This window comes from Kovacikia sp. CALU 1929, from assembly GCF_056784235.1.
This window is the reverse complement of record NZ_JBXBCF010000005.1, coordinates 1-57,671: the sequence shown is the minus strand read 5'-3', so window position 1 is coordinate 57,671 and position 57,671 is coordinate 1. Positions and strand designations below refer to the sequence as shown.

At 48.8% G+C, this 57,671-nt stretch carries 54 protein-coding genes (1 of these 54 running past the window's edge); 15 read left to right on the top strand and 39 right to left on the bottom strand.

What is annotated here, in order from left to right; translation table 11 throughout:
* From AC1S52_RS00415 to AC1S52_RS00390, 6 genes are all read right to left on the bottom strand, one after another.
* Window positions 1-954: the 5' portion of a cob(I)yrinic acid a,c-diamide adenosyltransferase gene (locus tag AC1S52_RS00415; protein ID WP_482027063.1), read on the bottom strand. The gene continues 207 nt to the left of window position 1, outside the view; 954 of the gene's 1,161 nt are visible here — the first part of the coding sequence; the start codon lies at window positions 952-954; the stop codon falls past the left edge of the window.
* A gap of 339 nt (window positions 955-1,293) precedes the next feature.
* Entirely contained in the window at window positions 1,294-2,775 is a 1,482-nt protein-coding gene (locus AC1S52_RS00410; RefSeq protein WP_482027062.1) for a hypothetical protein, read from the bottom strand.
* Between the two features lie 506 nt (window positions 2,776-3,281).
* Window positions 3,282-4,835 (bottom strand): phosphoglucosamine mutase, encoded by a 1,554-nt coding sequence (gene glmM / locus AC1S52_RS00405; protein ID WP_482027061.1) that lies wholly within the window; start codon window positions 4,833-4,835, stop codon window positions 3,282-3,284.
* 274 nt (window positions 4,836-5,109) lie between these two features.
* A complete protein-coding gene (locus AC1S52_RS00400; RefSeq protein WP_482027060.1) occupies window positions 5,110-5,403 on the bottom strand; it encodes a DUF7734 family protein in 294 nt (97 codons plus the stop codon).
* A 4-nt stretch (window positions 5,404-5,407) separates the two neighbouring features.
* Complete coding sequence (locus tag AC1S52_RS00395; protein WP_482027059.1) at window positions 5,408-6,010, bottom strand: DUF3177 family protein; 603 nt, start codon at window positions 6,008-6,010, stop codon at window positions 5,408-5,410.
* 331 nt (window positions 6,011-6,341) lie between these two features.
* Window positions 6,342-6,563 (bottom strand): CP12 domain-containing protein, encoded by a 222-nt coding sequence (locus tag AC1S52_RS00390; RefSeq protein WP_482027058.1) that lies wholly within the window; start codon window positions 6,561-6,563, stop codon window positions 6,342-6,344.
* 436 nt (window positions 6,564-6,999) lie between these two features.
* On the opposite strand from AC1S52_RS00390, the gene AC1S52_RS00385 reads away from it, so the two are divergent.
* The 3 genes from AC1S52_RS00385 (at window position 7,000) to AC1S52_RS00375 (ending at window position 15,036) form a co-directional block, all read left to right on the top strand.
* The gene (locus AC1S52_RS00385) at window positions 7,000-8,271 is read left to right on the top strand and encodes an FIST signal transduction protein (protein WP_482027057.1); all 1,272 of its coding nucleotides are present in this window, start codon (window positions 7,000-7,002) and stop codon (window positions 8,269-8,271) included.
* Window positions 8,272-8,756: 485 nt separating this feature from the next.
* Entirely contained in the window at window positions 8,757-13,055 is a 4,299-nt protein-coding gene (locus AC1S52_RS00380; protein WP_482027056.1) for a chemotaxis protein CheB, read from the top strand.
* A 91-nt stretch (window positions 13,056-13,146) separates the two neighbouring features.
* Window positions 13,147-15,036, top strand: a complete 1,890-nt coding sequence (locus tag AC1S52_RS00375; protein ID WP_482027055.1) for a sensor histidine kinase — start codon at window positions 13,147-13,149, stop codon at window positions 15,034-15,036.
* A gap of 92 nt (window positions 15,037-15,128) precedes the next feature.
* Here the strand turns inward: AC1S52_RS00375 and AC1S52_RS00370 are convergent, their stop codons facing one another.
* From AC1S52_RS00370 to AC1S52_RS00355, 4 genes are all read right to left on the bottom strand, one after another.
* Window positions 15,129-15,566: a response regulator gene (locus tag AC1S52_RS00370; protein ID WP_482027054.1), complete on the bottom strand. Its 438-nt coding sequence runs from the start codon at window positions 15,564-15,566 to the stop codon at window positions 15,129-15,131.
* A gap of 202 nt (window positions 15,567-15,768) precedes the next feature.
* Window positions 15,769-16,038: a hypothetical protein gene (locus tag AC1S52_RS00365; RefSeq protein WP_482027053.1), complete on the bottom strand. Its 270-nt coding sequence runs from the start codon at window positions 16,036-16,038 to the stop codon at window positions 15,769-15,771.
* 21 nt (window positions 16,039-16,059) lie between these two features.
* Window positions 16,060-17,052 carry a hypothetical protein gene (locus AC1S52_RS00360; protein WP_482027052.1) on the bottom strand — a complete coding sequence of 331 codons (993 nt, stop codon included), beginning with the start codon at window positions 17,050-17,052 and terminating at the stop codon, window positions 16,060-16,062.
* Between the two features lie 124 nt (window positions 17,053-17,176).
* Window positions 17,177-17,530, bottom strand: a complete 354-nt coding sequence (locus AC1S52_RS00355) for a DUF1257 domain-containing protein (RefSeq protein ID WP_482027051.1) — start codon at window positions 17,528-17,530, stop codon at window positions 17,177-17,179.
* A gap of 532 nt (window positions 17,531-18,062) precedes the next feature.
* On the opposite strand from AC1S52_RS00355, the gene AC1S52_RS00350 reads away from it, so the two are divergent.
* The 4 genes from AC1S52_RS00350 (at window position 18,063) to AC1S52_RS00335 (ending at window position 20,307) form a co-directional block, all read left to right on the top strand.
* The gene (locus AC1S52_RS00350) at window positions 18,063-18,260 is read left to right on the top strand and encodes a high light inducible protein (RefSeq protein WP_482027050.1); all 198 of its coding nucleotides are present in this window, start codon (window positions 18,063-18,065) and stop codon (window positions 18,258-18,260) included.
* Window positions 18,261-18,510: 250 nt separating this feature from the next.
* Window positions 18,511-18,783, top strand: coding sequence for a hypothetical protein (locus tag AC1S52_RS00345; RefSeq protein WP_482027049.1), 273 nt, complete (start codon window positions 18,511-18,513; stop codon window positions 18,781-18,783).
* On the top strand, window positions 18,780-19,631 hold the full coding sequence (locus AC1S52_RS00340; protein WP_482027048.1) for a sensor histidine kinase: 852 nt from the start codon (window positions 18,780-18,782) through the stop codon (window positions 19,629-19,631). The genes AC1S52_RS00345 and AC1S52_RS00340 overlap by 4 nt, the downstream gene beginning before the upstream one ends.
* A 379-nt stretch (window positions 19,632-20,010) precedes the next feature.
* The gene (locus AC1S52_RS00335; protein WP_482027047.1) at window positions 20,011-20,307 is read left to right on the top strand and encodes a WGxxGxxG family protein; all 297 of its coding nucleotides are present in this window, start codon (window positions 20,011-20,013) and stop codon (window positions 20,305-20,307) included.
* On the opposite strand, the gene AC1S52_RS00330 is transcribed toward AC1S52_RS00335, so the two are convergent.
* Genes AC1S52_RS00330 through AC1S52_RS00310 form a run of 5 tightly spaced genes read right to left on the bottom strand, consistent with a single transcriptional unit; the run spans window position 20,304 to window position 22,755 of the window.
* On the bottom strand, window positions 20,304-20,540 hold the full coding sequence (locus AC1S52_RS00330) for a hypothetical protein (RefSeq protein WP_482027046.1): 237 nt from the start codon (window positions 20,538-20,540) through the stop codon (window positions 20,304-20,306). The genes AC1S52_RS00335 and AC1S52_RS00330 overlap by 4 nt on opposite strands.
* Window positions 20,533-21,177: a LabA-like NYN domain-containing protein gene (locus AC1S52_RS00325; RefSeq protein ID WP_482027045.1), complete on the bottom strand. Its 645-nt coding sequence runs from the start codon at window positions 21,175-21,177 to the stop codon at window positions 20,533-20,535. Before AC1S52_RS00325 ends, AC1S52_RS00330 begins: the two co-directional genes overlap by 8 nt.
* Window positions 21,178-21,199: 22 nt before the next feature.
* Window positions 21,200-22,114, bottom strand: a complete 915-nt coding sequence (cruF, locus tag AC1S52_RS00320) for a gamma-carotene 1'-hydroxylase CruF (RefSeq protein ID WP_482027044.1) — start codon at window positions 22,112-22,114, stop codon at window positions 21,200-21,202.
* Between the two features lie 9 nt (window positions 22,115-22,123).
* On the bottom strand, window positions 22,124-22,438 hold the full coding sequence (locus AC1S52_RS00315) for a DUF1830 domain-containing protein (protein WP_482027043.1): 315 nt from the start codon (window positions 22,436-22,438) through the stop codon (window positions 22,124-22,126).
* A gap of 20 nt (window positions 22,439-22,458) precedes the next feature.
* Entirely contained in the window at window positions 22,459-22,755 is a 297-nt protein-coding gene (locus tag AC1S52_RS00310) for a hypothetical protein (protein ID WP_482027042.1), read from the bottom strand.
* Between the two features lie 249 nt (window positions 22,756-23,004).
* On the opposite strand from AC1S52_RS00310, the gene AC1S52_RS00305 reads away from it, so the two are divergent.
* The 6 genes from AC1S52_RS00305 (at window position 23,005) to AC1S52_RS00280 (ending at window position 28,645) form a co-directional block, all read left to right on the top strand.
* Window positions 23,005-23,214, top strand: coding sequence for a hypothetical protein (locus tag AC1S52_RS00305; RefSeq protein ID WP_482027041.1), 210 nt, complete (start codon window positions 23,005-23,007; stop codon window positions 23,212-23,214).
* On the top strand, window positions 23,204-23,689 hold the full coding sequence (locus tag AC1S52_RS00300; RefSeq protein WP_482027040.1) for a fatty acid desaturase family protein: 486 nt from the start codon (window positions 23,204-23,206) through the stop codon (window positions 23,687-23,689). Before AC1S52_RS00305 ends, AC1S52_RS00300 begins: the two co-directional genes overlap by 11 nt.
* An 85-nt stretch (window positions 23,690-23,774) precedes the next feature.
* Entirely contained in the window at window positions 23,775-24,878 is a 1,104-nt protein-coding gene (locus AC1S52_RS00295; RefSeq protein WP_482027039.1) for an alpha/beta fold hydrolase, read from the top strand.
* Window positions 24,879-25,623: 745 nt separating this feature from the next.
* A complete protein-coding gene (locus AC1S52_RS00290) occupies window positions 25,624-26,637 on the top strand; it encodes an SDR family oxidoreductase (RefSeq protein ID WP_482027038.1) in 1,014 nt (337 codons plus the stop codon).
* Between the two features lie 29 nt (window positions 26,638-26,666).
* Window positions 26,667-27,368: an SRPBCC family protein gene (locus AC1S52_RS00285; protein ID WP_482027037.1), complete on the top strand. Its 702-nt coding sequence runs from the start codon at window positions 26,667-26,669 to the stop codon at window positions 27,366-27,368.
* 83 nt (window positions 27,369-27,451) lie between these two features.
* Window positions 27,452-28,645, top strand: coding sequence for a zinc-dependent alcohol dehydrogenase (locus AC1S52_RS00280; RefSeq protein ID WP_482027036.1), 1,194 nt, complete (start codon window positions 27,452-27,454; stop codon window positions 28,643-28,645).
* Between the two features lie 661 nt (window positions 28,646-29,306).
* On the opposite strand, the gene AC1S52_RS00275 is transcribed toward AC1S52_RS00280, so the two are convergent.
* From AC1S52_RS00275 to AC1S52_RS00250, 6 genes are all read right to left on the bottom strand, one after another.
* The gene (locus AC1S52_RS00275; RefSeq protein WP_482027035.1) at window positions 29,307-30,218 is read right to left on the bottom strand and encodes an HAD-IA family hydrolase; all 912 of its coding nucleotides are present in this window, start codon (window positions 30,216-30,218) and stop codon (window positions 29,307-29,309) included.
* Between the two features lie 201 nt (window positions 30,219-30,419).
* Window positions 30,420-33,554, bottom strand: coding sequence for an MFS transporter (locus tag AC1S52_RS00270; RefSeq protein ID WP_482027034.1), 3,135 nt, complete (start codon window positions 33,552-33,554; stop codon window positions 30,420-30,422).
* 499 nt (window positions 33,555-34,053) lie between these two features.
* Complete coding sequence (locus tag AC1S52_RS00265; protein ID WP_482027033.1) at window positions 34,054-36,078, bottom strand: NACHT domain-containing protein; 2,025 nt, start codon at window positions 36,076-36,078, stop codon at window positions 34,054-34,056.
* 133 nt (window positions 36,079-36,211) lie between these two features.
* On the bottom strand, window positions 36,212-36,367 hold the full coding sequence (locus AC1S52_RS00260; RefSeq protein ID WP_482027032.1) for a hypothetical protein: 156 nt from the start codon (window positions 36,365-36,367) through the stop codon (window positions 36,212-36,214).
* 262 nt (window positions 36,368-36,629) lie between these two features.
* Window positions 36,630-37,103: a Uma2 family endonuclease gene (locus AC1S52_RS00255; protein ID WP_482027031.1), complete on the bottom strand. Its 474-nt coding sequence runs from the start codon at window positions 37,101-37,103 to the stop codon at window positions 36,630-36,632.
* Between the two features lie 24 nt (window positions 37,104-37,127).
* The gene (locus AC1S52_RS00250) at window positions 37,128-37,346 is read right to left on the bottom strand and encodes a hypothetical protein (RefSeq protein WP_482027030.1); all 219 of its coding nucleotides are present in this window, start codon (window positions 37,344-37,346) and stop codon (window positions 37,128-37,130) included.
* A gap of 269 nt (window positions 37,347-37,615) precedes the next feature.
* On the opposite strand from AC1S52_RS00250, the gene tnpC reads away from it, so the two are divergent.
* A complete protein-coding gene (gene tnpC / locus AC1S52_RS00245) occupies window positions 37,616-40,417 on the top strand; it encodes an IS66 family transposase (RefSeq protein ID WP_482027029.1) in 2,802 nt (933 codons plus the stop codon).
* Between the two features lie 437 nt (window positions 40,418-40,854).
* On the opposite strand, the gene AC1S52_RS00240 is transcribed toward tnpC, so the two are convergent.
* The 4 genes from AC1S52_RS00240 to AC1S52_RS00225 all read right to left on the bottom strand — a co-directional run bounded on the left by AC1S52_RS00240 (window position 40,855) and on the right by AC1S52_RS00225 (window position 45,304).
* A complete protein-coding gene (locus AC1S52_RS00240; protein WP_482027028.1) occupies window positions 40,855-41,493 on the bottom strand; it encodes a type I restriction endonuclease in 639 nt (212 codons plus the stop codon).
* Window positions 41,494-41,634: 141 nt separating this feature from the next.
* Window positions 41,635-41,871 carry a hypothetical protein gene (locus AC1S52_RS00235; protein WP_482027027.1) on the bottom strand — a complete coding sequence of 79 codons (237 nt, stop codon included), beginning with the start codon at window positions 41,869-41,871 and terminating at the stop codon, window positions 41,635-41,637.
* Window positions 41,872-41,893: 22 nt separating this feature from the next.
* Entirely contained in the window at window positions 41,894-44,605 is a 2,712-nt protein-coding gene (locus AC1S52_RS00230; protein WP_482027026.1) for a cyclic nucleotide-binding domain-containing protein, read from the bottom strand.
* A gap of 108 nt (window positions 44,606-44,713) precedes the next feature.
* The gene (locus tag AC1S52_RS00225) at window positions 44,714-45,304 is read right to left on the bottom strand and encodes an SAM-dependent methyltransferase (protein WP_482027025.1); all 591 of its coding nucleotides are present in this window, start codon (window positions 45,302-45,304) and stop codon (window positions 44,714-44,716) included.
* 278 nt (window positions 45,305-45,582) lie between these two features.
* Between AC1S52_RS00225 and AC1S52_RS00220 the strand changes: the two genes are divergently transcribed.
* A complete protein-coding gene (locus AC1S52_RS00220; protein WP_482027024.1) occupies window positions 45,583-46,278 on the top strand; it encodes an aldehyde oxygenase (deformylating) in 696 nt (231 codons plus the stop codon).
* 3 nt (window positions 46,279-46,281) lie between these two features.
* Here AC1S52_RS00220 and AC1S52_RS00215 read toward each other — a convergent pair whose 3' ends face one another.
* From AC1S52_RS00215 to AC1S52_RS00150, 14 genes are all read right to left on the bottom strand, one after another.
* A complete protein-coding gene (locus AC1S52_RS00215) occupies window positions 46,282-46,449 on the bottom strand; it encodes a hypothetical protein (protein ID WP_482027023.1) in 168 nt (55 codons plus the stop codon).
* Window positions 46,450-46,526: 77 nt separating this feature from the next.
* The gene (locus AC1S52_RS00210; protein ID WP_482027022.1) at window positions 46,527-47,204 is read right to left on the bottom strand and encodes a DsbA family oxidoreductase; all 678 of its coding nucleotides are present in this window, start codon (window positions 47,202-47,204) and stop codon (window positions 46,527-46,529) included.
* 63 nt (window positions 47,205-47,267) lie between these two features.
* Window positions 47,268-50,540, bottom strand: coding sequence for an efflux RND transporter permease subunit (locus tag AC1S52_RS00205; RefSeq protein ID WP_482027021.1), 3,273 nt, complete (start codon window positions 50,538-50,540; stop codon window positions 47,268-47,270).
* Between the two features lie 23 nt (window positions 50,541-50,563).
* Window positions 50,564-51,865 carry an efflux RND transporter periplasmic adaptor subunit gene (locus AC1S52_RS00200; RefSeq protein ID WP_482027020.1) on the bottom strand — a complete coding sequence of 434 codons (1,302 nt, stop codon included), beginning with the start codon at window positions 51,863-51,865 and terminating at the stop codon, window positions 50,564-50,566.
* Entirely contained in the window at window positions 51,862-52,224 is a 363-nt protein-coding gene (locus AC1S52_RS00195) for a rhodanese-like domain-containing protein (RefSeq protein ID WP_482027019.1), read from the bottom strand. Before AC1S52_RS00195 ends, AC1S52_RS00200 begins: the two co-directional genes overlap by 4 nt.
* A gap of 52 nt (window positions 52,225-52,276) precedes the next feature.
* Window positions 52,277-52,672 (bottom strand): hypothetical protein, encoded by a 396-nt coding sequence (locus AC1S52_RS00190; RefSeq protein WP_482027018.1) that lies wholly within the window; start codon window positions 52,670-52,672, stop codon window positions 52,277-52,279.
* Window positions 52,629-52,883 (bottom strand): hypothetical protein, encoded by a 255-nt coding sequence (locus tag AC1S52_RS00185; protein WP_482027017.1) that lies wholly within the window; start codon window positions 52,881-52,883, stop codon window positions 52,629-52,631. The genes AC1S52_RS00190 and AC1S52_RS00185 overlap by 44 nt, the downstream gene beginning before the upstream one ends.
* 24 nt (window positions 52,884-52,907) lie before the next feature.
* Window positions 52,908-53,192: an ArsR/SmtB family transcription factor gene (locus AC1S52_RS00180; RefSeq protein ID WP_482027016.1), complete on the bottom strand. Its 285-nt coding sequence runs from the start codon at window positions 53,190-53,192 to the stop codon at window positions 52,908-52,910.
* Between the two features lie 10 nt (window positions 53,193-53,202).
* On the bottom strand, window positions 53,203-53,511 hold the full coding sequence (locus AC1S52_RS00175) for a DUF4405 domain-containing protein (RefSeq protein WP_482027015.1): 309 nt from the start codon (window positions 53,509-53,511) through the stop codon (window positions 53,203-53,205).
* Window positions 53,508-54,893 (bottom strand): NAD(P)/FAD-dependent oxidoreductase, encoded by a 1,386-nt coding sequence (locus tag AC1S52_RS00170; RefSeq protein WP_482027014.1) that lies wholly within the window; start codon window positions 54,891-54,893, stop codon window positions 53,508-53,510. Before AC1S52_RS00170 ends, AC1S52_RS00175 begins: the two co-directional genes overlap by 4 nt.
* A gap of 714 nt (window positions 54,894-55,607) precedes the next feature.
* Window positions 55,608-55,865: a DUF2267 domain-containing protein gene (locus tag AC1S52_RS00165; RefSeq protein ID WP_482027013.1), complete on the bottom strand. Its 258-nt coding sequence runs from the start codon at window positions 55,863-55,865 to the stop codon at window positions 55,608-55,610.
* A complete protein-coding gene (locus AC1S52_RS00160; protein ID WP_482027065.1) occupies window positions 55,849-56,067 on the bottom strand; it encodes a dienelactone hydrolase family protein in 219 nt (72 codons plus the stop codon). The genes AC1S52_RS00165 and AC1S52_RS00160 overlap by 17 nt, the downstream gene beginning before the upstream one ends.
* A 144-nt stretch (window positions 56,068-56,211) precedes the next feature.
* A complete protein-coding gene (locus AC1S52_RS00155; protein ID WP_482027012.1) occupies window positions 56,212-57,189 on the bottom strand; it encodes an iron-siderophore ABC transporter substrate-binding protein in 978 nt (325 codons plus the stop codon).
* Entirely contained in the window at window positions 57,186-57,584 is a 399-nt protein-coding gene (locus AC1S52_RS00150; protein ID WP_482027011.1) for an ABC transporter substrate-binding protein, read from the bottom strand. Before AC1S52_RS00150 ends, AC1S52_RS00155 begins: the two co-directional genes overlap by 4 nt.
* Window positions 57,585-57,671: the final 87 nt, after the last annotated feature.

Genomic DNA, 57,671 nt, shown 5'->3' with positions numbered 1-57,671 from the left:
TAATTCATCCAGGATAATGGTTTTGTAAAGACCAGAGGCGATCGCCGCCTTGGCAATTTCCCAACCTCGCTCAGCCTCAACGTAATCCAGTTCTTGCTGCTGTCCCCGCCAAACAATCGCATCCCGCCCACAACGCTGATGATCCACCAGATTGGGATAACTCTGGCTCAGGGCAGCGATCGCCGCATCTTCCGTATAGCCTGAACCACCTTTGAGCCATTGCATAATCAGCACCCGGTGGGACTTGTCCTGGCTGATGCCTCTACCAATGGCTTGTAGCGCTTTTCCCAAAGCGCTGGTTGATTTTCCCTTCCCAGCTCCCGTGTAGATCTCAATTCCCTCAATGCCTTGTTCCTTGGCAGATGGATGATAATGGGGACGCATTTCAGAGTGCAAATCAGCGATATCGAGCAACCCTTGAGGCGCGGCACGTCCAGTCGCAATAATTTCCATCTGATCGGGTTTACGTTTGAGGGCGCTGACAACTTCATCCACGGGTAATAGCCCCAGATCCAACACCGGATTGAGTTCGTCCAGCACGACCACTGAGTAAAGACCAGAAGCGATCGCCCCTTTTGCCACATCCCAACCCCGTTGAGCTTCCATTTTGTCAAACCGGGTAATATCTCCCGGTCCAAAAAATTCAGCTCTGCCGGTACGGACCTGGTCAATCAGGTGAGGAAACCCAAGCTGTAGCGCTTCGATTGCCGCATCCTCATCATAGGTACGCCCCGGTCCCTTTAAAAAGCGCAACAACAAAACACGGGTTTGCCAGTCAGAGTGAATTCCCAACCCAATCGAGCGCAACACAACCCCCAATGCTGCCTGGGATTTCCCTTTTCCTGCGCCGTCATAAACATGGATCTGACCTGTAATGCGCTCAGATCGCACCATCGCCGTGCGGATTCCAATACCCGTCCGTGCCATAGACTTGAATGCGTACTGCTGTTTCATCCTAACGGAAATTGCTTGTATGCTGTGCTGTCGATTGAGAGTTTACGCTATATCTAGTGTTTTATTCATAAAAAACTGGGAAGCTTTTCTACATAAATTGCAATAATGAGCAACCAGATGGCAACAGGCTGTTGGCTGTCTATCACTGGCTGCCTCTCACCTTGTCCAACTACCAGTTGCCTGACGTATGCTTCCCAGCAAAAGATTAAAAGGAGCCAATAGCGTGGTATATCCCGCTTTAGACAGATGCAAGCATTGTAAGCTTTGAACTCCAAGAAAGATTCTTGAGCTACTAACGGATTGAATTAGCTCCCTCAAAAGGATGATTCTGCTTCAACATTACACTTTACTTGGGAAGTTAAGCCCCCGCATGGCAGCTTTACGGCTTTCAAAGACCCGGAGAACGCCATTGGTAATCGTTTCAATCACAGCGCGATCGCAACTTGCCAGAAAATCTTCTGCTGCTTTGACACAGTTATAAAACTCTTCTGTTTGCCGCGTTTCGTCCAACACTTTCCAGGCTTCATCGGCTGCCTTACGGGCGGTATCTGTCCGCTTAAAGAACTCTTTTGCCCGCACCAAAAGGTGACTGGCTTCCTTAAAGCCAATGGACTTGATCATGAAGGTGGCAACGGGTGAATTTTTGATGTCATAGGAAGATGACTCACTCCGCCCCTTTTCCAGCAGCCCCAAGACTTCCCACTCCAGATCTGTTTCTGGGGGATGGGGCATGACTTCAACATGTGGTAAAAAATTTTCCAGTTGGGCAACGGTCAACCCTCGGAAGGGAAGTTCTCCCATCATGGTTGCTAAAGGAATATCTCGTCCGATTCGGCAGGACAACGCCTCAACAACTGCAATTGAGAGTAATTTACTCCCCAGGTAAAGTCGTGCAATTTCCAGATTTTTCCCAGTCCGAGCGATGAGTCCCTGGTAAGTCAGATCATCGGGTTCATCTTGAAACCGTTGGAAGACGATGGCGGGCTTGAGAAAGTGCATAAAGCCTTCCATTTTCTTGAGCGAATCCCGATAGCCGTTCACAGTGTATGAGTTAGAATTCGTCAGATCATGGTTGGTTTCTGGCAAAAGGTTCCAGGTGTTGTTGAGGAAATCGGCGGAAGAGGGATAGGCAAAGTTTTCCACATCCCGATTTGCCAACCGGACAGAACGCTTAACAATGGTGGCTACCTCATCTTCGCTCCAGTTAAAGCCAAACATCTGGCTGGTCTGCAACAGTCGTCCATAAAGGCGATCGCTGGCACTTAGTCCAGCTTCCGATTTACCCCGAAATGGAATAGTTGCTTCAATGCAGGCAGCGATTTGAGCAATGATATGAGGTGATAGTGAGTGTTCCAGGCATTTAGCCGCAATCAACGCACTCAGGTATTCATTTTGTCCAGCGGTAGGCACTAGACCCTGTCCCACCGTAAACCCAAAGATTTGGGTGACCATTTCAAACATAGGATCGCTGGGCAACTCAAGGCGATCGCGTATCATCAGTTGCCCATTAATTTCCTTGACAAAAGGAGAAATATAGGCACTGATATTGACGCTGACTCCCTGGTCAACCTGCACATAAACCAAGTCATGAAATAGGGCTGCCAGCACTTCAATGGCATCCCCTGTTTCACCGACCTCAAAAATATGTTCGGGGGTGTGAAAGTACCGCCAGGGACCCGTCATTGTCTGAATGATAACCTCAGCCGTTCGCGCCACTCGAACGGGATCAGTCTTACCGTCAAGTTGTTGGATCGCCCGGTTCAACTGTGCCAGACAACGTTCCTGATCCTGTGCTAAGTCCTGATGCCGTTCAAGCTCCATAAGATTTCTCCACTCTTAGAGTTGAGTGCGATGCAGCAAATTTTTTCTGAATCGTATCAGGAACACCTGAGAGATTCGACCGTTCTTGATACCGTTAAACAAATTTGTCCGTCCACTGACTTAGACTCGCCTCAATTTTAGAGCCTGGAAAGCAATTAGTTGGGGTGGGTGGTGGTTAGCTACTAGAGCACTAATTTAGTCCAACTCCCATAGCTAAAAATTATTACAGTCATGCCTGATCACCATACAGGGCTTCGGAGATCACTAGCGGCTCAAACTCAACAGGCTGTTTGATCAGGTTTCCCTGATTGGTAAGAGAAATCGCGTTGCCCAACAGGTTCATACAAACGAAACAATCGCTCCGTTTATAGAAATTAAAAAGGAAGTGAGTCCATTGATCACTAGGGGCGATACCCCCCTTTGAAGCGGAAACATCCCAACCCTTCTCCCCAGAGAGAAGGAAGGAAAACCCGTTCCTGGCTTCTTATGAAAATACAGGACGATCCTTAAGCTTCAGCCAGGTGTTGCTTAACTACGGATGACAGCTTTTCTGTCCAAAAGTTGACCAGATCAGTTGTGACCGCTTCGACCATCACTCGGATAACGGGTTCTGTCCCAGAGGCACGTACCAGAATTCTTCCCTGTTCACCCATTGCGGTTTCTGCCTGGGCGATCGCGGTCTGAAGGGGATCGCAGTTGATCCAGTTTAGGCGGCGGGCGCGATCTTCAACCCGTATATTCTGCAATCGTTGAGGATAGGTCTGAAAACTTTGATCCACCAGATCGGCAAGAGCGATCCCTGACTGCTGAACTAAGGTTGCCAGGTGCAGTGCCGTTAGCAGACCATCGCCACTAACTCCATAATGGCGACACAGAATATGCCCCGATTGCTCACCGCCCAGCATGGAACCAGAGCGCATCATCTCTGCATGGACGTACTGATCGCCCACAGCAGCCCGAATTAACTTGCCACCCTGTTTCTCCCAGGCACGCTCAAAGCCCAGATTGGACATGACGGTAGCCACAATGGTGTTTCCAGGCAACTGCTGCACCTGTCGCAACATCTGTCCCCACAGGTAGAGGATGTAGTCGCCATCGACGGTGCGATCCTGCGTATCCACTGCTAGCACTCGGTCAGCATCTCCATCAAAGGCAAATCCTAGATCGGCATGGTGTGCTTTGACGGCAGCTTTTAACGGTGCGAGATGGGTGGAGCCACAGTTAACATTGATGCGATCGCCATCCGGTTGGGCATGGAGACAAATCACTTCTGCCCCAAGTGCCTGAAATGCTAAGGGAGCCAATTTTACGGCGGCTCCCCAGGCAAGATCAAGCACAACTTTCATACCGCGCAGTGGCAGCGTAGTGACCATTCTTTCAGGCAATAACGGCTGTTGCAGCGAAGCCAGATAGCTATCTGTCAATTCAGGTCGATAATGATGGCATCCACAGCGTTCAACCACAATCTCTGGCAGGTCTTTGACATTGCCCCTCAGTGCGGCTTCGATCTGCTCTTGCAATGCCAGAGAAAGTTTGCTGCCCTCGGAACCAAAAAATTTGATGCCGTTATCCTCTGGCGGATTGTGGCTGGCAGAAATCATCACTCCGCCAACGGCTCCGGATGTGCTTGTGAGATGGGCAACACCGGGAGTCGGGCACAGCCCTAAGTCCCACACCTCCAGCCCTGCCGCAGTTAGTCCGGCAGAGAGCGCCATTGCCAGCATACTGCTGGAGTTTCTGGAATCTTGCCCCAGGATGACAGGTCCAGACAAGTCTGTATTAGCTTGCAGAACTTGCCCTGCCCAAAAGCCTACTTGCAATGCCAGAGGTGCCGTTAACAATTCGCCAGCTCGCCCCCGAATACCGTCAGTACCAAACAGACGACTCTCAGGAAGATCCAGCCCACCCCATCCTGATCCAGCTATTGAGCCGGTAGCCAAAGCTTTTTCACTTGCCACGTTGAAAGAAGATACGCCGGACGTTTTAGCGGAAATAGGCTGACTGACTGACACTGAAGATCTGACATCAAGCTTTTCAGTCGAAGCAGGAGATAAAACCATAGGTAAACCCCACACAACACACACTCACAGTGGAGAATAACACTTTCTTTAGCAAAGAAACTTAATTATTTGTCATCTCCCAGCACCCCATGCTCACCAGAGAGGTTTGTCCAAGCTGAAGAGCTTCAGCCGCGTTACTACAAATCTACTAATTTAAACAGGCTGCTTAATCAACCCTGGGACACAGTGCAACCTGACCGGTTCAACGCCAGCCTACTATAGCCCTGCCAGTTTTCTGGGGGGCGATCGCGCCTCTTTAGGAAAGCTTCATTGATTAAACGCCTACTTCTGCCAGTAATGGCTGCAAAGTCTCCCAGGTCAACCCCTGTTGAAGATACTGGGGTTGGGCTGGATTATAAGGACCTTGAAGCCGATCGATCGTCAAAATTTTGGCATCCTCAGGCAGCACTGGAATATCTGGGTCAGGCACCGTTGGGTGCATCAAGGAACTGGAGAAACCTCTAAAAACAGCAATCTGATCGGGTTCACCATCCACCTCCACCGAAACCAGGAGGACTTCGTGCCGCCGTTTCTGCGTATATTGCTCTAACCGAAATAATTTGTACACCGCATTATTGCCCTGTTGCCGATCGCCCCTGTTTGCCGAGCCGAACTAGAACAAAGTAAGCCAGATAAATCACGTAAATCACTAGCCCGGCAAGCCCAATGCCGCCCAGAAACCAGGGTCTTGTAGTGCTGTGGAAAAACTCTCTAAATGCCCAAGGTGCTTGTAACCAGGCATTGCAGAGGGGGGTTTTCAGAATTTCGTCATGCCCCATAAAAGCACAGGACAAAATAGGAATCTGAGCCACAATCCCTAATACGCAGTAGATTGAGACTGCCCAGCGCCAGGAGGTAAAGGAGAGTTTTAAGGGATTTTGGGGTTGTTCAGAAATTTCTTCGTTAAGATCGACCCAAAACCAGAGAGCAATTGGAATCAAAATGCGGGTAAGCCAACCAGAAATAAACCCCAGGGGAATTGCTGCAATCAATAAATACAACGTGATTGCCAGCAAACTTGCCACCCGCCAGTAAATAATGAGCAGTTTCTGAATGGCTTCTGCTTTCTTAACAAATGCCCAAATAAGCAGCAAAAGCGGCAGCAAAACTGTGAACAAGATGGCTAATCGGTAATCTGTCCAGACTAGGGGTTGTAACCAGGGAGGGGTTGGCATGGGGAAAAGAAGAGAATAGAGGCAAGAATGGTCTTAGGTTCAAAATAGATGGGATTGATCGACTTTTACAAATGAGTACTTTCTGCGATCGCACAAAAAGCAAGTAGCTCGAATGCGACTAAGCATTCTAGCTACTCACCAGGTCAAAGAATATTAAGAATCGCTACTAAGGAGCGATAATCGAGTAGATCCGAAGATTGAGCAGGAGCAGAGCCAGCAAAATCGTCGCCCGGTTGATAGTTGAACCGTTAAACCTTTCCTTACAATTTGCGGAATGATTAATCCACCATCCTAGGAGACGAACGCAATAGGCAACCTGCCAGGATTCGGTTTAATCTTCGTAAATCCGGCACTCAGCGGCTTCAGGGTTCTCATCGCAATACCGTTCTAAGGAATTCTTGGGCTGCTGTTGCCGCTGGTGCGATGCTTCAGCTTGCAGTTCTTCAACTGCATCCCAGGCGGCGGCGCACTCAGGGGAGTTGCTACCACTGACATCGCAGACAGCACGGGCTTCTGCTAACTCCTGTTCAATTTTTTCTTTGATATCACTCATGGATTACTATCTCAGTCACTCTTGTGGTTATGAGCAAACGTCATGGGTAAAATGAGGCTTGCCAGAAAGAATTCTGCCTGCTCCCTCGAAGGATCAAGTGTTAAGAATGCACTTCCTTACTATGCAGAGAGCAATGAAGTGAATGTGCAATCTTGCCTGAAAATTTAAGATTTACCATACCCTTTGTAAGAGGATGGATAATCTTCAGACAGAATCCATACATATATCTTAACGCGAACACCATCTTAGCAGATCCGTACACCTCATATTTGACTTTGCTCATTCGATTTAAATACCGACCAGACCTTGATTTAGCCCAAAATGGAGGTTACCCATTGAGGCTTTTTAAATACACTTTTAGACTGGTTTTACAGTTATCTAAAAGAGAACGATATTTCCGGTTACCCTGGTAATAACCTTCCCATCAGGAGGTCCCATGACGGTAGAAACCATGCCCAACTCAATGAAATGGGTGAGCGCTTTGTCTCAGCGCCCTTCCCTGGAAGCCGCGATCGCAGAAGTCGTGCAGCAGGCAAAGGGAATGTTACAGACAACACCCGACCTGGGGCTGGTTTTCATTTCCACTGCCTTTGCCAGTGAATACGCGCGTCTGATGCCTCTGCTACAAGAGTATCTTCCAGGATTGCCGATTGTGGGCTGTGGGGGTGGGGGCGTGGTGGGGGTCGATCTGCTTGGCTTGGCACAGGAAATTGAGGGTGAACCTGCCCTGGCTCTAACTCTGGCATCTCTACCCGATGTCAAAGTTCAGACATTTCACCTGGCTGCGGAAGATTTGCCAGACCCGGACAGTTCTCCCGATGCCTGGATTAGTCGAATCGGTGTGCCTGCGACTGCCCAACCCCATTTTGTTTTGTTGGCGGATCCCTTTTCTTCCAAGATCAACGATTTATTGCAAGGACTCGATTTTGCTTACCCTGGAGCGGTCAAAGTGGGAGGTTTAGCCAATGGAGGCAATGGCACGAGTACTGGCTTGTTTTGTAATTACCAGCTTTACCGGGAGGGGACGGTTGGGGTTGCCTTGAGTGGTGACATAGTAGTGGAAACAATTGTGGCGCAGGGGTGCCGTCCAATTGGGCAGCCTTATTGGGTGACTGAAGGCGAACGAAATATTTTGTTAGGGCTGGAGGAACAAGTCAGCCCTAACCCAGTTCTCCACCGTGGCAATGCCCTCGTTTCACAAAAACGGACACCTCTAGAGGTTTTGCAAAATTTAATCCAGAATTTGAGTGAGGAAGATCGGACATTGGCACAGCACTCCCTGTTTGTTGGCGTGGCACAGAATGAGTTTAAACAGAATCTGGAGCAGGGAGATTTTTTGATTCGCCAGTTATTGGGGGTTGATCCACGGGTGGGGGCGATCGCGATTGGCGATCGGATTCGTCCGGGTCAACGCATCCAGTTTCACCTGCGGGATGCCCACGCCTCTGCTGAAGACCTGGAAGCACTGTTGATCCGCTACAGACAACAATCCCAGCACTCTTCTTCTGCCGGTGCGCTGATGTTCTCCTGTTTGGGGCGGGGAGAGCGGCTGTATGGTGAACCCAATTTTGATTCCCGTCTCTTTAACCAGTACCAGCCAGATGTTCCCCTGAGTGGGTTCTTTTGCAATGGGGAGATTGGTCCGGTGGGTGGCAGCACCTTCTTGCACGGTTACACGTCCGTCTTTGGAATTTATCGTCAACCGTAAAAGGAGAAAAGCTGACAGGGGGTGGTGCTGAACAGCGGTATGAATTGGAACGAAGTTTCAATTCATACCACTCTCAATTCATACCCAAAATCAGCAACGCCGTATACACAGTAGCCTATGCCAAGGGGAGAGGGGACAGGAAATATCTGAAAGCCCTTCTCACTGGGGAGAAGGGTGGGGATGAGGGCAAATTAGTTGTGCATCCCGTTAGTAGCTCTAGACCAAACTTGGACTAACTTTTGCTGGTTAAATGGTAGTACAGCGGCCCTTTTGGCTCTCTTCGCAGTCTGAAAGTCTCACTCCCACATGGCACTTCTGCTCCCGGGGGCAAGAGACCAAGCGATCGCCCCCTTTAACCCTAAGTCGTTGGTTCATCTGTAAACGTTGATGCCACAGATTCTGTCTTCGACGAATACGGAACGATCGAGCAAATGGTCTTACAGTAAAGGGAGATAACTGTTCACGGTGGTGCCGTATTTGCTCCTATGACTTCTGATCCATCTGCTCAACCACCGATCGCTACTACCGACGATGCCTTCGACTCAATGCAGCAGAACTCGGTAGAAGCCCCCTTTCCCATTGTGGGGGTCGCTGCTTCTGCGGGCGGGTTAGAAGCCTTTACGCAGTTATTGAGCCATCTGCCCACCGATACGGGGATGGCGTTTGTGCTGATTCAGCATTTAGCCCCTGATCACGAAAGTTTATTGAGCGAAATTCTTTCTAGAGTGACGACGCTGCCGGTGCGCGAAGTGCGGAATGGCGTGGCGGTGGAGCCAAACCAGGTGTATGTGATTCCGCCCAACACCAAGATGATTCTTTCTGAGGGCACGCTGCAACTGTCGCCCCGGGAGAAAGTGTTTGGCAAGTATATGCCGGGGGATGCCTTTTTTGCGTCCCTGGCAATTGATCGTGGGCACAAAGCGATCGCCGTCGTTTTATCAGGCGGCGATGGCGATGGCTCGTTGGGGCTGAAGGCAATCAAAGCGGCTGGCGGCGTGACGTTTGCCCAGTGTGAAGACTCGGCCCAGTTTGACAGTATGCCCAATACGGCGGTGGCAACGGGGAATGTGGATTTTGTGCTGCCACCTGCCAAAATTGCCGAGGAACTGGTAACCCTCAGCCGTAATCCCATGCTGGCTCGCCCTTTGGCGAGCATCGTGCCCAGTGTTCTGCCTGAGACGGGCGATGCGTTGGGCACCATTTTTGCCCTGCTGAAAGCCAACATGGGCGTTGACTTTAGCCGCTATAAGCCGACGACGATCGATCGCCGGATTCAGCGACGGATGCTGCTGTACAAGCTGGAACGGTTGGAGGAGTATGCTCAGTATCTCCAAACACACCCAGTGGAAATCAAGGCACTGTATGAAGAAATTCTGATCCACGTCACGAGCTTTTTCCGTGATCCAGAGGTGTTTGAACGGCTAAAAGAGCGGGTTTTCCCGGTCATCACCCAAAATAAATCTGCCGATGCGCCGATTCGGATCTGGGTGGCGGGTTGCTCGACGGGCGAAGAGGTGTATTCGATCGCCATCTGCTTGCTGGAATTTTTGGCATTTCAAATCGCTGCACCGCCGATCCAGATTTTTGCGACGGACATTAGCGAACAGGCGATCAACAAAGCCAGGGCGGGCATTTATGCCGAGAATCAAATGGTGGAGGTTTCCACCGAACGCCGCCGCCGCTTCTTCTATGCGCTGGAGGGCAATCGCTACCAGATCAACAAGGGCGTGCGCGAACTCTGTGTGTTTGCCCGTCAAAACCTGGGCAGCGATCCGCCGTTTTCCAATCTCGATCTGATTAGCTGCCGCAACGTGCTGATCTATCTGGGCGATGCGCTGCAAAAGCGGATCATGCCCATTTTCCATTACAGCCTGAATCCGTCGGGCTTTTTGCTGCTGGGCACCTCCGAAAGCACGGGTCAGTATGCCGACCTGTTTACCCTGGTCGAGCCAAAGTACAGACTGTATGCCAAGCAAATGACCGCGACGCGCCCCACCTTTTCGTTTACACCCAGTAGCTACCCGATCGCCAGAGTGAGCGATCGACAGCCGCTACTGGCTCCGCCCGAAGGGTTTGACCTCCAAAAAAAGGTCGAGCAACTGATTGCCAGTCACTATGCACCCATCGGGGTGGTGATTGATGACAAAATGCAGGTGCTGCAATTGCGGGGAGACATCGATCGCTACCTGCGCTTGGTCTCTGGCGTGGCAAACTTCAACCTGTTCAACTTAGTCCGGGATGGCTTACTGGTCGAGCTACGCGCCGCAATCTATCAAGCCCAACGGCAGGACGTGCCCGTCATCAAGCACGGACTCCAGCTTGAAGAGGGCGATTCTCGTTCCGAGACACTACGTGAACAGGTCAGGCGCGTCAAGCTTCAGGTGATTCCGTTTAAGGTGCCAACCACAGAAGACCGTCGCTATTTAGTGCTGTTTGCAGACGAGCTACCCGTTAGCCATCCTGTGCCCCTTGATCCAGACCGTCCGCAGGGAGAGTTGGAGCAGGAGAACGCACGTCTGCGGCAGGAACTGGCGGCTGCCCATGAGGAGCGAACGGCGACACAGGAATATTTGCAGGCAGTGATTCAAGAGCAGGAACACAGCAACCAGGATCTTAAAGTTGCCAATGAAGAAATTTTGTCGAGCAATGAGGAACTGCAAAGCACGAATGAGGAGTTAGAAACCGCCAAAGAAGAGATTCAGGCAACCAACGAAGAACTCAACACCACTAACGAAGAACTCCGCAGCCGCAATGCGGAATTGCACCAGGTGAATAACGATCTGACCAATCTACTTGCCAGCATCAATATTCCGATTCTGATGTTGACCAACGACCTGCGGATTCGTCGGTTTACGCCGATGGCACAACGGTTGTTCAACTTTATTCCCACCGATGCGGGGCGACCGTTAAGCGATATTCGAGCGAATCTCAACGTCCCAGACTTAGAGTTGCTGTTGTTGGACGTACTGGAAACGTTGAGCGTTAAGGAACTGGACGTACAAACCCAGGGAGGGCATTGGTATACGCTGCGGATGCGTCCCTACCGCACGATCGAAAACCAGATTGATGGCGTCGTGCTGGTGCTGCTCGATATTGATGCCCTCAAGCGTAGTGCCGCCACCCTCGAAGCGGCGCGAAACTATGCGGAAGCGATCGTCGAAACGGTGCAGGTGCCGCTACTCGTGCTGGAACCGGATTTGCGCGTGAACACAGCTAATCAAGCGTTTTATGACACGTTTCAAGTCGCACCGCTCGAAGCCTCCCAAACGCTGCTGTTTGAGTTAGGCAACGGGCAGTGGAACCTTCCCGGACTACGATCGCGTTTAGAAGATATTCTCGCCAACAATACAACCTTGCAAAACTTTGAGGTGGCGCATGAGTTTGAGCGGATTGGGCAAAAAACAATGCTGCTGAATGGTTGGAGGATTATGCAAGCCGGGGACGCTCAACAAATTTTGCTGTCGATCGAAGACATCACCGAGCGCAGGCAATTTGAAACTGAGCGATCGCAGCTTCTGAGCCAGGAACAGGCGGCACGGCAGGAGGCGGAAACGGCAAACCGGGCGAAAGATGAATTTCTGTCAAATCTCTCGCATGAACTCCGCAACCCATTGAACACCATGCTGGGCTGGGCGCAAATTCTCCGCCATCGCCAGATCGATGAGGCAACGCTCAGTCGAGCGCTCGAAATTATGGAGCGGAGCGCCAGAGCGCAATCTCAACTGATTGAAGACATGCTGGATATTTCGCGGATTACCAGTGGCAAGCTGTACCTCGACACGCAACTGCTGGATCTGGCTACAGTTATCGATGCCGCGATCGAGTCCGTGCAACTCTCTGCCGATGCTAAAGCGATTCAAGTGGTAGCGCAGGTCAACTCTGCCACCGTTATGGGGGATTTCGATCGCTTGCAGCAAGTGTTGTGGAATCTGCTGTCTAACGCCATCAAGTTCACACCAGAAGGTGGACGGGTCGAGGTGAGGTTGGCAACGGATTTTGTAACGGATGAAACGGATAAAACTAACCGATCATCTGTTTCATCCGCTTCCTCATCCGTTGCCGAAATTCGAGTCACCGATACTGGGCAGGGGATTCGGGCAGAGCTGCTACCCTACGTGTTCGATCGCTTTCGTCAGGGCGATTCCAGCACCAGCAAAGGTAGTCAGGGGTTGGGGTTGGGGTTGTCGATCGTCCGGCATATTGTGGAACTGCATGGCGGCACCGTGCAAGCCGCGAGTCCCGGCGAAGGGCAGGGCACCACGATGATTGTACGCTTGCCCCTGCAATCGCTGCCCGTAGACGTGACATCACCTGGTGAGCTAGAACCACCTACAGCGGCGGAGCCTCTAGACGTTGACCGTCAGGCGTTGCCTTTGCTGAAAGGCGTACACATTCTGGTGGTCGATGATGAGATCGATAGCCTGGATCTGCATCAGTGGATGTTGGAAGACGCTGGCGCTACTGTAGACGCGGTTTCCTCAGCCAGAGACGCGATCGCTGCTCTCACGGAGTCTCCGAATCGGTATGATGTGCTCCTGGCAGACCTCGGCATGCCCGGTGAAGATGGGTTTTCCTTGATCCGGCAGGTGCGATCGCTGGATGCAGCAGCGGGGGGACAAATTCCAGCAGCGGCAATCACTGCCTACGTTACCGAACGCGAACGGCAAGGTGCGATCGAGGCTGGGTTCCAACGGCATCTTGCTAAACCAATCGACCTGGCACAGTTGATCTGGGTGGTGGCATACCTGGCTGGACGAGCCAGGTATGAGTCAGCGGAGGGGTAAGATTAGTAGATCGATGGATGCACCAAAGACTCCGATTGCGTAGACTATTAGATGATCAAAGCCGCCCAACCAGCAGTCAGAGTGATCAAACATGGCATCCCCACAGCTAGAAGCGGTGTATCAACGGGCATGGATACTGCAACAGCGGGCGAACAATCTACCCGCATTACAACAGGCACTCCTGGCACAGGCGTTGGAGGAGCTTCAAACTGTCTTAGAAGAATTGCAGGTATCCGAGGAAGAGCTACGTGCTCAAAATGAAGCGCTGATCACCACTCGTCAAGCGGTCGAGGCAGAACGTCAGCGCTATCGGGAACTATTTGAGTTTGCACCGGATGGCTACCTTGTTACCGATGCCAATGGCAGAATCCAGGAAGCCAACTGCGCGATCGCGGCTCTCCTCAATGTTTCGCAGCCGTTTCTGGTCGGCAAGCCGCTGTTGGTGTTTATCGATCCGCCCGAACACTCGGCGTTTCATCTCAAGCTCGATCAGTTAGAGCAGTTAGACAAGCTGCAAGATTGGGAACTTCGTCTGCGTTCGCAGCGGCGATCGCCCTTCCAGGCATCCCTCACAGTATCCATTGTCAGGGATTTAGCCGGTCAAATCGTCAGTTTGAGGTGGCTACTGCGCGATGTTACCAGGCAAAAGCAAGTCGAACAACTGCTAGAAAATCTGAACGCCGAGCTAGAACGTCAGGTGCAGGAGCGCACGGCTGAGTTGCAGCAGGCGCTTGAGTTTGAAGCTGGACTCAAGCGCATCGCCGACAACGTGCGGGACAGCCTGGATGAAAGCCAGATTTTGCAAACGGTGGTACGAGAATTAGTCTTCGTACTCGGCTTAATTTGCTGCGATACCGCCCTGTATGACCTCGATGCAGCGACTTCTACCATTCGTTATGAATTTACGAATGCTGCAAACGGAGTGTCGTCACCCTCCGATCAAGGTCAGGTGGTTGCCATGTCAGCGTTTCCTGAAGGCTACCATCAGCTTTTACACGGTGAATCTTTCCAGTTTTGCGAGTTGGTTGAACACTCGCCTCGTCACCTCACGATTATGGCGTGTCCGATTATCGATGAACAGGACGTATTAGGGGATCTCTGGCTGTTCAAACCGCAGCGGGATGCCTTTAACGAGTTGGAGATTCGGCTGGTGCAGCAGGTGACAAACCAATGCGCGATCGCCATTCGGCAAGCCCGACTGTATCAAGCCTCGCAAGTGCAAGTACAGGAAATGCAAAAGCTCGATCAGCTCAAGGACAGTTTTCTCAGTACGACCTCTCACGAACTGCGTTCCCCGGTTGCCAATATGCGGATGGCGATGCGGATGTTGCAGCTTACTTTGACCCAAGAGCGCCATGCTCCTGATGAGTCCACAAAGCGAGAGAAAGCCGATGCCGTCGATCGCTATCTCAGCATTTTGAACGCCGAGTGCGAGCGCGAAATTAGCCTGATCAATGATGTACTCGATTTTCAACGACTCGATGCAGGCGAAAACCCGTTAGCGTTAGAGCCGATGCAGCTACAAGCCTGGTTGCCTGCACTCGTAGCACCCTTTCACGAGCAGGCCCGCGAGCATCAACAAACCTTACAGCTAGATGTTTCTCAGGCGTTACCTATTTTAATGTCTGATCCGGCAATGTTAGAACGGATTTTGACCGAGTTGTTAACGAATGCCTGCAAATATACGCCTCAGAACGGACACATCACCGTTACCGTGCAAGCTCAACTAGACTTCATGCAGATCCGCATCAGCAACACGAGTGGTGAGGTTTCTGATGCGGATCTGTCTCACCTATTTGATAAGTTCTACCGCATCCCCCATGCTGATCCCTGGAAGCAAGGTGGTACGGGCTTAGGGCTGGCACTGGTAGAAAAGCTAATCAAACATTTAAGTGGCACGATCGCGGTTGACAATACAGACGGACAGTTGCACTTCACAGTTGCACTGCCATTAGTTGAGCAACGATCGTCATCCTCGTGAAATGACTCAAATTGGCAATCGCTAAAAAAATTAAACTTCGTTGACGATCCAAAATTTGATGAACGTCTGGTTTCTTGCTGCGGTTTTTTCTTTCATCGCAATAGCTGCCGCAAGATCGTGGAAATTAACAGGTTGCTAATCATGAAAGCCAATTCGTCAGGGTCGAATGGTTTTAGTAAATATCCTGCAAACCCCATGTCCAGAATCAGGTCAAGGTTCTCTGTGGGCAGTACTGTGGTCGCGATCGCTGGAATATGCTTCCCGGTATCTACTTCCAGCGTTCTCAATTTCTCAGTCAGCGTGTAGCCTTCGTCACCGAGTAAGCTAGTCTCACAAACTAGGATGTTGGGTTTGAGCCAGTTAAGAGTTTCAACCGCTTCCTTTACAGATCCAACTGTGGTTACAGTTGCATCAATACTTTTGAGCAAGGAGGTATACGTCTTTCTACTACCAAAGTCGTTGTCTATAACCAGTACTTTTACCCCTTGGAGGAATGAAAGCTCTTTAGCAAGGTTATTCTTTGGAGACATAGTAGCCTCAGTTGGGGTTATATAAATAACAAGTGGACAAAAACCGGATAATTCTAGCTTGAAATTAACCCGGTGATGATTCAACGATTTCTAATTCCATAGAGTGCTAGAGTGCTGTTTTATTTCTGGCTTTATTTGGTTGATTACTACATAAAAATTAATCAACTACAATGGAAAACTTTCACCTACTCACTTCAAGTAATTACAGAACAACGGGTTTGTAATCTGGGCAACCGATTGCTGCTTCATTCAGCGCTTTACAGGGATGAACAGGACATTTGAGATTGTATTCGCCTGTAAAGAAGACGCAGCAATGGCACGGAATTTGATGCAATCTTTGAAGATAGGTCAAACCTTTCTGAAACGCGTCCCAGAGCGTCCAGACGAAACTGAACACAACCAGTGACAGACAAACCTCAAAAGCAAATCCGGCAAGCGATGGAATCATCTGAAGTAGCGTTGGGATGAACATGGTGGGTTACTCCAAGAGAATTTAAGAAGATGAAGCTAATGCGGGTCGTAGTTCAACAGCTCCCATCGCTTGAGGTTGCTCCAGGCTCGATCCATACAAATCGACAAAGCGCTTGAAGAGTTGCATCGTTTTGTGATTAGACTGACCAAACTGGGCTGAACGGCGAATTTTCGTCTTGTTCAGTTTGTGGAGGTAGGGTAAATCCTCAAGCACGGTTAAGCCCGCAGCAATATGTAAAAGGATTCGCAGCAGCGGTCTTGGTAAAGCCAGATTGCTGTAGATATCAATGAATAACTTGTGTTCGTTCTGGCTCAATGGCAAGACGTTGAACATCACAGCAATTTTCTTGCCATGATGCACAGGAATATTCAGTTCAATCGTGTAAGGAGTGTGTAGCGTTAGCTCTACCTCAACTACAGGCTGTCTCACCAGGCTGAGTACATTGGGTGAAGCCTCTAGAACCGTTTGAAATTTCAGGCTACCACCGATCGTAGTGGCTTCAAACTGACCGACATCAATCACTTTCAAGTTGTTCAAACTAAAGGCATGCACCGATTCCAAATGCTTTAAATTCAACAGATGATAGATCTGACACAGGTAAAGGATCGGTAAAACATATTCCTGAGTAATCAAGTGATATTTTTCCAACTGAAGCATTCTTGCCTCCGTTTGGTGACGATAGGCTGCGTGCTGAGGCGTATTGGAACTCAGGTTGTAGTGCTTGAGCGTACTGATCTGCTCTGCACTTAAGTGTTCAGTTGTCGGCGTTGCTGGCTTGAGATAAAGCCATACCATCAAGAGCAAAGCAACCAGAACCACCTGGGCAAGACCGATCGCAGACAAAGAGCCATCGGCAAAGCAGGCAACACTGCGATCTGCAAGGGTAACTATCCAGGCGAAGCTACCAACCTTCCAGAGACCACCGCGAAGCTTGGTCACAAGCAGGGATGCGTTAAAAAACGCGCCGTTACTCATGACTTCACCGTCATGATGGTGGTATGAATTGGTAATCATAGGTATTTAATATTGGTTTGAAAGTAAGTTTTAGCTGGAACCGTATCATTCGTTTCAAGGGACAAAGTGGTCTAAAAATCAGCGTTTTGCTGATTTTTAGACCTTGATTGGGAACACGCAAACACTATGATTGCGTCACCAGCTTGACCGTAGCGTTTTGCAAGCCAGGACGCTGCACGGCTGCCAGCGTCCGAGACACGGCATATTTTTGGTTGATGACGCTAAGTAATTGAGATATATTGTGCTTTCTAGCCACGCCCCAGAGGTCAGCCACCAAATCAAGTGAGCCATCGACGTTACGAGACCAGCCCAAGTCATAGCCACCCTCAAGCACGGCAACAAGATCAGCCCGAACGTGTTGGCAACCCGAGCCACGCACCATCGCATTAGTCTGTACAACAAAGCCCAGTTGACGGAGGGAGTCTTGCAAAATGGAAATATCAGTCAACTTACTGCGGAGAGTATTGAAATGAGACATTGTTGTTTCCTTAAGATTGAAGATTAGCGATCGACGAATTCAACAAACCAACTGCTAAACACGAATAAGCACTTTTAACGATCGTCTTCGTGTCGATTGGTTACGAATGAACCAGTTGTGCAACGATTTGTGCTTTATGCCAGTATGGCAACCATGTGTTTGAAATTGAGTATAGGTAAGGGTTTATCTTCTGTAGAAGTTGTAGAAGTTGTATAAGTAGTGCCATCAAGCAAGCTATGTTCACTCGGAAGACTGAAGGCGGCTCTACCAAATGAGGTAGAAAAAATTATCACGATCAACCTATAGCCAGAGTTTCATATCCGGCTAGTGGGCACTGTATGTTAAGGATTGAAAGCGCCAATCAGTGCTGAACGCTGGATATAGCTTCATCTTGCAAAATTGCTTATCTTTGTTCGATTAGTCTTTATCGGTGTGTCTTCAGTCAGCTAGTCCATAGATACCTCTGAAGACGGACAACTAAAGTAAGGTCTGTAAATACGATAAAGGGGCAAATCGTTAAGGAATGTAAATCATGGAAGCGAACAAAACGACTGGCTTACCCCCTACTGCTACGGAATATAACGGCATCGATCGCAACGCTTTTATCTTCGGTTTCAATCCCCAGGCTGAACTATGGAACGGTCGTTTGGCAATGATTGGCTTTCTCGCTTACCTGCTTTGGGATTTAGCAGGCGTTAGCGTTCTACGTGATCTGCTGCACTTAGTTTAGGTAAGCACCAGAAATTTTCACTCCTAGAAGCGCATTGAGAAGCTCGTATTCAATCAAAATCCGTCAAAACAGCAAGCCCCTTTCCATTATTGGAAAAGGGCTTTTGTTTGTAGCAGCCTAAAACCAGAGCAATATACCCTCAAGGGAACGGACAGCATCATTTACTTTACGCCGTGCGTACACTACTCAAACTGACGGTTCAACATATGGCTCACAGTCCTCACCTTCACCCCCACCGGAATCAAAATTGATGTCTAATCCAGCGTCTGACCGACTCAAGCAAAATGCTACGAAAATCATGCAACTGTGGGAGGAGCGCGCGCGGGCTGAAGTTTATGCCTCCATGCAACAGGACTCTCTAGTCTTGCAAGATTCGCTACCGCTGTACTTAGAACAACTGGTCGATGAGCTTTCAACTGAGATTGACCAAACCTCTGCCCAAGTCACAGCCGATGAGGTGGAAAGCACACGCATTGGCTGTGACTTGGGCATGAACGCGCAGGCTATGCCGACTACTCCATGAATCAACTCATTTTCGAGTACCATATCCTTCGTGAAGTCATCTTTCAAGTTTTAGAAGCAGAAGTGCCTTTGAACGTGCGCGATCGTGACATCATCATCGGCTCCATTGAGAAAGCGGTGAATGACGCCGCCACGCAATTCTCCCAAACGCTGCAAGATATCCAAGAGCTTTTTATGGTGACGCTCACTCACGACCTCAGAAATCCCATCAACGTTGTGAAAATGGGCACTCAACTGCTGCTGCGTCCGCTGGAACAAGGCGATGCCCATGCGGAGGTGGCAACGAGAATGATGAGTGCGATTGATCGACTGAATACGATGATTCAAAATCTGCTAGATGCAAGTCGGTTGCGGGCAGGGCACCGCTTAAAAATGGACTTTGAAGACTGCAATTTAGCCCTCCTAATTCAGGACGCAGTGGAAGATTTGAATTTCGCTCACGGAAAAAGGTTTTTGGTGGTTTCTGATGCGGAGGTCAAGAGCCATTGCTGCCGTAAAGAACTACGGCGGGTGATTGAAAACTTAGCCACTAACGCTGTGAAATATGGTGCTCCTGACACACCAATTACACTGACGCTCCAGCAAACTGAAACCCAGATCAACCTGACTGTTCATAATGAAGGCGAACCAATTGCTCCTGAAGCGCAATCAATCCTGTTTCAACAATTTCGTCGCACCACCTGTGCTGAGGAGCAAACGGGCTGGGGTTTAGGCTTGTTTTTAGCTAAAAGTATTACTGAGGCGCATCAAGGGACGATCGCGGTCGAAAGTACGGCGGGCAAGGGAACAAGCTTTATCGTTAAATTGCCTAAATTTCTCTTTGAGTTAGCTAAGTTGCCTATAGACTGAATCTCTAGCAGGAAAATTTTGGTCGCTAAGCGCTTTGACTCAGTTGCTTTGAGGATTTCAAGGCATTTATGTTTTGACTCAACTTAAGAGACTGATGCCCACAAGCAAAAAGATTGAGCACTAAAAGCACTGTCACTTGAGGAATTTATGCCCGCGCATGACATCATTTTGCCCCAAAACGAACCGTTTCTGAAGTACACGAAGAGCCTCCAGAGTCGGTATAGAAATTGTGGTAGAGCGCGATACGTTTGGAGTTATTCCTTTTAGTAGACGCATAGCAAAACGATGGCAGTTAAATTGAAGGAACTCTTGCATCCATCGTTCTACTGTTGAACAAGCTAGAGACTCCAAAAATCTTAAAACACTCAGGAATAAGACAATGCCTTTCAATCCATCTAAAGTTATCGTTGCAAGCGCCTGCGCTCTTAGTTTAACTGCTGTACCTCTAGCGCTATCTGCCTCTGCTCAGACAGATACAGCTCCTGGTACTACCACCACTGCTCCTGCCGATACTAACTCTGGTACTATGTCTACCCAAGGAGACGATCGCGGCTTTGATTGGGGTTGGCTTGGTTTGCTCGGCTTGATTGGTTTAGCAGGCTTAAAGCGTAAGCCTGAACAAACCCAGGTGTATCGCGACCCTAATGAGACAAGTCGTCCTGGTGCCAGAATCTAACGTGTGTCGCTCTCTAAATTAAACTGCTCTAAAAGATGCTGTTCAGTTAAACCGGACAGCATCTTTTTTAGTAGCCCAGCCTTGATCAGCAGCAGCCACACTATCGCACGCATGCTGGTTTTGAGTATCACGACTTGCAAACGTGCAAACAGAGAAAATCTGGCTGCATGAGTGTGCAAGCGCATTGATCGACCAAGCACTTTCACCTGCGAAGCACCAGTCTTGCTAGACACCTTTAACATCAAGCTTTTGCACAGTTTTTTGAATCGCCGCGAGATCGATATAACAATTGGCAACGTCAATTAGAGAACTGCTAGTCATCGATCGCAACCCAACGACTTCAACCCGAACGCCTTGCCCAGCAATCGTATTCACTACGTAGACAAAATCGCCATCGCCGCTGACCAAAACGGCTGTATCACAGTACTGCGCCAAGCGCATCATATCCACCGCAATTTCGACATCAAGATTGGCGCTTTTAGCACCATTTGCAGCCTGTGTCACGGCTTTAGTAATGACGCGGAAGCCGCTATGAGTCATCCAGTAGAGAAACCCTTTCTGCTTCTCATTGGTTGGGTCATAGCCCGTGTAGAAAAACACATGCGCCAGACAATCTTTAGCCGTTAAATACTCCACCAGTTTGGTAAAATCGATCTCAATGTTGAGATATGAAGCGGCGTAAAAAAGATTTGAACCGTCGATGAAAATAATCACTCGACCGCGATCGCCTTGGTGGGAGATGTAATTTTCATGAGCAGGCTGATTGAGGGCTTCGCATGGCGATGTGTCCTGTACAAAACTAGACGTTTGATTTAATACTTTATGAGATCTTTTTTCTAAAATCTTTTTCTTAACAACAATGTCTGCCACTTGTAACTCCTTGATAAGGTGGCTAGAAAAACTTGCTTTCCGGTGCTACAGCTAACAGGGTGCGAACAGTCTCACGTGCTCTAGAGGCTGTATGGGGTTCAGTAATCCACCACAAAACAACTGCCGGAATGACACCCAACACTGCACCGATCGCGGTGGGAATCCAGAAACGCATATCTAACTGGTACAGCGTTATCATCGCGCCAAAGGCAAAATTCACCAGATAAATCACGAGTGGCACCGTCAACTGGGATCGAGTCAGAACGAATGTCAGCTTGCGCCAGCAAAAGGCAGCTACAGACATAAACAGCGTCCCCGTTCCCACCCAGCCCATCAGATTGCGATACGGCATCCCAAAAAACTGACCGGGGTCATAGAATTCCCAAAAGGGATAGGCTGTCTGGCTCATTGCTGGGTCAAGCACAAAGTCCCAAGCAGTGAGGAGCAGCGCCCCAACAGCGATCGCACCCACCTGCCTAGTCCAACCTTTGACTCCTACAGCATCTAACCCCGCCCATGCCAGCAAATAGGTTGATAAACCGACATAAAACCAGGACAGCGGAATTGTGAACGGTACCAAGCCAGCGATCTTATACCCCAAACCATTCAGATAGCTGTAATGCCCAAAAGGAAAACCAGTACTGGTTCCCAGCAATTCACTGCTTAATGACAGTCCCATCGCAGGTAGCATAAAGACCAGCCAAGCACGCCAGCCCAACGTCCTACAAGCATAGAAACTAACGGTCAGTGCTCCCAGAAGAATGTAAAACACCCCCCCGCCTGCCATACTCCATCCAAACAGCGCTTGACCAGCCGTTGGTAAAGCCGCAATAAAGTCAGGATTCGGTAGCACAAGTAGCAGTCCTGCCAGCCCAAAAATTAAAGACAGAATATGACCGGCTAAACAAAAACGCTCGATCGCAACCAGTTGTTTCATAAAGTCTCCTTAAAGCACAGGAACTGCAACATCATGCTGCTGGCTAATACACGGTTGCTCAGTTTGAGCCACTTTAACGACTAAGCGATCGCAATTGATCAGCTCAACTAGAGCCACAGTCGAAAAGTTTGTGACATAAATTTCCAGTTGGGCTTCGGGTCGGGCTACGAACAAAAGGCGTTCTCCTGGAAAAACAACCCGCTCAAAATACCAGTTTGTAATATTTGTGATTCGAGCTACTTTAACTGTGCGGTCACGATTGGTGTAACAGCAGAGAATGGAATCAGCACAGTCAGCAGGCAAGCGATCTAGAATTTGAGTCATTGTGATGCAGTTTGTAAGGCTTACGACCAGTTCAGTTTTGTGGCGATCGCGCCTAGCAGTACAACCAAACCGAGCGATCGCCGGAAATAGTTAACACCCTGGAAAAGCTCTTGCCATGCCCAGGTGAACAGGGAGCCAAAAGCGACTGCCTCTAGCCCCCTGTGGATGTTGCCGCTGGTAATTAACAGTGCGAGTAAAGTCGCTACAAGACAAACCAGGAGAGGTAAATTGGGCTTCTGAGCAAGCGCAATATTGCCGTCGTCATCTCGAAAAGTGCGATTAAATAAAGTCTCTTCCGTAGCTTCAGGTGTATGCATTGAACTCCTTTGACTCAAAAATTTTGACTCAAAAATAAGTCAGTATGACGTTAAAAGTCAGTATGCCCCTTCACTGTTAAAGATCGTGTCTGATTTGATGTTTTACTTGTGTATAAATTAGGCAGAAACTGCTGAAACATTCAAAAGTCATAGACGAAGCTTTACTTGTTTACCTAGTAAGATATAAAACTTCTTTGATGCTTTCTGCTGTATTAGGAAGCATCAAATCTGGTTAGAGGAGTCTTATTCATGACTGCAATTTGCATCACAGCGCCCAAGTTTCGTCATACACAATGGGTTAGCTTTGTAGGCGGAGAAGGGGTAGTGGTAAGCTACACTCCCGACGCTGGAAGCTGGACTTACTTGATTGAAATGACGCTGGGTCCAGAACCCAACTTTGGCAGAGTGGGTGCAGAAACAACAGTGGTTCTCCACGAGGCAGATTTGCGTGCAGCCTGACCTCGAAGCCAAATCATTCACAGGGCTTCTAGTCGCATCGGTCATCCTCATACTCTGGATCAGCAGTTTGGGATTTCTTTCATCGATCGACATCGCTCAACTAGCAACTATAGGGATCGTGCCTGCTGTTTTAGGGCGAACGTTCATTCAGACTGGGTTGTTTATCCTGGCGCACGATGCCATCCATGGAGTTGTGGTTCCGGGTAATCGCCGCTTCAATCACTGGGTTGGGCAATTAGCAATCACGCTGTACGCACTCCTGCCCTATCAAAAGCTCTATCTCAACCACGGGGAGCATCATGAATATCCGTCTTTGCCCTGGTATCATTTGCCATCTGTACGTCAACCGAGATTACCGAGACAGTCGAACCGTACTGATGTTAGCCAACCCTTAATTTTCGTGTCTTGCTGCAACATCACCACTGTTGACCCTACTCCTCATGACAGCTTGCTAAATTTCAGCAAGAAGCTCTAGCTGCGGATAGCTGTTTTTGACCGCATAAGCCACCATCCTTAGGGAACGTATTACCCTTCAAAGCAGGTTTAGACACATGATATTAATGCCCCTCGATTTTCTGCTGCGGTGGCTCATCGGACCGTTGACGATCGCTGTTCTCGGTGGGGGTCTCTACATCCTGCACGAGTGGTATCAGGGGGAGTTGGTCGATCGTGCCTGGTTGATTGCAGGCTGGGCAATGATCATCTGGTCGGGCGTTGGCTTTTTGCCCCTCAGCCTCTTGCGTCGCCGGGGACGCGACGAACCCAACATGCAGCGCAGCCACGAAACAAAGCGCCTATCACGCCCCGATGGCAGTGAAATCCAGATAGAGTTTTACGGTTCTCCTGACGCACCACCGTTGATTTTGACGCACGGTTGGGGACCGAACAGCACCGTCTGGTATTACGCCAAAAAGCAGTTAGCGAATCACTTTCGCGTTGTTGTGTGGGATCTGCCAGGACTCGGCAAGTCAACCAAGCCACAGAATAACGATTACTCGATTGAAAAATATGCCAGAGATCTAGAAGCTGTACTGTCACTGGTGGGCAATCAACCTGCCATTTTGTTGGGTCACAGTATGGGTGGCATGATCCTACTCACGTTTTGCCGTCTGTTTCCAGAGCACTTGGGAAAGCGGGTGTCTAGGCTAATTCTTGTAGACACCACCTACACCAACCCCACCAAGACTGCCATTCTAAGTCAACTGCTCATGCCGCTTCAGAAGCCACTGATTGAACCCTTGCTGCACTTGACGATCGCGCTTGCTCCGATCGCCTGGTTGATGAGTGGTTTGAGTTACTTAAACGGTTCGATGTATCTGACAGCCGAACTGTCTGGCTTTACAGGACGGGAGACACGCGGACAACTCGACTTTACAACTCGCTTGGGCTTACTGGGTTATCCAGGCGTTTTGGCGCGAGGAGTGCTGGCGATGTTGCGTTTTGACGAAACGCAGACGTTACCCAAAATTCCCATCCCAGTGCAGGTGATTGTTGGCAAGTCTGATATCGCCACTCGTTTGCCTGCGAGCCAGCGGCTCACTCACGATATTCCCAAAGCAGAGTTAGTTGTGCTGCATCCGGCAGGGCACATGGGCTTGATGGAGCGCAATGCTCAATTTGCTGAAGCCGTGCGATCCTTTAGTGTCTCGCTTGAAAATGTTTAGTAACCGTGCCTGAAGCGTTTCTCGACATTACTTTGCAGCAGAAATTTGATCTTTTCGCTGTTGTAGCACCTGCTGTAATTCAGGATGAGGAGATCCTCCGAGTTATTGCTCAAAATCTCAAATTTCAAACTGCAATGACTTAGATTTTAAGTCAGAAAAGGAGTAAAGAGGCGAGTTTACCAAACCCTTAGTCTGCCCGAAGAGGGAGGATTTAGTAAGACTATCTTCGTTACTGTTACTTAGATTAAACTTGTCCATAAGTTTGCGATCAAATCTGACTGCTTAGCGACAGTTCACAATCGAAGCGAGAGGTTCACTTCACAGCCTGGCAGGCTTGGGAACTGTCCCAGATGGATACAGCAGCTTTGCAACAAACGGTTGTAAGTAGGTAGGTGGAATCAAATGTAGGATGGGTTAGCGATAGCGTAACCCATGCGGGTGTTGGGTTTCGTACCTCAACCCAACCCACACAGGTCTATATTTAATTAGTCCCACCTACTTACAACAAGCTTTAATTGAGCGGGCAGAAGTGGATACAACAACTACCTTGCCGCTGCTCGACGATTCAAACTATCAGAGACCGCAATGGGTTATTGGGAATTGCACATATCAAGATGATGACCACTCTCTAGGAGAGCCAACAACGCTGCATTTCCAGGATAGTTTTGGATGAAAGATGGGCTATTGATGGGTAATGCACCCTGGTTATTAGGAGAATCTCGTAGGCATTATAGGGAGTTGGAAAGTGCATCTCAAATCAATTGATCAACAAGTTATCGCAATTGTGGGCGCATCCAGTGGCATCGGACGAGAAAGCGCGCTGAGATTTGCGAAAAAAGGTGCCAAAGTTACGGTCGCTGCCCGATCGCAATCCGGCTTAGACTCACTGGTTGAGGAAATTGAGAGCATGGGAGGAGAAGCGATCGCCATTACGGCAGATGTTGCTGACTTTAGTCAAGTGCAGGCAGTTGCTCAAAAAACCGTTGACCGATTTGGACGGCTAGACACCTGGGTTCACACGGCTGCGACATCGGTCTTTGCCAGGTTCGAGCAGATTACACCCGAAGAATTTAAGCGGGTGATTGAGGTGAACTTAATGGGACAGGTCTATGGTGCAATGGCGGCATTGCCTCACCTGCGGCGCGAAGGGCGCGGTGCCTTGATTCACATCACCTCTGTGGAAGCTCGTCGCTCACTGCCCCTTCAAAGTGCCTACTCCGCCTCTAAACACGGAGTTGAAGGATTTCTGGAATCGCTCCGGGTAGAGCTGCAACACGATGGCGTACCCATTAGCGTTACTAATGTAATGCCCGCGACGATTAATACGCCATTCTACAACAAAGGACTAACAAAACTGGGCGTGCAACCGACTGGAGTTCCCCCTTACTACCAGCCCGATATTGTAGCGGATGCGATCGTCTACGTTGCCGAACATCCCACTCGCGACATCATTGTAGGAGATGTAGGTCGCGCTCTTGATGTCATGCAAAAGCTTTCACCTGCCTTGGTAGATAATCTTCTCGCCCTCATTGGAGTAGAGGGTCAGTATACGGAAATACCTAAGCTTGAGAGTGATCCCAACAATCTGTATGAACCGATCGAAGGTTATGACAGAGCAACAGGAGATTACGGTGATAAGACTATCCCTAGTCTGCTCGATCAACTCGATTTTCATCCGGTAGCAAAGTGGGGCGCGATCACTGGAATTGGTGTGCTAGCGCTGCTGGCAATTCAAGCCTTCAAGGGCGTGAAATCTTAATTCAAAACTCACGTTAGGAGATAGCAACGATGGAAACGACCTCTAACAAAAATGATGATCCGCAATCAAGCAATCTGGGGGAAACCGAGCGTTGGGGTTCGTTAATTACGGGCGGTGCAATGGTGCTACTGGGATTGCGAGACCGATCGCTACGCGGTGCATTGATGGCACTAACGGGTAGTGGTCTGGCGTATCACGGCGCAACGGGACAAAAGAGTTTGCAAGATAAAGTCACAGAGGCAACAGGTTTGAATCAGAGTATCCGCGTAGAAAAGTCAGTCACGATCGCCAATAAATCGCCCGAAGAACTCTATCGCTTCTGGCATAATTTTGAAAACTTGCCTGCTTTCATGAAGCACTTGAAGTCAGTCACGGTGATTGATGAGCAGCGATCGCACTGGGTAGCAACTGCACCATTAGATGCCAGTGTCGAGTGGGATGCCGAAATTATCAACGACCAGGAAAATCAGCTGATCGCTTGGACATCGGTGTCCGGTGCAGAGGTTGATAACTCTGGTTTTGTCCGATTCAAACCTGTACAAGGCAGGGGAACGGAAGTCAAAGTTGTGATTGAGTATAATCCTCCCGGCGGCGCAGTTACAGCAGCGATCGCCAAACTGTTTGGTGAAGAACCAGAGCAGCAAATGGGAGATGATTTACGCCGCTTCAAAATGCTGATGGAAGCAGGCGAAATTGCTACGACTGAAGGACAATCAAGCGGTCGGAAGTAAGAGCGCCAGTGGATGGAAGGAGTCATCCATTGACGCTTTTTTATCACTGTATTTTGATTCACAAACTCAGGAGATTTGATTCAATGAAAGCAGTTTGCTGGCAGGGTACGAATAAGGTGACAGTCGAAACTGTACCTGATCCCAAAATCATCAATCCCCGTGATGCTATTGTCAAAATTACATCAACGGCAATTTGTGGTTCCGATTTACATCTGTATGACGGTTTCAATCCTACGATGAAGCAGGGTGATATCCTGGGTCACGAGTTTATGGGTGAAATTGTTGAGCTAGGTAGTGCTTTTAAGAATGGCAATGTCCATGACAACGGCAAAGCTCTTGCGATTGGCGATCGCGTAGTGGTTCCTTTCACTATTTCCTGCGGTAGCTGCTTCTTTTGCAACCGTACTTTATGGTCACTATGCGATAACTCCAATCCGAACGCCTGGATGGTAGAAAAAGTCATGGGTCACTCTCCGTCAGGACTTTTTGGCTATTCCCATCTGACCGGAGGCTATGCGGGGGGGCAAGCTGAGTATGCTCGTGTTCCCTTTGCAGATGTTGGGTTGTTCAAAATTCCCGAGGGGCTTACAGACGAGCAGGTTCTATTTCTAACGGACATTTTCCCGACTGGCTACATGGCAGCAGAAAACTGTGACATCCAGCCCGGCGATACGGTGGCAATCTGGGGCTGTGGTCCAGTAGGGCAATTTGCGATTAGAAGCGCCTTTTTACTGGGTGCGGAGCGAGTGATTGCGATCGATCGCGTTCCCGAACGCCTTCAAATGGCGCAAGCGGGTGGAGCCGAAATCCTGAACTTTGAAGAGGTGGAGGTTGGCGAAGCGCTGAAAGAAATGACGGGGGGGCGCGGTCCTGATTCTGTGATGGATGCGGTAGGGATGGAAGCTCACGGCATGGGCTTGGAAGGCTTCTACGACAAGGCAATGCAGGCAGTACGTCTGGAAACCGATCGCCCCAATGTGTTGCGTCAGGCGATCGTAGCTTGCCGCAAAGGTGGAACAGTGTCAGTGCCCGGTGTTTATACGGGTTTTGTCGATAAGATGCCAATGGGTGCTTTCATGAACAAAGGCTTGACGATGAAAACGGGTCAAACCCATGTTCATCGCTATTTACAACCGTTAACTGAACGGATTCAAAAAGGTGAAATCAATCCGTCGTTCTTGATCACTCACACGCTACCAATCGAGCAAGCACCGCACGGCTACGAGATTTTCAAACACAAGCAGGATAACTGTATTAAGATTGTCCTCAAGCCTTGACATTCTTCATGTTAATGCCGCAGGAGTTATGTAGCGTTTCGCGCTCGACTAAAACCAAATTATTTAATGAAAGCTGCGCTTTTAGCGCAGCTTTCATTAAATAATTCGTACTTCACTCAATTGAAAAATGCTATAGCTGCCGCCACTTGGTTTGGAACACTTTTAGAGTGGTAGCTACACAAAGATATCTGACCGATTTTGGTGGCGGTGGGTTAGCCGTCCTATGCCCATGGATGTGCTGCTCTCTCCGCTCCTACTTTGGTGAAAATTTATTAACCTGGCAATGTTTGTTCATACATATTTCGGAGTTACAAAGCGATCGCGTAGGGTGCGTTACGGCGATGCCTAACACACCCTACAGCTCATGTCAGATCTTTGATTGCCAGGTTAATAGATTACATTTTATCATCAGCTTCATGACTATAGCGAAAGACAAACCTTCTTCCATAAGGGTGTTCACAATCATCATCAGTTCTATCGCTGTAGTCTTCACGATTGTATGCTTTACGATTTTCGTCATTCCTATTCTTGTCTCGACGACAATAGAAGTTTCCGTGCTCTTTAACTTGGTGATGGCGATACATTTGACTTCCTTGAAACTACAACGTGTGGCAAATAAGTCTGTGGCAAATAAGTCAAAGTTCAGCAACGTCTCTCAACTTTAATTACCCAACATTTCTGTTTTAGCGCGGTTAAGAGTTTGCATCAGTTCCTGACGATTTTGTTCGCGAATCAGGTAGCGCCACACAAAACGCACGACATACAACAAGCCAATCAGTTTGAGAATTGGCGTGATCAGTGGGATATCATCAATTGCATCTAACCCTGCAAACAGGAGTCTAGTGCCAAGGAACGCCAGAAGAATCCAGCCCAGTGTCGTCAGAAGTGGGCGATTGTTTTGGAAGAATGCAGGAGTGTATGACATTGCATTCTCAAAAAACTGGGTCGTCTTAGCTTGAATCGATCGCCAAGCTTCTGTTGCTGATTCGGTTGTAGGTGCATCAGGCATCGTAGACTCAAAGCCATCAGTTGTCGTATCCATCGGCACGATGACTGCCAGGGGAGATGTTTCATAATGACGCAGCAAGTCAGCCGGATCATCATAAATGGCGATCGCCCCCTGAAGCTGTTGGTCGCTGAACCCGCCAGAGCGAAACGCAATGACACTCACGCCTGCTTTTCCGGCTGATTCAATGTCGTAGGGCGTATCACCCAACATCACAGTGCGATCGGCTGGTAAGTGGGCTTTGTTCAATGCGGCTTCTACGAGATCTGGCTCTGGTTTAGACGCTTCTACATCATCAGAAGTTGTGAACTCTGAAAGCAGGTCATCCACTTGTGCCACTTTAAGCAAGATATCCATTTCTTGCTCAGTGGCTGAACTGGCAACAATGAGATGCAATCCATCCGCTTGCATTTTCTGCACAAGTGCCCGCGACCCCTTAGTCGGAGCAAGTTCAGGACTAAATTTATTGATGATCAATTCTTTACGTCGATCGGTAATTTGCTTACCAACTCCATCTTCACTATTGAGTTCTGCAACCAAATGAGGAACAACTTGATCACCGCCCATGCCAATCAACGGACGAACCTAGTCAAATGGAATTTCGTATTTATAGTCAGCAAATGCTTCTATCCAAGCTTGAGCATGAGCATCGTTGCTTGAAACCAGTGTGCCATCCACATCGAGAATGATCCCTTCAATTGCCATGATTTTTACTCCTATTCAACGTTTTTAGCCGTGTGTCATTCCGTAGCGTGCTCTTGCCAGACTCTAGAAGGCGAAGAGGCCCAAGTTTCTGACCGCAAGTGCGCCACCGATCGCGGAGGCTGCTAACGAGAAGAGTGCCGAACTAAAGACCCACCAGGCAGCACCAGACGCGACTTTGCGAGTTTCGCGCACTTGTTTTTGAGTCTGGTGCTTGATCGCTTCTAGCCGTTTTTGCGTTTCCTGCTGAATCCGCTCAACCTGGTGTAAACCGCTATCACGGACTGCCTCAACCTGTCCAATAATCCGATCGGCATCGGCTTTCGAGATGTCATCACGAGAGCTTAAAACAGCGGCTAATGTGCCACGATCGAACTGACCCAGGCGATCGCGCAGTGCCTCCAAGCCAACTTGCGGGTCATCAAACAGCTTGCCAAAATCTTGCTTAATCCCGTCGTAATTCAGTTCAGGGCGTTCCATGCCATTGAGATAGTTACGAACGCTGTCAAAGCCTTTGTCAATAGTCGATTGGACAGTCTGCTGAACCTGCTGGATTTGTCCAACAACTGCTTTGTAATTAGATTCCACTTGGTCAACAATCCGGTTGGCTTCTTCCTCAGTTATGTCTTCGCGTTGAGCCAGTAGCGCGACAAAGGTTTCTCGATTGAACTGGGAAGCGCGATCGCCCAGGCTGCTCAAGCCGGAACGCGGATCTTGCAGTAACAGTTGTAAGTCTCGTTTAATGCCATCGGGATTAAGTTCAGTTTTGTCGGTGTTCAGCAGGTAGTTTTCTAGATTTGCTTCAAAGTCAACCGCCTGCTTCTGCACGCGACTGGCAAGGCGACGAGGCGCTTTGACCAAACTACGAACGGATGCTTGAAACTGATCGATCGTCTGATTCACTTGCTCTTCGGTCAAGTCGTCCCGCTGGCTCAAAAGCTTGACGAGGGTTTCTCGATCGACTTGAGACAACCGCGCCTGCAAGGAAGCCGCTCCCGCTTTAGGGTCATTCAGCAAGGTGGACAGATCGCGTTGAATGCCTTCAGGGTTGAGTTCATCAAGATTGGTTTTGCGAAGATACTTAGAGAGCGTTTGTGTCGTCTGTTCATACTGCTCTTTCGCTTTGCCTGCCAGCTTTTGCGGTGCTTGTAGGAGACTATCTCGCACCGATTCCACCTGATCGAGTACCTGATTCACTTGCTCTTCGCTGAGGTCTTGCCGTTGGCTCAATAGCTGCACCAAGGTGTTGCGATCGAATTGAGAGAGCCGTCCTCGCAGGGCAGTTATCCCTGCTTCTGGATGATCAAACAGCGTTTTCAAATCGCGCTGAATGCCTTCGGGATTCAGTTCTTCCTGGTTAGTATTTCGCAGATAGTCTGACACTTTTTGATACAGTTCTTTCGCTTGACTTTGAGCGCTATCTTGCACTTCTTTGGCTTGCGATAACATTTGATCGCGGGTGCCCTCCAGTTGATTCAAAATTTGATCAGCTTCTTCGGCGCTAATGTCCTGTCGCTGGCTCAAGAGTTGCTCTAGAGTGCTGCGGTCAAACTGGCTGAGACGACTACCCAGAGCCTCTAATCCCGCTTCCGGATCGTCGAGCAAGGTTTTGAAATCCTGTGCGATCGCGTCTGGATTCAGCTCCGTTTTATCGGTAGAACGCAGGTAGTTTTCGACTCGGCTCTTAAGGTCTTGTGCTTTTCCCTCCACTTCAGCAGTTTGCACGGTGCTGAATACTTCAGCCCGGATTGCTTCCAAATACCCTGCCAAGTCTTGAATGGCTTCAGAGGTGAAGTCACTCCGTAGTTCCAAGACTTCCACAAAGTAATCGCGATCGATGAGTTCTAATTCTTGACGAATAATCGCAGGATCGGCTGCCGCGTCGTAAATCACATCGCGGAATTCCTGCTTGACGGTTTCCCGATTCAGCTCCCAGGGATGGGAAAACAGCAGATAGTTTTCTAGGTCTGCCTGAATTACGCTAAACGGTTTAGGCGCTTTGGTAGTTTTCCCGTTTGATTTACCGTTGGCATTACCATTACCATGACCATTAGACTGTTCACCAGACTGCAACAAATTATGCTTTAGGGTTTGCAGTTGTCCTGAAATTTTCTCGACATCCAAGTCAGAAAGGTCGGTATTTTGCAGCACCTTATCCAGTAGTGCAGTTGCACCAAATTGTAGTGCCCGACTGGTTAAGTTGCTTCCTGAAAAAACTTGGTCTGATGTGGTTTTGAGCAGTTGGCTCAATTGACCGCCCAGTTCGCCAGATTGCAAATCTTGTGGAGTCGCGGTCTTTAATTGGTTGATGAGTTCTTGCGGATCGATCGCTCCTTTCTGACCTGCAACCTGTTTCCAGGCTGCTTCAAGTTGGTCAGTGATGCCATCGATATCTCGTTTCGACAAATCTGTGCGGCTACTGACCAACTTCGTGAGCGTTTCCCGGTTAACGGTTTTCAGCAAATCACTGTCGGCAATTGACCCCAAATCGGCATCTTTCAGCAACGTTTCAAATTGCTCTCGGATTTTACTTAGGTCGAGCTTGGGCAGTTGCAGATTGCTTAATGAGCTTTGCAGCGTTGTTTGAATGCTATTCGGGTCAAAGCCAGCAGTTAGCTCACGGCGAACGGCGGCTGTAATGTCTTCAACCGTTGACACCGTCTGATTTTTGGCGACATTCGCGCCGACAACCGCTGCACCAGTGCCCAACAAGCCTTGTACTCCTGTTGTTGCCGTGCTGATCACGGATCCCAACAGTGACCCTAGCGTTGTAGACCCAAGCCAAGTCAACAGCGTAAAGAAAACCGACCAGATGACGACACCCGCGATCGCACCCAATAACGTGCTGCCCGCTAAGCTCAGTTTCACCGCTAGAAAAGAGGCTGCAAACAAAGCAAGGCTGACACTAAGCAGCAATCCCAGTCCCACTTTGGTCTCAATCCCTCGAATGGCATCGCCCAGCCCTTCCTGCTCATCATCGCTAGAAGCGCTACCAGGAGCAGCAACCACCGCGATCGCCAGGTTCGTCAACAGCAATTGAAAGGCGAATGCCATAACGACACCTGCAACCAGTGCCAACACAAAGTTAGGACTAGAAAACGAAAGGGTTGTTTCCTCGATCGGTAAGCGATCCGTCACTTGATACGGTGAATTCGCCTGGGCAAGCAGCCTATCCACTGTGAAGTCTATTAGTTGAAACATTGTTTTTTCCTATTCTTTGAACCAGATTGATTAAATAGATTGAAAAAAGCAGCCTCTTGATTTAGCAGATAATTAATGCGGTTGAATCAAACCCTCTGCAATATTCTGAATCTGCCCCCAGATCTCGCCAAGGTGGGATGTATACGGCTTCTACAGATTGCTAGTGGTTCATCGATGACCGCCCATCCACCTGGCAGCGATCGCGCCAAACGCGGCTCCAATCAGAGGATTAGGCTCTATAAATTTCACGCGCGCGGGTTGATCTGCGAGAACCTCGTGAAACATATCAGGATGATTATGGTAAACAAATCCCGCCTATTTGCTTACATCATCCTGACTGACAGGAATTTAATCGGGGTGAAACGATGTTAATTTTGCGCATATAGAACTAGCTTGACAGGCTGCCGTTAAAGATGGCGTCTAAGTAGGTGTTTTACTCGCGTATAAATCAAATAAATTCTGCTAAAACAGTCCATAGTTATAGATGATTTCTGTTGATCTACCGATAAAGTAATAGGAATTCTTCGAGGCTTTCGGCTTTAGTGAGAAGTATCAACGCGGCTTCAATCTCTTGCCGGACGGTAGCCGTCACTGCACAATTGCTGTTGAGGCAATCAAGCAACAACTGATTCGCGTCATAATACCGTTGCAAGCACTCTTGCTGCTCTGAGGTAAAGTGCCAGTTCTGCTGAGTGTGGCGATGCTTGACGATCGCCGCTTTCAACTGCTCTAGCCAAGCCAGATAATTTGTTTGCCACCATGCCTGAACGCTTTTTTTGCTTTTTGTTGGATCAGGGAGTTGCGCTTTAAGCGCTTGCAGAGCGTGATGCAGCTCCCTGTCAAGCGTCATGATCAGGGCATTATTAAGTCCATCGACACAGGCTTGCGCCAGGGTAGGATCAGCGTTGGAGGCAATAGCACACTTCAGCACTAAGTCATCTAACACCATGTCCAGAAAAAGCTCCTGATTCAAGGTGGATGCCAGCGCTAAGTGGGGGACAAGGTGCGGCTTGTTGATCAGGGCAATGTAAAAGGCGCTTGTATTAGCAGGTTTTGGCGGCTTAGCAAAAGACTTATGGCTTGCCCAGGCTAAGAACTTTTGTAGATAGGGATCGTGAGCCACGATCGCATCAATCTGTTGCTTCATTAACTGCACCAGGGGGTCTGCGCTTCGCAACATCGCCGCCGTCATCAAAAAGACTTCTCGCCAGCGGGGTTCCGTGAGATGCTTGACTAGCTGTTCTAACGCTTGATTGGAGGCTTGGAGATTGTGACTGGCGACGATTTTGCGCGCTGTAAGATACTCTTGAAACGTCAAAGACGAAAAGGAGAAAATGCCTTGCACCCGTTCTGCTAACAGCCCGTGCTGTAGTTCGATCGCCTTGAGAATGCCTTCACTTTCTAACTGCAATGCCTCTGGCTCCATCGAAGCATTTGGTAAGCCACTGAGGTAAGCGCTGATGTGTTGCTCAACAGCCTGTTGGGCAAAGAAATAATCTCCTTGCTCAAACGTGACAGTGGCAAGCTGGCTCAGCAGTTTTAGCTTTTGGGGCAATAAAAAGCCGTGAGCCATCTCGTCCCGCTCAATGCCTTTGGTTTCGTCCCATTTGCCCAGCAACAGATCTAAACATTGCTTATAAAACTCCGATCGCTGGGTGGGAAACTTGCCCTGATGCTGAAACACCCAGCAGGCGAGATGGAGAAACAGCGGTGTGACAGCCAGCCGACGGAAAGATACATTTTCCGGCAAGTGTAATTTTTGGGCAAACTGTGCTGCCTGCTCCTGTCTGTCCCGCAGCGTCGCTTTCGTCAGAGTTGTAAACCACTTTTGAGCAAACGCCGCTATTTGGTCTGCCGTAAAAGGAGCCATCTCGACATCAGTGAACCGTCTGAGATTAGCGGCTTTCGTGGCTGTACGGCACGTTACAACAAACAAATTCTGTTGATACTTTTCAGACAGTCTGCGAATTTCCTGCACAACCACCCGACGTTCTTGCGCCAGCACTTCATCGATCCCATCCAGCAAGAGTAAGACTCTGCCCGCTTGTAGTAGCGTTTCCAGCACAGACGAGTCGGTCAGTCCAGATGTAAGGAATTCGTCACGCAGATAATTGAGCAAGCTGAACTCGCCTACGGCTCTCGCGTCATCGGCAAAATCTCTCAAGGTGACGAAAATGGGCACCCGATCGGCGGCAAAGCTACCTCGGTTACACCGCATCGCTAGATGTTGCAAGAACGTCGTTTTACCTGCCCCTGGTTTCCCCAGTACCCGCAGCTTCGAGTAGATTTCGACGGCTTTTATACCCGCAATTTGAGTTTGGGATGCGCCTCCTAAGCCAAAGCGATCGAATTCTTTAGGCGTGAAGCGTTGCAGATCAGCCAACTCTAACCACTGCTGGCTGGGAATCTCCTCCAGCATGTTGACATCAATATAAAGGTCGTCAAGCTTGACAGGACGGCTGATGTTCAACAGTTGCAAGGTGCCGCATTGATCCTGAATTTTGTCCTGCCGCTGCGATCTCACCTGTCGGACTAGATCGTTTATATCGACAACAGGCGCGATCGCTCCTGGTTCAGGAAAGACAGCAGGCGGATGAACCGTAATGGCTCGCCAATCCAGATCCAGAATGACACAAAGCTCCTGAAAAACCTGGCGCTCAACGGGGTTGTCCCGTGAAAAACCGCCAGACCGATTGGCGTGTCTTTAAGCCAACTTCGCCTGCCAAGTTTTCTTGCGTCCACCCTTTAAGGGCAAAGGCGCGTTTTGCTTGCTGAATGCCGGGCAGTGATGCCTGGAGCGATCGCTTGACCATGAGATAGAAATCCTAGTCTTTATCTCAAGAACTTATACGTCATCATTATGTATGACTTTACAGTTTTCCTCTGTATCGCTAATCCCCCACTTGACAGATAATCAGGTTACTGAGAAAGCTTTTTGGGCGTTTTACACCTTCTAAGCGAAAAAATACAACATCATCCATAGTTTTTGCGTGCTTTTTTAGACTTTGTATAAGTTATATGCAAGTAAAACATATACTCAAACATAATTTTTAACATCCAGGGACAGGAGCAACACTAATTTCCGGCTCTACTTTGTCTCATCCTTGTTGACAGATTCCGGTGCAACTGACTATGGGAGTAAACCCATTCAAACGGTTCAAATTGAGGCGCTCTTATCGCAGCAACAGTATCTGTGCGCCCAGTTTGCAGTTGTAGCGGCTTTTCGAGCACCATGACATCGGGGTAGGTATAAAGATTGCGATCGGGAATCCAAAGCCGTTGATCGGTGTAGAAGGTCCGATAATTTTTTCCTTTAAGGGTAGGCTTTAGAAGGATGTAGAGGTTGCCAGCTATGTCGTTGTGGTCAGGCGTTCCTCCTGTCATCGGAATAATTTCTCCATTGCGGTATTCGCTGCGCGTTTCAGATGCCAATTCCAGTTCAAGGTATTCCTCGGCTGTACAGATCTTCGTCCCAAGTTGTGTAATCATGCTGGGTTGACTCCAATCTTTGCGTGGCTTTGCTGTCCGATCGCCTGGATGTAAATTCAATCTTACTCCAGGGAAATCATCCGCTCAGCAGGAGCGATCGCCTGCCCAACAGCAAACTTTCTGTTCAACTCGTGGACGATCGCGTTCCGAACTCCACAGTTTGAGTCGTGAGGTCGAAGTTTCGAGTTCTGGGGGCAACTGTTGCGGGTTGGAATGGTAAGGTTCCGGCTTTGAGCCGGAGCGATCGCGTTCCGAACTCCAGAGTTTGAGTCGTGAGGTCGAAGCTTCGAGTTCTGAGGGCAAATGAGCCGATGTTGAACCGCAAATTTCTCGTTTCCAGTCTAGAGATGAAGCTATTGAATTACTGGGTCTTGGACAGCATTGCAGCGGCGATCTGACGCAATACGGTCGCTAACGAACCAACTTACCGCGCAAGGGGAGCGATCACTCCCTACACAGCATGTACTGTATCTTACGAAAATCAAGATCGTAATGAGAGATACTGTGACTGAGCATAACCAGCAAAGGCGTGTCTGAGGCAGAGATTTGTAACTATTGCACTAGGGGGCATTATGGCTGGCAAAGTGATCACATCAGAAGTGTTTGTTGCCTATTCCCAATGCCCCCGTAAGGCATTTTTGCTCTTGTTCTCGGATGATCAGGGTGCGCCTCATGATTACCCGCGTATTCTGGAAGAACGGAGAAAAGCCCATCAAACTCAGTATCTTGAGGCTTTTAAGCAATCGCATGAGGATGCTAAACCCTATGACGAGAAGAATTTGAGGAAAGGTGAGGTTTTGGTTGAGGCAACACTCAGGGCGGAGTGTTGGGAAGCTGCTTGTGATGTTCTCACGAAGGTTGATCAGGGAGCATCAAGCCGAAAGGTCATATATGAGCCAACAATTGTCGTTGGGACTTATACCATCACGAAGGAACAGAAAACAGAGCTTTCGTTTATTGGGAAGGTTTTGGGACAGATCCAAAAGCAGTTACCTGCGGTGGGGACGATCGTGGGGATGGATGGTAAGGCGCATCGGGTGAAGTTGGAAAGCGGCTATAAAGCGATCGCTCCATTCCTGAAGACATTACAAGTGTGGATGGAGGAAAAGCCTGCTAAACCTCCGGCTTTGATCTTAAACAAGCATTGCCCATCTTGCCAATTTCGAGATCTATGCCGAGAACAGGCAGTGAAGGAGAATAATCTCAGCCTGTTAGATCGAATGACTCCGAAAGCAATTCAAAAATACAATAAGAAGGGAATCTTTACTGTTCAGCAGCTTTCTTATCTTTTCAAGCCTCGAAGAAATAGGAAACGAAAAATAAAAGTGCCCATAAAGCACAATCTAGAACTTCAAGCTCTGGCAATTAGAGAGCAAAAAATATATATCCAAGAATTGACAGAACCAACTGGAAAATTAGTTGAGTTGTTTTTAGATGTTGAGGGCATCCCAGATCAAAATTTTTATTATTTAATGGGGCTTATGATTTGCGAGGGAGAGAGTAATTCATACTACTCATTTTGGGCAGATACAGTTAAGGACGAGGAAAGGATATGGAAGCAGTTAATTGAGAAATTAAATGAATATCCTGAAGCACCAGTTTATCACTATGGTAGCTATGAGTTGAAAGTATTTGATGAACTACAGAAGAAATATCCGATTGATTGCGGAGTATTTCAGAATCGCTTGAAAAATATAAATTCTTATGTCTATGGAAAGATATACTTTCCTACATTTTCAAACGGATTGAAAGAAGTTGGTAACTTATTAGGTGCTTCTTGGACTTCTCCAATTGCATCTGGTTTACAAAGTCTTTTCTGGCGCTACAAGTGGGAATTGGAAAAAGAAGCTTTTTATAAAGAAGCTCTACTCACTTACAATATAGAAGATTGCAAAGCTCTAAAATTGATAAAAGACAAGATTTCTGATATTCAACATCAATCAAGCCCCCATTTCAAAATTGGTTTTGCTGATCAGGTGCAGAAACTTGAAACGGAGAAAGGAGCATCAGTTCATCAACATTTTGAAATAATCATTAAATCTGCTCATGCAGATTATGACAGAAACAAAATTAGTTTGAGGCAAAACAGGCTTGAACAAAGCAATCAAAGCAAAAGGACAGAACGCAAACAAGAGCGATGGCAAACGCATCGAAAAATAGTTCCTAAACCTCAGAAAGAAATTCAACTGCCCAAAGGAGAAAAATGTCCAGTTCATCAGAGTGTACCTCTTGAAAAGTCTCAAGAAGTATCTGAAAGGAAAATAATTGATTTGGTTTTCCTAAAAAATGGAGTCAAAAAAACAATCATAAGATATTGGGGTGAAAAAGGTTATTGTCCTAAATGTCTACGCCATCATATGCCGCCTGACATCAAGAAATTTGACAAGCAGCAAATATACGGGCACGGTTTTCAAGTTTGGATTGTATATCAAAGGTTGGTTTTGCGACTACCATATCGTGTTATCGTTCAAGCAATTGAAGAGCAATTCAATGAACGAATAAATATGGATACAGCCGTTCATTGCATCAGTTATGTTGCTCGCAATTACATTGATACTGAAAATATGATCATCAAACGATTACTAGAAAGTCCTTTTATTCATGCTGATGAAACGAAGATAAGCATTAATGGCGAGGATTGGTATGTTTGGGTATTCACGAACGGCGTCCAAGTCATTTTCAAGCTAAGTGAAACTAGAGAAGCAGTAGTAGCTCATGAAATATTATCTGGCTATCAAGGAATTTTGGTGTCAGATTTTTATCCTGGATATGACTCTCTAGAATGTCGACAGCAAAAGTGTTGGGTACACTTAATTAGAGATCTTAATAATGATTTGTGGAAAGAACCTTTTGACATTGAATTTGAAACTTTCATTCTAGAGGTGAGAAATTTAATCGTACCTATTTTTGAAACCATTGAAAGGTACGGCGTAAAGAAGCGGAATCTCAACAAATTCAAGAAAGAGGTGACTCAGTTCTATAAAACCTCTATTGACGGAATAAATTATCAGTCTGAAACAGTAATTAAATATCAAAAGCGATTTAAGCGTTATAGGGAGAGTTTGTTCAACTTTTTGGATCAAGATAAAGTCCCTTGGCATAATAATACAGCGGAAAATGCTATACGCCATTTTGCGATACAAAGAACAATATCTGGCTCTTTTTCTAAAACTACTACTAAAGATTATCTACTGTTACTCGGCATTAAGCAAACATGCCGTTTCCAGAATAAACCTTTTCTGAAATTCCTTCTTTCTGGGGAAAAGAATATTGATTGTTTTAAGGTTCCCAGACGTTCTAGAAGCACTCGACCTGTGGGTGCTCCAAAGAAATTAGAGCCAGTGTCTGATAAGGAGGAACTTACCAGCTCTTAAGAAATTGACTAAAATCTGTAGCCAAATCTATAATTCATCGCAAGTATCTCTTTCAGCATTACTCTCCATAGAGTTCTTTCAAATATGCCTGAATATTAGACTTTATCGGTAATAACTGTGCAGCTTAAGAATGGAGGAAAAAGCCATAGAAAATGACAATTTTGCGTAGAGAATTGATTGCCTTTTTTGTTTCCGATTAAGTCTATTGACTTCCAGATCCAGCAGTGTATCATCCACTGATTTGTATTCATCATCCCCTTCCCAGGGCATCCAACCCATGCCGATCGCGCCGCTCCCCTTCTGCAAAGCTCGAATTGAACAATGGAGTGTGGTGCAATCTTCCCGCAAGACATCACATTAGAAAGTTTTCTATCGATCATGGTTCTGTGATCAACCCCCTGCAAGTTGTGGGCAATCCATTCGAGGGCGATCGCAATCTAACGTTCAGTCATCAGTTCACCGATTCGCTTTAAGATTTGCAGAACAGTTTGGGCTTCATTAGGCAGCGTATAGAGCGAAAAAGCCCGCGATAGACCATATTGAGGAGTAGGTTGCTGAAGTAGCTTGATAAACAACACATCATCGCCATTGGTAATCATGCCAAAGAGAGATTGGTTAGGACTACTGTTCGCCATCATGTATGCCAGAGCCTGGGGCAACGCCGATCGCACAGAAATGCTGGTCTTTTTGGATTCCACAACCAACACCCAAAATTGATTCTGCATAATCAGCAGATCAATACGCCCCCGCAGGATTTCTTCCCCATCATTAAGTACCAATTCGATCGCTGTTTCCGATCTCATTCTGAACGGTGGATCGTAAAAGCCAGCAAGTTCCAGTAAGGGAGATGCTGCCAAGAGTGTAACGGAACCCTCTAATAGCTCATTGGTGGAGCGGTGATAAGCTAACCGCCGATACATCACCTCCAAGTCAGCGAGTTCTATGTCTGTCAGAGATGGCAAGGCATCAACCCATTCTCGGAAAAACTGTGGGTCAGAATTTCGTTGCAGCCCAAATTTCGCCTCTGCTTCGGCAAGACTTTTAACCGCATCCGTAACTGCAATGGTTTGTGCCATGATCCTATTCTGTCATAGCCCCTCCAATCTCAACATGAATTCTAATGTCAGTGCAGAGTTTGGCGAAGCATCAAGGGTTCAATTTTTGATCTGCTCGCTGCTCAGTCTCTTCCCTGCCCTCTGCTAATTGCTTGCCTTCCCTCACTCCCCGTAGATCTCCCTCAGATACTCCTGCACTCCTGCCTCCAGATCCAGCAGGGCATCATCCAGTGATTCGTATTCATCCTCGCCTTCCCAGGGCATCCCGCCCATGTCGATCGCTCGTACAAATGACGTTAATGGGCTATCGAGATCGTTACCAATTTCAATGATGCCCTGATGCTCATAAACCCATCGGGCAATATTGGGATACTTGTCTTCAAATGACTTTTTTGGCATAACCTGACACCTGGATTGAACGTTACATCATTAGCTTGAAAAAGAAAATTGTGAACCCAACCATGAGGATGAGATGGGGGAGATTGCTGAGCAAGGAGCGTGTGGTTATGCGTAACAGCGGATAGACACTGAAAACCAGAGCAGAGAGCAGGGTGACTCCCTGAAGAAACGCCGCCACATCTGCACTCCAGGTGAGAGTGGGTAAGCCCGTGCCGTTCAAGCCCAAGGTTCGCGCTAAGACAGGTAGAATTTGACCCGCTTCTGTGACTGCCGCTGGGACGTAGTGCGCCAGGTTTGCTGCCAGAGTAAAGGGCAGGTAGGCATAGATGACGGTGAGATAGGTGGGTTGTTTGGGGTCAAGCAGGCGGGCGATCGCATGAGTCCCATACGTCAATCCAAATGGAATACTCAGGAGCGCCAGGGCGATCGGTGTACTGGTCAGTAAATGATCCGCATCGATGGGAATATCGTGGAATCCTAGCCAGTCTAAAATTCGTTGGGCATGGTGCATAAACACCCCACCAAACAGCAGCAAGAGGAGGGCAGCTTCTGCCCAAAAGCCTTGGTGATGGTCTAGTAAGTCTGAGGTGGGAAAGCGCAGATTTAATTGCGCTGAGCGATTGGGACAGGCTTTGAGGCAGGTCATGCACAGCACACAGTCCCGGTTGTCCTGCAATTGAGCGGGATGAGAGTAGAGTGGACAACCGCCCGTTGCCTGTCCTTCAGTGAGTAGCGCATCGGCAAAGGTAACGGGGGTAGCGCGACTGCCTTTATAGCAGCCAAAGGTGCTGCACTGACTGCCGCACACCTGTTGGGTCGATCGCAACTCCACCATTGCCAGCTTGGCAAACATCCCGTTCATGCCACCGATCGGGCAGAGATAGCGACACCAGAGCCGCCGCTCATAAATCAAGCTAAAAATGACCGCTCCGGCGGTAATCGCTAAGAGCAACCAGGCAGATAAATAGGCATGGTGCGGTAAGTCCCAAAGCTTTTCCCACAGGTAAATTGCCCCAAAGCCACCAAACAAGATCCACGCTCCCCAGCGATTTAGCCATCGGGTATTCCAGGTGAGTTGCTGGCGCAGAAACAGCCAGAGGGAAAAACGGCGAATCCACTCTGCCGTAATCATAAAGGGGCAAACGGCACACCAGAGCCGACCGACAAAGACAAACAGAAACAGATAACCGGGCCACCACCACGCCCAAAAGAGATTGAGTGTCACGCTGCTATCTCGCGCTTGGGGACCCAGGAACCCGGCGATCGTCACGGGCACAAAAAATGCCATCATGACAATCCAAATGCCCTCTGGGTACCAGCGACTCAGCAACACTTGCCGCAGCCAGGGCACATGGGTGAGCAAATCTACGCGGAAGGCGTTCTTCGCCGACTGGACCGACCATAGAACTTGTTCTGAAATCACAACTTGCCCTGGTGGGGTCATGATCACCGCCCGATGCAGAATTTCTGCCAGTTCTGTGAGGTTGCCAGGATAGTCATAGCTAAGCAAGCGACGCAGATCCGACTGATCCAGATCTAGCAGTGGACGATTTTGTGCCTGACAGAACTGGGCTAAGAAGTAACGGGCAAACGCGGGAATATCTGCCTTGCGCTGGGGTAAGCTAAACAGCTTAATGGGAATGGCGTCTACCGCTGGCAGCTCGAGTTTGTCCGGCGCGGCAAAGATTAAGCGGACCCAGGACTGGACAGACTGGGGAGACTCGGTTGTCAGCGTGTTAGAACTACTCAGCCCATGATTCGGCAGGATGCCTCCCGTTTTGCAGTAGTCGAGCAGGCGGGCGCGATCGCCCTGACTCAACACCTGGACATTATTCAGCAATAGCGTTCCCCGCTCCAACAGTGCGAGAATGCCCGATTGTCCGCCGACTCTACCAAATAAGCAATCGGTATTGAGCCTACCCTCGTCTGATCGGGGTAACTTGGCACAATCTAGCTCAGCAAACGGCTGGTCTGCGAGTCCAGAACGGGCATGAATCAACCCTGCCAGAAAGGTTTTTCCAGTTCCGGGTTGGGCTTGAAACAAAACAGGTTTCAGAGTGGCAGCGGCTTGATCAATTTGTTCCACCAACTTTTGACTGACTTTGCTATCACCCAGGATTGTCTCCCCGGTTGGCACCGCTTGAATGTAGGACTGTAAGCCTTGAATCCGGCGTTGTTCTTGAGCAATACGGACACTGAGGGCGTTTAAGTCTTGCGCTAACAGGGCGTTGAACAGATGTTCAAGCTCGCTATACTGCTGCATTAACTGGCGAAACTGAATCTGGGGTAAAAACCAGATTTCGCTGGCAGTGAGGGCGATCGCCTGGGTCTGGTGTCTGCCGGTTTCGGGGTTTGCCATCAGTGACACATAGCCGAATAGCTCTCCAGCACTGCGAAACCGGATCAGAGATTTGCCAATCGGGGAAAGTCGAGAAATCTCGACTGCACCCCACTTCAGCAGGTACAGTCCAATGTTGTCTTGCCCTTCCTGATAGATCAGCGTTTGGGGTTCAACGCGAAAGCACTGCAATGACTGGGCGATCGCTTGCAATATCTCTGTTGGCAATTGTTCCCAAAGCCGATGAAAACTTAACCAATTCCGACACTCTTCAACAGCCTTGTCATCAGCCGTCACAGCAGTGACAATATCCATGCTTAAGGGCAAGGGCTGATCGGTCGCCGTCAGCCTGGAGTAGGTTTGGACAGAGGTTGTAGCAGTTGTTCCAGAATTCATACATCTGTTGCAGCGAACTGCATGATGAAAGGGAGGAGAGAGTAGGAGGGTAAACCTTCGATCATTCCACCCTTTTATTATCCTACCCTCACATTTTTCTTACTGTTCTCACAATGGTTTGACAGCAAGAACTTGTACGACAGCACTGTGCCCCTGATGGAACTGACCTTCCTGGATTTCTCGCTCCAATTCTTTGGCGTGGGTGAATTCCAACCCTTCTAGTTCTCGCTGGAGGGTTGTCAGTTCCATGGTCAGCTCGACAGTGGGTGGTCCCCCTGTTTTGAATGCCACTTGACGGGGCGTATAGGCTTCTAGCACAAATACTCCACCAGAGCACAATCCAGCCACCACTTGCCGATGGACATGAGCGCGGACGGTTGGGGGTAAATGGCAGAAGATCGAGACGATCGCATCCCAGGCGTTCGCTTGAATAGGAAATTCCGCTAGATCTGCCACGATGGTTTCAATCTCTACAGAACGCTCTGCTGCCAGCTTCCGAGCTTTTTCCAACCCGACAGGAGAGGCATCGACAGCGGTGACACGACATCCTTGTTGCGCCAGATACACCCCATTCCTGCCTTCCCCATCTGCCAGACAGAGAACCCGACCTTTAGGAACCTGCTGAACGGCTTCCACAAGAAAATCATTGGGGTTCTTGCCATACACATACTCAGCTTGGCTGTACCGTTCATTCCACATGATTGATATCGCAATTTAGGATGATGGAAGCTTGAGAGCGCGGGAGGTGGTGAGAGAGATGATGGAAAAAATCACACTCTCATCATTCCACTCTCTCACGACTCTCCACATGTATCTCAAACTACTTCGCCCCGGAATACAACATAGCTGCAAATGTTGTAAGCCAGCACGATCGAAATCAAGAGCTACGAATGAAATATCATGAACCTCCTTTTAGATAAACAACTACATAGTTATCCAGTATAATCCAATTGTAATGTGATGAGGAGAATTGCAAGATGGCTCAACCGCAGGCTGGTCAGACCCTTGACTTTCACAGCGACTCCTACCGTGATACTTTCAGTCGCATCAATGCCATTGTGATTGAGGGTGAACAAGAGGCTCACGATAATTTCATTTGTTTAGCTAAACTCTTACCCAAACACACAGAAGCATTAACCCGTCTTGGCAAGATGGAGTTTCGTCATCGCAAAAGCTTTGAAGCCTGCGGACGCAATCTTAATGTGATCCCCGATCTGGGGTTTGCCAAACAGTTTTTTGCCGAGTTGCGTCAAGCGTTCCAAACCGCGGTGGCAAATCAGCAGATCGCCACCTGTTTGCTGATTCAGGCACTGGTGATTGAATGCTTTGCGATCGCTGCTTACAAAAATTACATCCCTGTTGCCGACGACTTTGCTCGCAGCATAACAGAGTCAGTGGTTGCCGATGAATATGAGCATCTCAACTTTGGTGAAGTCTGGCTGAAGGCACATTTTGTAACGGTTAAAGATGAACTAGAAGCTGCAAATCGTCAGGTTTTACCGATTATTTGGCGGATGCTAAATCAGGTCGAATTGGATGCCAGAGGTATTGGTATGAATAAACAATCCTTAATTGAAGAATTTATCATTCGCTATGGTGAAGCGCTTAGCCAGATTGGTTTTAATACCCGTGAGATTCTCCGACTATCTAGTCAGGGATTAATAGCCGGATAAGTGTTAAGGCTCTAGCGATCGCCATTCACAGCTAATTGCCCCATTTACAGCCATTTTCATTTGTGTATGCCACATAAACCTTTCGTTTTGTCTGAATGCACAGGCATTCGCTGTGTGGCACTCGTCTGAAAACCGCTGTAAGTCAACTTCAATGAGGGGATAGACGTTCAACTATCCCTTCATTTCCTTTTTTAAGGGCTTTAGAAATGCAGACTGGGCAGACTGTTGGCGTTTGGTTTCCGTTGCAGCTAACACCAGGATTGCTCTCCGGGAGGATTGTGCAGCAATTCTCGAATATTCGCTTCAATGACCCGGTAGCCCACATTGCCATTGAGCTGTTGCCGTCCTTCATTAAAAATCAACGTCGGGCTGACCGATACCGTATGCTCTTTGATTAACTCAAAATCTTTGGAGAGTTGAGCGTATGCCTCACCGCTATCAATCTGTTCTTGAATCGCGGCGATCGGCAGTCCTAGGTCTTCGGCAAGGGAAAATTGCACGTTGCGATCGGAAACATTTGCCAGTTTGGTAAAAAATGCCTCCCGAAAAGCCCAGATTGCTTTTTCAAAAGCCTGCTCTGATTTGGGAATGATTCCCTTTATTTCTAGCAATTGAATCGCATGGAGAAACAAATGACAGGATGTAGATGAAGGTGGGATCACATCAGTCCAGATATCGGGATGAACAGTGATGTGATCGAACTTTTTCACGACTTCGTGAATGTGGTCGCTATAGCCTTTGAAACCGCCGCGATCGCGCCAGCGGTTCTCCAGCTTTTCACGGGCGTTACCAAAGACAGGAACGAAATGCGGCGCGATCTCAATCTTGTCTTGAAAGGTTGTTCGCAGCTCATCCAGGCGAATTTGAGCGATATAAGCCCAAACACAGAGAACATCAGAAAAGTAGGAGATATGAATAGGTGCCATTGGGGTTTGGGGATAGGAGAGTGGGAGGGTGGATGAATTTGTCTCAGGTAGGTAGTTTAGGCTTCAGTTAAAGGCTTCCTGAGTAATGCTTGGAGGCGCAAGGGAGTCTTGATCGCGTTTAATATGCTTAACCTGATCGCCGTAGTACATTAGCGGAATCACAACCAGAGTCAGGATAGAGGAGGTCAACATTCCGCCCAACAAAGCCCATGCCAGACCAGACCAGACGGGATCACCCAGGATAGATAGGGTGCCTAACATCGTGGTTACACTGGTCAACAGAATTGGACGAAAGCGGACGGCTCCGGCTTCCAGAATGGATTCTTTTAGGGCTGCGCCTTCTTTGAGTTTATCGCCAATAAATTCCAGCAGTACGATCGCATTTCGCACCACAATACCCGCCAGCGCAATCACCCCAATCATGGCGGTAGCACTGAAATAGACCCCATTAACGGCGAAGGCTAGCAGAATCCCAATCAACGCCAGGGGGATACTGCCCAGGATAATTAGCGGTACTTTGAAACTGCGGAATTGCCCTACCAAAATTAGATAAATTAGCAGCACAGCCACAAGCATGGCTAATCCTAAATCCCGAAACACGTCCAGGGTTAGTTTCCACTCTCCATCCCAGTGAATCCAGTAGCCGTCGGGAAGGGGATGCCGCCAAAAGTAAATTAGTTGATCGAGCACCGCATAGACGGAGGAGCGATCGCCCATTTCACCCATGACGTAGGTAACGGGACGCTGATCTTTGTGCAGAATGGGTTGATCAACGGTGGTGGGTTGGAAGGTGACTAACTCGGTGAGTGGCACTAAGCCACCCGCTGCCGTGGGGAGTTGAATCCGGGTGAGGTCATCAATGCTTTGACGGTTGGCATCGGCAAAGCGCACCTGAATGGACACGGGAGCCAGCTCTCCTGGCACTTGCAGGGTGGAAACCTGAGCACCCGCGATCGCCATATTCAGGGTTTGAGCAATGTCTTGGGTGGTGAGTCCGGCGCGGTTGACCTTTTCGCGATCGACCATCAGCCGCATCTGGGGCATCTGGTTTTTGACGGAGTCGTCAATATCCACGACTTCAGAGGTTTCAGCAAAGACCTGCCGGACTTGTTTGGTAAGCTGCCGCAAGGTCGGGTAATCGGGACCATAGATCTCAGCCAGCAGGGTAGAGCGAACGGGCGGACCCGGCGGATCTTCGACCAGTTTGGCGATCGCGTTGTGTTGTTGGGCAATCTCCGTTAGCTGAGGACGTAACCGCAAGACAATGCCCTCGGATTGGATGGAACGGGCATCTTTGTTGGTTAGATGCACCCGAATATCAGCAAAGTGTTCGCCAATGCGATCGGTGGCACCGCGCAACATGCCGTTAAAGTCGATCGGTGCGCCCACTCCCACATAGGTTTCAAAATTTGTCACATCTGGGTCTTGCCGCAGCACGGTTTCCATGTCCTGCACCATGCGATCGGTTTCTGCCAGTTCTGTTCCCAGGGGCGCATCGAGCTGCACCAGGAATGTGTCTTTATTGGCTTTGGGCAACATCCGAAACTTGACGGTTTGGGTCAGCGGCAGCAGAAAAGATGCCAGCAGCAATCCGGTGATGACTAGAAAAACAAAGCGGCGACGACTCGCAGAATCCAACAGGGGGGACATAATCCGGTGATACAAACGATAAATACGAGTGTGGTGGATTGGGGCTGAAGCGACTTCTTCCCCTTGCTCCGCAGATCGTGACGATCGGGGATTAATTTTGATCAATCGCAGGGCCAAAAACGGGGTGACGGTGAGTGCCAATGTCGTACTCACGATCATCGCTACGGGCACATTAAAGGGAATCGGCCCCATGTAGGGACCCATCATCCCCGTGACAAATGCCATCGGAACGAAGGCGAGGATAACAGTCACGGTCGAGAGAATGACGGGAGTGCCCAATTCGTTGACCGCCCCGATCGCCGCCCGGGTTTTTTCTCGCCAGCTCATCCCTGGTTTTGCTTCAAAGTAACGGTGGATGTTTTCAGTGACGGCGATCGCGTCATCCACCAGGGTTCCTAATGCCAGAATCAGGGCAAATAGGGTAATCCGGTTGATCGTCTGTCCTGAAACCCAGCCCACTGCTAAGGTGCCAGACAGCGTCAGGGGAATCACAAAAGCCACGATCGCAGACTCCCGCCAGCCCAAAAAGATCACCAACAATCCCACCACGGTGAGAATGGCAATGCCCAAACTTTGATAGAGATCCCCCACCGCCCTGGCGGCGGTCTGACCATCGTTGCGCGTCACGGCGATCGTAATTCCGGGCGGCAGTTGTGGTTTTAATTCATCAACCCGCTTAAAGATCTGTTGAGCCACGGTGACAGCATTGGTGCCCTTTTGTTTGGCAATGCCGATCGTGATGGCAGGTTGAGCAACAAATTCGCCTTTGGGTTGGGCTTTGGAGTCGGGGTAGGGAAGGCTAGTATCCCAGTCCTGTCGATACTGAATGCGTGACAGGGTAGTGCGATCGCCAAAGTCATCCACAACAGTTGCCACATCCCGCAGGTAAATCGGGGAGGTGGATCCCTGTCCGACCCCAACGATAATTTCGCCCACGTCGGTTGCCGATTGCAACAGATTGCCCCCGTCAATAAACAGGCGAGTCGTCCCTACCGAAACATCTCCCGCTGGCAGGCGCACATTTTCGCCCTGAAGCCGTTGGGCAATCTGGGCAGATGATAGTTTATAGCTAGCCAGTTTGTCGGGGTCGAGGTCTACTCGGATAGCGCGGGGTTTTCCGCCTGTGATGGTCAAATTGGCAGTATTGGGAATGCTCCGCAGATCTTCCAGCAGTCGCTCTCCAACGCGGCGCAGTTGATTGTCGCTGTAGTGCTTGCCCGTAACCGTCAGCGTCACGATCGGCACGTCGTCAATAATGACCGGTTTGACCAGATAGCGAGCACCAGACGGCAACAAATCCTGATAACTATACAAATGGTTTTGTAGCTTAAACAGCGAGTCTTCCCAGTTTTGCCCGACAAAAAATTGCACCGTAATTTTGGCACCCGAATCTTGCGACGCAGAGTAAATGTGCTCTACGCCCGATAGTTCTCGCAGTTTTGCCTCGATCGGAGTGGTTAAGGTCTTTTCGACGACCTCGGCGGGTACTCCAGGGTAGGGCAGATAGACCTCTGCTGCCGGAACTACAATCTGCGGGTTCTCTTCTTTGGGGGTTAGCATCACGGCTCCCAGCCCAAAAATCACCAGGGTGGCAATCACCAAGATGGTTAGCTGGGAGTTGATGAAATAGGCGGTAATCCGTCCGATCAGACTGTAGTTTGGGGAGGTGTCAGTGGAGGGAGACATAAGGAGTTGCAGGTCTGGGGAAATTAATTGATCTGGACAGGGGTGCCGTCTTTCAGATTAGGGTCGGGGTCTAGAATCACCAGATCTCCTTTTGTCAGCCCTGAGAAGACCTCGATATCAGCAGCGCGAGGTTTGCCTGTTGTGATGGGTTGGAAAGAGGCGTGACGGTTGACTACTTTGTAGATTCCAGTAATGCCAAACTGCTGCACGATAGCCGCTTGAGGAATCATCAGAGCGGTGCGATCGCGGGCATTTGGGGTCGCAGTTTGATGACTTAATTGGAGTCGCCCAAACATTCCCGGAATCATGTCTGAAGTTTGATTGAGCAGAACTTTGACCGTAAAGTTACGAGTGGCGGGATCGGCTGACGGAATGATCTGGCTAACTGTACCTGATACGTCTCGATTTAAGGCATCCAGACGCACAGAAACCTTTTGTCCTTGGCGGATTTGGGTGATCAGGGATTCCGGCACCTGGGTGGTAAACCGCAGGCGATCGCTACTTTCTAGCGTCAACAAGGTTTGCCCTGCACCTGCCATTGCGCCCACTTCTGTATGCTTGTGCGTCACAACCCCATCAAACGGCGCGGTAATGATCCCATAGTTGAGGTTTGCAGACACCTGGGACACCTGTGCCTGCGCCTGGGACACCTGTGCCTGCGCCTGGTTCACCATTGCTTGAGATTGGCGAATTCCGGCTCGGATTTGTTGCAGCCGTGCCTGGGTGGTTTGCACCCGCGTATTTGCCTGATCGAGCAATTGCTGGCTCACCGCGCCTTCAGACTGCAACACACTCATGCGGCGTTGCTCTAGTTGGGCATCTGCCAATTGGGCTTCTGTTTCGACCAACTGGGCGCGCGCCTCTTGCAATCGCCCCTGGGCATTGAGGTAATTGGACTGCGCCATATTTACCCCAGCGATCGCCTGACCGTTTTGCGCTTGAATATCTGCAACATCAATCACAACAAGTGTTTCACCGGCTTTGACGCGATCGCCTTCCTGCACAGGCAGTTGTCGAATCATCCCCATCACCCGACTGGTCAACGTGACGGTTTCTATTGGCTCCACCGTTCCAGTGAGGATGCGGTTAGCGTTGATGCTTTGCAAACGGGCGATCGTCGTTTTGACTTGAACTGACGCTGCGGTTGCCGATACCGGAGCAATGGCTGACTGCCCTTTATCTCCAGCCCGATCTCCAGCTTGACTGAACCACCACCCCGCCCCACCCGAAACCAGCATCAACCCTACCACTAACCCGATCGTGCGAAGGTATTTCAGTCGCAACGAGGATTTGACAGGCGGATGGGATAGCTTGTCCATCGTCATGATTTCATCTCCTGTTGCGATGCTTGATGACCACGCTGTATGGGATATCCTGCACCTTGCCATGCCATCAACCCACCTTGCAGGTTGTAGACCTGACGGTAGCCTTGATTAATCAGCCATTGAGCCGCGATCGCACTACGATGCCCAGAGAGACAAGTAATGGCGATCGGCTGATCTTTAGGAATATCTTTCAAAATGCGGTTTTGGTTTAATCGCTGCGCTCCCGGAATATGTCCTATCCAGTATTCAAACCAACCTCTGACATCAACGACCAACAATTGATTTTTTCGTGCCCTTAGTTGAGCAGGAGTGAGTAGCACTGGATTTGTAAATTGTTTGTTGGTTGATTTTGATTTCATGATCTATTCCTTCTTTAATCTTGTCATCTCGCTATTCCACCACCGCATCTCTTCAAACTCGGCTCATCACTGAAAACGACTTAATGAAAGGTCCTGCCATGCGGGGGTCTTTAATCATGGCGGTGTAATCTCCGACTCGAAATTGCAGTTTGCGGCTTATATACGCCATACTTAAGCCCATCATGTTCAATCCTTTTGTTTTCCACTGTTGCCAGTGGTCGCGATCGGCTCGTAAATCCCAGTTCAGCTTTTGTCCGTTATACGCTCCTGCTGAAACCACTCGTCCTGATTCAACAGTGAGCACTCCCAGCGGGTTTGGATCGTTCTCAAAACCGTAGCCAATCACAGAATTAAAATGAATCTTAGCAAGAGCATCAGCCAGTTCTGGTTCTGTATTCCATTGCTCACCAAATGCCTGCATCCATTCGGGTGAAAATAAGTCTGCCATTGATGTTCTCCAAGTATGTGAATAAATAGTGGGTAGAAATATGAGAGCGAGTGAGTGGGTGATAGACAACTTGCCCAGGGGCTTCTTCCAGTTGTCGGATAGCGGCAGCGGCACTGGGAGGATTCAGCAGTCCCAACCCTAAGAAAACACCCAGCACGATCGCTCCTAACAAAAGCAACCAGGAAAAGATTTTTCGGATACGACATCCCATGACGATTGCGTCCTACTAATGATTTCAAGCTTTACGAATCCGAGCACACAAAGAAAGTAAATCCATATCAATGACCCGGTAATATCGCCAAACTCCTTCCCGGCGACAATCCACAACTCCAGCAGCTTTCATCAGCCGTAAGTGTTTGGAGACATTGCCTTGAAGTAATCCGGTGCGATCGCAAATTTCTTGCACGCTACGTTCCTGGTTGCATAGGGCGGCTAAGATTTGCAGCCGGGTAGGTTCTGCCAGGATCTTGAATCGGCTTGCGAGTGCCTCTAGTTCGCCAGGATTGAAGACAATTTCCATAGCCCTTGCTTTACTCCAGTAAATTGGGATGGCGATGGACGCTGATTAGGTAATGAAGTACTCCCCTTAAAGCACGCCAGTCAACGACAAGATGAATGACGGTAATGCCCAAGGCAATCACACTCATGACAAAATGCACATCGCCCCATTCATGCCGCGTTAGCCCTAAGAACAACAGCAGTCTTCCCGCCCCTGCTCCCCTCGGCGCAAACCACAGCAGAAAGCCTGTGAATGCTGCCAAACTCCAACTAAGCAGGAGTGCGATCGCCACCACTGCCCGAGCATAAGCTTTGGGATTAATTGAGCGTCTGGACTTCATCTTGTCGCCACCTCCGATTCTGTAGAAGGCTGATCAGTTTCATACTTTACCTGCATACGCTCTGTGCTTGGAGCAATCGGTTCTACCAGCGGTAGCCCGATCGCCCGAAAGCCCCACCGCTCGAACCAGGGAATCGTCCAGCCCAGGCGCATCTTCGTCATAAAGTATTTCTCAAAGCCTGCTTTCATCCACGCTACCCAGATGCCGTGAAAGGTGAGTGCACGGTGGCGATGCCCTGACTCATCTGGCAGCAGCGGATCGGCTAAAAAGAGCGCTCCAGTATCACCAAAATCTGCGAAGCAAATCGCTTGAAGGGTAGGTTGGTACTGAGGACCAGATGTGACCCCTAACTCCAGGGCAATATTATAGGCAACTGCCATCGCCATCTCTTCGCTCATCAATCCCACCTTGGGAGCGCCCGTAGGAATGGGGGTTTGCTCCACTGCTTTGAGTTGAGTGATCACTCCCACCGCGTAAATCGACTCAAAGTCAGGGTGACGATAGGTGGGCAATACGGGGATAAACCCCTTGGCATCGGTTAAGCCCGGTGCTTCCCGCAGGAAACGGGGTCCCCGGAAGGGCGGCAAGACCATCACAAATTTAGCTGGAATCTTGCGCCCATCTACCAGGTGAACCGCGTCTGGTTCAAAATGCGAAATGGCGGTGTTTTCCATCAGCTCAATTTCCCGAGCCGCCATGAATTTACGCATCAGCCAGCGAGAGTTCGCCATCCCGCCGATGCCCAGATGTCCGGCGTAAGGTTCTGAGGTAATGAAGGTGATCGGGACTTGCGTTCGCTTTGGCGTTGCGGAGCAACTTCGCAATCCCTTCTGCTTCAAAACGTGATGGATCAAGAAGGCAAACTCATAGGCAGGTCCAAAACAACTGGCTCCTGGTGCGGCACCCACGACAATCGGACCTGGGTCGGCTAAGAATTTCTCCCAAGCTTCCCCTGCTAACACGGCATGATGCGGATTACACACTGATTGGGTATAACCGCCCTCCGGTCCCAAGCCTGGTAGGGCATCCAGTGCCAGTTCCGGACCCGTAGCAATAACAGCATAGTCATAGTCCAGCGTTTGTTCACCTTGGCGTTGCGGAGCAATCTCGGCTATTGTAATCTGACGGGATCTGGGATCAATAGCCGTGACAGCCGCGTGAATAAACTCAATGCCATGCTGAGAAACAGTCTTGTCCAAATCTAATTGGATGCGATCGAGAGACTTTAAGCCCAATCCAACCCACGGCAACGATGGCACAAAGGTAAACTTCGGTTGATTTGAAATGAGCGTGATCTGATGTTCACGTGGCAAGGCGTGCCTCAACTCATAGGCAGCAGGCAATCCTCCCAGTCCAGCACCAATGACAACAACACGAGCCATAGTAAAGACTCCTAAAAGTAAGTTTTTAATCGAGTTTTGAATAACAAAGAGATGAAGCCTAGGAGACTGAGAGGGCGTGCTTGATCTCGTCATCCCGTCATCTCATTCCCCCTCTCTCACTCCCAGTTTTTTCAGTAACACGATCAACGGACACCAGTTAGTAAACGCCGATTGCAGCAGGTTCAGCCCACAAACGCGGTCAACCATAACTAGCTGGATTAACTAATGATAGCGACAGGCTCATGAGTACCATACTGCCTGCAACCAAACGTATCCACTGATGCGGAGTCCAGGACTACTTACGGCTGGTCATCAGCTTCAGCATGTCACCTCCAGGGAGCAACAAGATTATTATACTACTATACAGTCATATGGTCAATTATTTATATTGTTGCAAAACGTTTGCACTCTCATCGGCAAAGGCTTACTGATAAAATGTTCCGCCCAACTACAAAGTTAGAATGATTGCCGCTGAATCGCTTGGAGGTATCAAATGTCAATTATCCTGACCGATTCGCGTCAATTATTTTGACCGCTTTTTGTCATCAGAAAGAGAGCGTTGCTTAGCCTGCATTATTCGTAAGGGTGTCAGACGGCAGACAAATGAGCCCAGGCTAACTAAAAGTTGCTCAAGTCAAGAACAAGCCGTTGAGAAGGTTAAGAAACAGTAACAACAATGGCTAAAATAGCCCGAAATCCGAGCCAATCGACACACTACTCGACAAGACCAAAACTGCGGCGCGGTTCGTCCGTATCCCAATCTGCAACAAAAATGGTCCTCAGGACGGGTGGAAGCACTCCGGCGAAGTGAATGGCTTCTGGAATCGTCAACCGCCGCCGAAAGGTTTGCAAGACTCCCTGTACCATTGTATAGGTTTGATTGGTTGTCGTGAGACCCGCAGCTTCGCGGGCATCCAACAAAAACTGCTCAAATTCGATGGAGGCACATCGATATTTAGGTGGAACTGGCATCCAAATTAGCTCCTTTTTGTTGTAGATGATAATTCAAGAATTGGGCGAGTCTTTTCCAAGCATCTGCGGCGACTGTCGGGTTGTAGTCCGATCGCTCATTGCAAAAGAAGCCATGTCCTGCATCAGGATAAATCTTCAACGTGTAGTCTTTGCCCAGTTCTCGGAATCGAGCATCGATTTGTTGGATGCGATCGCTCGAAATAAAGATGGTGTCATTTATGCTTTCGCAACATCCGATACTTTGGTAATCAACTGTAAGGACTATGCAACCTCCTCACTTCCTACTCACTCCCCTTTTACTCTCTGCCCTCTGCCTTCTCTCCTCCCTTGCCGTTCGGCTGATCGCTCAGGTCGAAGCCTCAACCAGGTATTTTTCCAGGTCATCAAGTATCTTATGAGCTGCAAGAATATTCAATCCCCGCCAAACGGAAAAATCGACGATATGCACTTGATCAGTCTGAACTGCTTTGAGCTTAGACCATAAAGGTTTTTGTTGAAGCCGCTCGATCGCAGAATGATCATCTTTTCGCAGCGGCGCTATAAAAATCACATTACTATCAATTTGTGGTAGAAGTTCTTCAGAGATCGGGAGGTCAATATCCCCGGAGTCTGCAAATAGCGGATTCAGTACTCCAACATCATGCAAAACACCACCAGCAAACGATTTTTGACGAGTGATTACCAATTGTCCAGAAGCAATGAAGGCAAATGATATACGGGGTTGGATCTGGTGATTGCTCAATAAACCTTTTAGTTGTTCAGCCCGATAATAGTAATCTTCCATAAGGTTGTCAGCCAATATGTCTTTTTCAAAGACTCTTGCAGTTTCTCTAAGATGGTTTTTCCAGTCTCCTCTGGTTTCTACCCAGGGCAAAACGACGGTTGGCGCAATGCGTGGTAACTGTTGATAAATTCCTTCAAATCCCGGATGGGAAATGACAACAATTAAGTCAGGACGGAGCATTAGTAACCTTTCTAAATTGACCTGACCAGATGAGCCGCGTAAAATTTCTACTCCATCTGCCTTGCCCTCAAAGTATGGAAAGTCTGCTTCTATTTCTGTGGTGATCCAGGTAGCGATCGGTTGTATATCGAGCGCTAGAACAGCCGCCAGACTATTGAAATCCAACGTAACAATTCGCTTTAGGTTGAGGGGAATACAGGTTTCGCCTCTGACATGCTGTACAACTCGGCACTCTCCTGTTGGAGACTCAAGGTTTAGTTTGTTGATTGGTTGAGCAAGATCACGACATGCCGACAGAACTGTAAATACTAAAAGTCCCAATGCAAATAAGGCAATTAAGCGATGCCCAAGTATTTTCATCCAGGTATCTCCTCACTCAACAGCGAAGTTTTAGGATCGACTGCTGACTTTCGACTCGATTGTTGAGTAGGGTGGACTAAATATTGCTCGATATCATCTAGCACAGCATGAGCAGCAAGAAAATCAAAGCCATACCAGGTTTGAAAATCGACGAGATAGACCTGATCGTGCTGTACAGCTTTAATTTTAGACCATAGAGGTCTACGCCAAAAGCGCTCTAGAATAGAGTGATCATTTTCTTGATAAGCACCAACAAAAAGCACATCACTGTCAATTTCTGAAAAGGCTTCTTCGGAAACTGGTAATGCCAGGGAGTCCGCTAACTTAGAAGATAATAAACCGATCAGAAGTGTTGAATCCAGATATAAAACTTCATATTTCAGTGGACACTTCAATGGACAAGTGCCTCTGGGAGGAAATCATAGCTCCAGTGGACGATGGAGCAACGACGACTGAATTCTAATTGTAAATAGCGAAACTTA

What these genes read in the sequence shown, in the direction of transcription:
- AC1S52_RS00395 (WP_482027059.1), bottom strand. Translation starts at nt 6,010, where the DNA reads ATGCCAACCCCTCCCTGGTTACAACCCCTAGTCTGGACAGATTACCGA.
- AC1S52_RS00410 (WP_482027062.1), bottom strand. Translation starts at nt 2,775, where the DNA reads ATGGAGCTTGAACGGCATCAGGACTTAGCACAGGATCAGGAACGTTGT.
- AC1S52_RS00280 (WP_482027036.1), top strand. Translation starts at nt 27,452, where the DNA reads ATGAAAGCAGTTTGCTGGCAGGGTACGAATAAGGTGACAGTCGAAACT.
- AC1S52_RS00390 (WP_482027058.1), bottom strand. Translation starts at nt 6,563, where the DNA reads ATGAGTGATATCAAAGAAAAAATTGAACAGGAGTTAGCAGAAGCCCGT.
- AC1S52_RS00195 (WP_482027019.1), bottom strand. Translation starts at nt 52,224, where the DNA reads ATGAAATCAAAATCAACCAACAAACAATTTACAAATCCAGTGCTACTC.
- AC1S52_RS00335 (WP_482027047.1), top strand. Translation starts at nt 20,011, where the DNA reads ATGCCTTTCAATCCATCTAAAGTTATCGTTGCAAGCGCCTGCGCTCTT.
- AC1S52_RS00380 (WP_482027056.1), top strand. Translation starts at nt 8,757, where the DNA reads ATGACTTCTGATCCATCTGCTCAACCACCGATCGCTACTACCGACGAT.
- AC1S52_RS00350 (WP_482027050.1), top strand. Translation starts at nt 18,063, where the DNA reads ATGGAAGCGAACAAAACGACTGGCTTACCCCCTACTGCTACGGAATAT.
- AC1S52_RS00185 (WP_482027017.1), bottom strand. Translation starts at nt 52,883, where the DNA reads ATGGGATGTCGTATCCGAAAAATCTTTTCCTGGTTGCTTTTGTTAGGA.
- AC1S52_RS00220 (WP_482027024.1), top strand. Translation starts at nt 45,583, where the DNA reads ATGGCTCAACCGCAGGCTGGTCAGACCCTTGACTTTCACAGCGACTCC.
- AC1S52_RS00165 (WP_482027013.1), bottom strand. Translation starts at nt 55,865, where the DNA reads ATGCCAGTTCCACCTAAATATCGATGTGCCTCCATCGAATTTGAGCAG.
- AC1S52_RS00365 (WP_482027053.1), bottom strand. Translation starts at nt 16,038, where the DNA reads ATGTTCATCCCAACGCTACTTCAGATGATTCCATCGCTTGCCGGATTT.
- AC1S52_RS00210 (WP_482027022.1), bottom strand. Translation starts at nt 47,204, where the DNA reads ATGGCACCTATTCATATCTCCTACTTTTCTGATGTTCTCTGTGTTTGG.
- AC1S52_RS00360 (WP_482027052.1), bottom strand. Translation starts at nt 17,052, where the DNA reads ATGATTACCAATTCATACCACCATCATGACGGTGAAGTCATGAGTAAC.
- AC1S52_RS00260 (WP_482027032.1), bottom strand. Translation starts at nt 36,367, where the DNA reads ATGGTCAAGCGATCGCTCCAGGCATCACTGCCCGGCATTCAGCAAGCA.
- AC1S52_RS00200 (WP_482027020.1), bottom strand. Translation starts at nt 51,865, where the DNA reads ATGACGATGGACAAGCTATCCCATCCGCCTGTCAAATCCTCGTTGCGA.
- AC1S52_RS00370 (WP_482027054.1), bottom strand. Translation starts at nt 15,566, where the DNA reads ATGTCTCCAAAGAATAACCTTGCTAAAGAGCTTTCATTCCTCCAAGGG.
- AC1S52_RS00355 (WP_482027051.1), bottom strand. Translation starts at nt 17,530, where the DNA reads ATGTCTCATTTCAATACTCTCCGCAGTAAGTTGACTGATATTTCCATT.
- AC1S52_RS00275 (WP_482027035.1), bottom strand. Translation starts at nt 30,218, where the DNA reads ATGGGCGGTGATCAAGTTGTTCCTCATTTGGTTGCAGAACTCAATAGT.
- AC1S52_RS00385 (WP_482027057.1), top strand. Translation starts at nt 7,000, where the DNA reads ATGACGGTAGAAACCATGCCCAACTCAATGAAATGGGTGAGCGCTTTG.
- AC1S52_RS00295 (WP_482027039.1), top strand. Translation starts at nt 23,775, where the DNA reads ATGCCCCTCGATTTTCTGCTGCGGTGGCTCATCGGACCGTTGACGATC.
- AC1S52_RS00155 (WP_482027012.1), bottom strand. Translation starts at nt 57,189, where the DNA reads ATGAAAATACTTGGGCATCGCTTAATTGCCTTATTTGCATTGGGACTT.
- tnpC (WP_482027029.1), top strand. Translation starts at nt 37,616, where the DNA reads ATGGCTGGCAAAGTGATCACATCAGAAGTGTTTGTTGCCTATTCCCAA.
- AC1S52_RS00270 (WP_482027034.1), bottom strand. Translation starts at nt 33,554, where the DNA reads ATGTTTCAACTAATAGACTTCACAGTGGATAGGCTGCTTGCCCAGGCG.
- AC1S52_RS00240 (WP_482027028.1), bottom strand. Translation starts at nt 41,493, where the DNA reads ATGGCACAAACCATTGCAGTTACGGATGCGGTTAAAAGTCTTGCCGAA.
- AC1S52_RS00205 (WP_482027021.1), bottom strand. Translation starts at nt 50,540, where the DNA reads ATGTCTCCCTCCACTGACACCTCCCCAAACTACAGTCTGATCGGACGG.
- AC1S52_RS00175 (WP_482027015.1), bottom strand. Translation starts at nt 53,511, where the DNA reads ATGAAGTCCAGACGCTCAATTAATCCCAAAGCTTATGCTCGGGCAGTG.
- cruF (WP_482027044.1), bottom strand. Translation starts at nt 22,114, where the DNA reads ATGAAACAACTGGTTGCGATCGAGCGTTTTTGTTTAGCCGGTCATATT.
- AC1S52_RS00310 (WP_482027042.1), bottom strand. Translation starts at nt 22,755, where the DNA reads ATGCATACACCTGAAGCTACGGAAGAGACTTTATTTAATCGCACTTTT.
- AC1S52_RS00180 (WP_482027016.1), bottom strand. Translation starts at nt 53,192, where the DNA reads ATGGAAATTGTCTTCAATCCTGGCGAACTAGAGGCACTCGCAAGCCGA.
- AC1S52_RS00315 (WP_482027043.1), bottom strand. Translation starts at nt 22,438, where the DNA reads ATGACTCAAATTCTAGATCGCTTGCCTGCTGACTGTGCTGATTCCATT.
- AC1S52_RS00225 (WP_482027025.1), bottom strand. Translation starts at nt 45,304, where the DNA reads ATGTGGAATGAACGGTACAGCCAAGCTGAGTATGTGTATGGCAAGAAC.
- AC1S52_RS00305 (WP_482027041.1), top strand. Translation starts at nt 23,005, where the DNA reads ATGACTGCAATTTGCATCACAGCGCCCAAGTTTCGTCATACACAATGG.
- AC1S52_RS00285 (WP_482027037.1), top strand. Translation starts at nt 26,667, where the DNA reads ATGGAAACGACCTCTAACAAAAATGATGATCCGCAATCAAGCAATCTG.
- AC1S52_RS00375 (WP_482027055.1), top strand. Translation starts at nt 13,147, where the DNA reads ATGGCATCCCCACAGCTAGAAGCGGTGTATCAACGGGCATGGATACTG.
- AC1S52_RS00235 (WP_482027027.1), bottom strand. Translation starts at nt 41,871, where the DNA reads ATGCCAAAAAAGTCATTTGAAGACAAGTATCCCAATATTGCCCGATGG.
- AC1S52_RS00345 (WP_482027049.1), top strand. Translation starts at nt 18,511, where the DNA reads ATGTCTAATCCAGCGTCTGACCGACTCAAGCAAAATGCTACGAAAATC.
- glmM (WP_482027061.1), bottom strand. Translation starts at nt 4,835, where the DNA reads ATGGTTTTATCTCCTGCTTCGACTGAAAAGCTTGATGTCAGATCTTCA.
- AC1S52_RS00190 (WP_482027018.1), bottom strand. Translation starts at nt 52,672, where the DNA reads ATGGCAGACTTATTTTCACCCGAATGGATGCAGGCATTTGGTGAGCAA.
- AC1S52_RS00340 (WP_482027048.1), top strand. Translation starts at nt 18,780, where the DNA reads ATGAATCAACTCATTTTCGAGTACCATATCCTTCGTGAAGTCATCTTT.
- AC1S52_RS00230 (WP_482027026.1), bottom strand. Translation starts at nt 44,605, where the DNA reads ATGAATTCTGGAACAACTGCTACAACCTCTGTCCAAACCTACTCCAGG.
- AC1S52_RS00170 (WP_482027014.1), bottom strand. Translation starts at nt 54,893, where the DNA reads ATGGCTCGTGTTGTTGTCATTGGTGCTGGACTGGGAGGATTGCCTGCT.